We start from the raw sequence: 56182 nt of genomic DNA on the forward strand, positions 1-56182 counted from the left end.
ATCAGTTCCGGGTCCAGGTTCAAGCCCTTGCCCGGTTCTACGGTCGCTTCTTCCTTACGTTTGCGTGGCATAACGTGGCTCCTTGGCCATCAGTTTATGCCTCACACACAAAGGTTCGGATAGGCTCACTGCCGGCGATCGCGCTCCTCAGTTCGTTTAGCTTACCGATCGCCTATTAATCTAGTCAGTAGGTATAACGCCTAAAAAACCATTTCCTTATCAGCAGTGCACCAATAAATACACCGGCAGCGGTTACAGCAACCCAGTAAGCAATTTTTTTGCCTATGCATCATCTTGGCCCACTTTTCTCGATTCGGGCCTCCGCCGACTGCAGCCATTTAAGCCTTCCATTTCCATCTTCAGTCACTTTGATCGAATGGTCCCATAGCACTACACCAAAGTGAACAGAATTCGTCTGACCAACGCCAAAGTCAACCGCGCCAGTTTCGCCATAGGCATATGTTACTGCACCAATCACACCATTCATCAACATCTAATCATTAGCTTTCGCAGTATCGCAATCTGCCGATTGATTTTATCAAATCAACCCGCCTTACATCTGCGAATCGTCAAAGCGTTATAAGTCATATTAATTCCATACACTGCCTTCCCGTCACCACGCTCCATCCCCCGCTGCACTTCGGCACTAATCCCTTTTTTACAAAGAATCACCACTTCATCTGAATTAACTTCCCTCCAACCAATATCCACTAGTCCTCGACTGTACTTATCCGCCAATTCTGGCGACCATGACTTCGCGTCGACCCCCACATATAAATATGCGGCCCCATATTTATAGCTTTGAGACCTCACTGCCACGACGCCCCCATTCATCAAAATCACATCCATATCGCGCCGCATAACATCAAGCTTCTCTTGCCCGTCAACAGGATTATTTCTCAATCCATAAATCACTACAATAAACACAATAACAGCGACAACCATCCAAACTCGTTTATCGAATTTCATCTTCGTCATGCGAGCAATCATCTCCGTTTAGGTTGCATGCCAGGAATTGTAAAAACTGGAAAACTAACACTGGTGGAACCACCTCCACCCAGATTTGGCGCACGTGTAATCCCGCCAAAACCTACACCCACTTCTACGGATGTATCTCCGCCGAAAGCGTGATTGCCACCGACACACGCCCCGTACGCACACATATTTACACCAAGTGATGCGCCCGCAAGAAAATTATCAGTTTTATCTGCCTGAATAGTGGGAGCTTGATTAGCCGCAGTCGGAATAACGCCGACGGTAACGGACGCTCCCGGTACCACCGGGACAGCACCGCCCCCTCCAAGATAAACATTTCCATTATGCAAATTAATAGAAATACCCGCCGAACTACCAAAAGCCGCTCCCCCGATAGATACGTAATCCAGCTTTCCGGGGCGTGTGGAGAGTACATTCGAGACGAATGCGTTACTGTCAGCTCGCAAATCATCAGCGCTGTACTGAAACAAACCGCTCGCCGGCGTTAGCTTTACCATGCCACCGTAGCCCGAAGCCGCGAAGTACGTCCCATTGTAATTCTTCAGTTGAGTCTGTTCGGCCGTATAACCGGCACCTTCTTGCTCCAGCGCCGAGTACTTTGCGTAGTCTGCCGTACCCGGTGCGTACTCGGCTGCACAGTGGACGAGTGCACATCCGGCCGCTTCCAGTCGATGCTCCTTGTTAGGATCGCCGTTGGCCAATTCATGTATGACTTTCTTTTCTTCGGAGTGAAGTTGGCGATTGAATCGGTCGACGTTGTACCCCGAGAACGCTCCCGCGTCGCCGCCCACGGCGGCGCCGGCCCCCGTCGCGATCACGTTCGCCACGATGTTGCCCAGCGCCTGATTCATATTGGCATTGCCGGTCGGATCACTGCCTGCGATCGCGCTGCTCAGTTCGTTCAGTTTGCCTGCGGCAATCGACGCGACCGCCGCGCCGGCAGCACCGCCAACCGCGTTGCCGCCGGCCAGGCCCGTCACGAGCGCCGCACCAGCACCTTGCATCAGCGCGCGATTCGCTCCGCCTTCCTTCCACGCGTCGACACCTGCCTGGTCACCGTTGGCAGCCGCATCCTTCATCATCTTGTCCGCGTAGTCTCCGATCCGGCGCGACACCGCTTCGCCGGCCGCGCTGGCTGCAGCCATCATGTCCGACTGATTGGCCAGCAGGTTCTGCACGTCGGGCAGTTTGGCGACCGTCTCGTTCGTGTTCGTCGTATCGCGGCTCAAGCTCGCCGCATCCTGCTTCTGGTTCGCCGAATCCGTGATCGTGACCGTTCCGGCGCTGACACCGCTCTTCGTCGTCGCGCTATCACTTCCGCTGTCGTTCTGGCCAAGCATGGGCGCGGCACCACCCGCGTTCTTGCCCGACGCGCTTCCATGCGTGCTGTAGTTCATCCCGCCATCGCCTGTCGTCGCGCCCGCACTGAAGCCACTCGAGCTCGCATCGTAGTGCGACTGGTTCTGGATGTCCGAGAAGGTGAGGGAACCTGTCGTCAACGAATTCTTCGACGCATCCGCGCTACTCGCGATCAACCCACCCTTCAGGTCCGTATTGCCGGTGACGTTGATATTGAAGCCCTCATCGCCCGCCTGAATGCCGGCCTGCTCATCGACACCCGCATAGCTGCCCGTCGCATTCCCTTTGCTCTGGCTGAAGCTCGCGCTGGCGCCACCCTGACTGATGCTGAAACCGCCACCCGAACTCGACTGATGCGCCGCGCTCGCCAGCGTATCCTGCACGCTGGCGATGTTCAGGTTTCCGCCTACGTCGGCATTCACCTGATTGCCTTTCACGTTCGAGCCGATGATGTTCGTATCACCGCCCGAAATGATCGTCACACCGTTTGCAGCATTCACGTGGCTGTTGTTCTGCGTGGCCAGATCGCTGTTACCGTCGCCGTTGGCTTTCGACATCGCCGCCGAGATACCGAACCCGCCCGTGCCGACCGACACACCCACGCTCGCGCTCTTCGACTCGTTCGTGCTGCGCGTCGAATCGGTATCCGTCGTATTGACGATGTTGACGTCGTTCTTCGCGGCCAGAATCACGTCGCTCGCGTTCACGTTCGATCCGGCAATCGTCACATTGCCGCTGCCCGCCTGACCGTTGCCGGTTGCCGCAAACGCCACCGTTCCGCCGGCGTTCACATTCGAGCCGCGATTCGTCACGCTGTCCTCGCTGAACGCGCTCTTGCTGTGGCTGCTGCCGACGCTGAGTTCGACCTTGAACTCGGGTGTCGCGCCTCCGGCCAATGCCGCCGCGCCTGCGCCCACCGCATCGATTGCCCCGCTCGCGGCTGCCATCCCGTGCAGTGCGGCCGCACGACCATCCTGACTCTTGCCGGCTGCGCGCGACTGGCCCACCACGTTCGACACGGCGTCGATCACCGGCGCCTTCAGCGCGAGCGTCAACCCGCTCTTCGATACTTCCTGCGTCTGCGCGCGATGACCAGTGGCCTGTGCCGCATCGATCGTCACGTTCGCGCCCGTGCCGCTGATGTTCCGCGCGGCAATCAGGTCGCTGCCCGTCACACGCAGGTCGTTCCCGGCGACGATGCTCAGATTGCCGTTGAGCGAGCCGATCGTGCTGCCATTATTCGACACCTCGCTCGTCTGGCTCGTCGTCTTCAGCGAACTGCTGCCCACCGACACCGACAGGCCGCCGCCCGACATCAGCCCCGTTTCCTTCTTCTGGTAGTAGCTCGACGACGCGAGCGTATCCTGCGTCGTCGCGACGGTCACGTTGCGCGCCGCGCTCAGCGCGACGTCGTTCGTACCGACGACCGTGCTGCCCTGGATAATCAGATCGCGGCCAGCAGCGATCGTCACGCCATCGGCCGATACCAGGCTGCCCTGGTTCAGCGTCATCGTCTGGTCGATCCCGCTCGCGACCTTCGTGCCGCTCACCACGCCGCTGCGGCTGTGCGTTTCGTGCGCATTCAGTTCGTGCGTCCCGGTCGCCGCACCGATGTTCACGTCGCCCGCGGCAGCCAGCGTCACATTGCCCTTGTCCAGACCGATCGCGCTGCCGATCACGTTCAGGTCTTTACCCGCCACGATCGCCACGCTTTCGCCACCGGTCAGCGTCGTGCCGCTCAGGGCCTGATCCGACGTGTGCAGCGACTCGGCATAGCCGCGGCTGCCCTCGTTACCCGAGCTGGTACTGTTCACGGTCGACGTCGCGCTCGCCGCGCCCAGTGTCACGGTGCCGCCGGCCACGACCGCACCGCCACCGCCCAGTTCGATCTGCGCCCCCTTCGCGGTGAGATCCCTTCCTACGACGATCGCCGACTTCCCGCCGACCTTGACCGCACTGCCGATGGATCGATTGACTTCCGTGTCCGACACGCCGTTCGCGCGCTCGACTACCTTGTGCTCGCCGACCTGCTGCGCGCCGAGCGTCCAGTCGCCGCCGACCTGCATCCCGAGATCGCCGCCGACACTCAGATTGCCCGCGTTCTGCCGGAAGCTGCCGCCCGTCGCGATCGCCGCGTCGCCGGCCACGTCGATGCCCGCTTGCGGTCCGAGCGTCGTCGACACGCGCGTCGCGCCGTCTGCGCTCGCCTGGCTGCGCGTGTGCGTCGCGGTATCGAGGATCAGGTCGCCGCCTGCTGCCAGCGCCAGACCGCCGGCCTTTACGCTTGCCGAGGTCAGATCGACTGTCCCGGTCGTCACCAGCGTCATCCGGCCGCCGCTTTGCAGCGCACCGAAGCGGTTGTCGAGGCTCCGGCCGCCGATCGAAAGGCTGTCCGCGGCGCGGAGCGTGCCGCTGTTCGAGAACGACCGCACGTCCTTCAGATCGACGTTTCCGCCTGCGATCAGCGGGCCGTTCATGTCCTGCCGGCTCGCCTGTGCGAGATACACGACTGGCACCAGCACCGATTGCCCGTCGACGACACGCGTCTCCAGCAGCACCACGTTGCTCGTGAGCTGCGCGACCTGTTCGGCCGACAGGCTCGCGCCGAGCGGCAGATCGAGGGATTTCGACAGCGCGGCACCCGACGACAACAGCGCCTGATACATCGATTCGATGTCCGTGTACGGCCCGAGCACCGCCTTGCCGGTCAGGGAGGTGAGTTGATTGCGCACCAGCCATTGCTCGTAGAACCCGTCGCCAACGCGCTTCGCCGTCTGCTCCGGGTTCAGCCCGAGCTGCTGCAGATAGTAGTCGCTCGACATGAACGCGCGTCGGCTCGTGAACGCCGGGTTCGTCTCGATCAGGTAGTTCGCGTTCGGCGCCGGGTTCGGATGGAACAGGCCGCCCTGCGGAATCGTCAGGTTCTTCAGCACGTCGACCGCCGTCGCGCTCGCGATCACGCGGTCGATGCCGCCGCCGACGGCGCCAACGTCGACACCCGGCGGCAGGCCGATCGGTGGGCGCCCCGCATTGCCGGCCGGGTTGTCGATACTCACGCCCGTGCCGGAGAGCGTGCCGTTCGCGACGAAGCTCGATTCGTAGCTCGGCAGCGCGTACTCGCGAATGTCCGATGGCGCATTGCAGCCCGGCGTGTCGCAGAACGAATAGCTCCAGAACTTGGTGCCGTCGTAGTTTCGGTACCAATATTTGCCCGTGTAGGTCACCTTGACCTGCGGCGCGAGCTGTCCCCTCCAGCTATCCTGATCGAGCGTGCGCGGTATCTCGATATCGCCTGCCGCCGTCACCTGGCTCCAGTAGTTCTGGAACGTGTCGACGGACGACGCGTTCAGACTCCCGCCCACCACGATCTGCGCGGCCGGACTGATCTTCGAGACAAGGTTCGCCAGCGGCGTGCCGGTATAGGTCGTGTATTGGTACGTGCTGTTGTACTCGCCACCATGCGGCGGCTCGACGTAGACGCCGCCGATGCTGTCCGGATCCTTGACGCCGACCTGGCCGGTGCGGCCGGACAGACTGATCCCGAGCCGCTCGAGCAGCGTGGCATCGACTTGCGAGGTCCATGCCGTTTGCATCTCGCGACGCGTGTTCGTCACGAGATCGGCATGCAGCGCCATGTCGCCGTCCGACTGGATCAGGCCTGACTGATTCAGGATATGCGCAGCCTTCGTGTATTGGCCGGCTGCATCCTTGCCACCCGCCAGCACCACACGGCCAAGACCGTAGATCGCGGTCAGCGCCGGGGTATCGGTTGTCGTCGTGTCGTCGCGGTTCTCGATGTTTTGCGCGAGCAGTTCGAGCAGCCCATCGCTGGCAGACGCCCCGATCAGCGCGGTCGGCCCGACGTTCGCCAGCGCAGACGCAGCCGAGAGCGACACGCTTGCGCCCACCAGCGTGCCGGTGTTGATCAGCGTGTTCGACTGCGTGCGCAGCCGGCCGCCCGCTGCCATTGCGCCACTGTTGACGACGTCGCCCGCATCGACGCTCAGGTCGTTCACGCTCATCAGACCGGCGTCGTTGTTGAACGTCCCCGGCAGTGTGAACGCCAGATTGCGGCCTGCATTGAACTGGTAGTCCGACGTGTTCGTAAAATCGCCGCGCAAGTACAACGCCAGATCGTTCGCCGCGCTATACGCTCCACCGCCGTAGAGCGTGCTCGCGCGAATCGACAGATCGCGCATCGCGCCGATCTGGCCACCCGCGTTGGAGACTGCGCCGGCAGTCGTGATGCCGACGTCGCCGCCGGCGCCGGTGATTCCGCCGCCGTCGTTGTTCAGGCTATTTGCGCGAAGCAGTACATTCGCGCCGTTCAATTGGCCGCCCCGTCCGTTGGTCATGGAACCGGCATCGAGCGTCACGTCACCGTTCGCGGCAAGCGCGCCGCCCGTGTTGTTCAGTTCGCCGCCGATGTGGGCCGAGATCGAACCGAGCGCGGCCAACGTGCCGCCGATGTTGTCGAAGGCGCCTGCCGACAACCCGATGGTGCCACGGCTCAGGATCGTGCCACCGGCGTTCGTCAGCAGCCCCGAACCGAGGCCCGGCATCAGCGCCAGCGTGCCGGTACCGGCGTGCACGATCATCCCGCTCGCGTTGTCGAGCGCCGCCGGTGCCAGTGTGAGGTTCGTGCCGTTGGTCTGGATCGTACCGCTCGCGTTGTCGAGCGTGCCGCTGACGTCGACCGTCGTTTCCTGACTGCCGTACTGCGTGAGCGTGCCGCGCGCGTTGTGCAGATCCGTGGTCTTCACGTTCAGCCGATCCGCCGCCATCGCGCCGTCGCGGTTGTCGACCAGGGCCGCCGTGACTTGCAGTGCGTGCTGTGCCGTCAGGCTGCCGTGATTCACGACACTACCCGCCTGCACGGTCACGTCTCCGTTGCCGCCGATCACGCCACCTTGCACACCGGTCGCCGTCGTGCCGCCGGCATTCGTCAGCCGGCCGGTCGCCGACAGTGTCAGGCCGTCGCCATTGAGCGACACGATCCGGCCCGCCGAGTTGTCGAGCGACGCGCCCTTCACCGACAGCGCGCCGCCGCTTTGCATCGTGCCGGCACGGTTTGCGATATCGCCGGCACTGAGCGTCAACGCCCCGTCCGTGACGAGCGTGCCGCCCTGGTTCTCGAGCCGTCCCGATGTATCGATTGCAAGCGGGCCGACTGCCGAAAGCTGTCCGCCACGATTCGACAGCGCGCGGGCCGCGAGCGTCGTGCCAGCCTGGCTCGACAGCGTACCGTGGTCGTTGACGAGTACGCCTGCGGCACGTGCATCGATCGCACGTTGCGCGCTGGTCGTCGCGTTCGTCAGGTTCAGGCCGCCAGCGTGAGCAAGCAGCGAAACGTTTGCGTTCGCAGCCGTCTTCGAGCCCGACAGGTCGATGCCGCTGCCCGTGAATGCGACGTTGCCGCCCGCGACGTTCCGGCCGTTCGCCGTCAGCTGACCGGTCGCGGTGACGATCAGGTCGCCGTCATGGGTTACCGCGCCGTCCGCATTGACGCCCGCGCCCAACGAGCCCGTCGACGCGACGCTGTCGGCCGAGACGTTGAGTGCGTGCCGTGCGGCCAGGGCACCGTTATTCGACAGCGTGCCGGTCGTCGATACCGACACGTTGCGCTGCCCGTACGTCGTGCCGTCGTTCCGGATACCGCCTTGCGCGGTGATTGCGAGATTGCCGGTCGCGTTCGTCTTGCCACCGAGCACGAGCTGGCCGTTCGACTGCAGCGTCAGATCGCCCGACTGCGCGGCGATCGTCCCGGCGTTCGCCACCCCTACGCCGCGTTCGTTCGAGACGAGCAGGATCCGCTCGGCGTACATGCCGCCCAATTGGCTGACGTCGATGGCGACGCCCGGCGCGGCGCCATCGCCCTCGATTGGCGTCGCGGCGAGCGTATCGCGATCGACCTGACTGGCGCCTGCGATCACGTTCAGTTTTTTCGCGTGGATCGCTGCATTGGCCTGCACGGCGCGCGCGATCAGATCGACCTGATCGACGCTCGATGCGTCCAGACCCGCGCCTTGGACCGTGATCAACCCGCGATTCACGTGGTAGCCGGCGAGCGAGCCGTCGGCACCATAGTACGGCCGCCCGGTCGTCAAGGTGGCGCGGCTGGTATTGATGAAACCGCCGCCGTCCACCACGATGCCGGCCGGATTCGCGAGCACCACTTCCGCGCGGTTGCCCGCGACCTCCACATAGCCTCGAATCTGGCTGGCGGCCGTGCTGTTGACCTGATTGACGATGATGCGTGCCGATTGCCCGGGGCCGAAGTTCGGGTTGCCGTTGATCATCCCCGCCTGCTGCGTGTGCACCATCGCGGGCGAGTTGTTCAGCAGCGCGCCGTTGCGGTGCACATCGAACCGATCGTAGTTGTTGACCGATACGCCGGCACCGCTCGGCGCGGCGATGTTGACCTGCGGCAAGCCGTTCGGCGTCTGGATGACGTGGGTCGGGGTGCCTGGCGTCGGTGCGATTTGCGCCCAGGGGATCGCGGGCATGGCACCGAGCGCGGCGGCCAGCGTCGCGATGGACGCCCTGCGGGATGTGCGGCGCGCACGCGCGTCGCCGCTCGCTGATTTCCCCGTGGTGGTCGCGGTTTCCGCGACTGCGACCGCCATCCCTCGGCGCCTGGAATGCACCAGACGGTAGGTCTCTTTGTTCATCGCTCTGACGCTGGTACTTGTTAGATCGATGAACCGTATTCGGAATAATTTTTGAGAAACGGAGAACGTTTCTCAAATGCTACGGAACAGGCAAAATCGGACCGGTCTGATTGACGTGCTTTGCACCATGATCGTAGCGAGAGGCGAGCAACCCAACTTCGCTCATGCCGCGCTGAAACAGCGTCAGCCGGCTGTCGAGTTTCAAGCTGAAGGCGCCGAGCGGACGCCCGCCCGATTCAGGGCCGCCGCGAGCGAAACAGCCCGGCCCTCGCTGCGCCTGCCGGCGCACGGAAATACCCGCTGTGCAGCACCACGTCGTGGTTGCCACTCGCCAGCACGTCCGCGCATGCGGCTTCGATCCGCGCACGGCCGCGCTCGAATGCGTCGCGCAAGTCGGCTTCCAGCGCGGAGCGCGCGCCGAAATGGTCTTCGAGCGCCTCGACGGTGATCGCGCAGTCATGCGGCACGCCACCGACCTCGACGACGAAGCGCATTTGCAGCGCCGCGCCGTCGAACGCGGGCGGTTCGTCGGTCAGCGTGACGGCGCGCGGGGAACCTGTCGTCATCGGCTCACGCCCCCCGCGCCGCGAGACGCTCGACCAGCGCGCCGTTGAACGCGGGCAGGTCGGCCGGCTTGCGGCTCGTGATCAGGTTGCCGTCGCGCACGACTTCCTCGTCCACCCACTTGCCGCCCGCATGACGGATGTCGTCCTGCAGGCTCGGCCAGCTCGTCATCGTCTTGCCGTCGACCAGCCCGGCCGATACCAGCAGCCAGCCGCCGTGACAGATCGCCGCGACCGGCTTGCCGGCGCCCACCGCCGCCGTCACGAATTCGCGCGCGGCGGGCACCATCCGGATCGCGTCGCCGTTGATGACGCCGCCCGGCAACACGACCGCGTCGTAGTCGCCTTCGCGCGCATCGTCGAACGTGCGATCGACCTTCACGCGCTCGCCCTTGTCGACATGCCTGAAGCCCTGGATCTCGCCGCCCTTCTGCGAAATCACGTCCACCTGCGCGCCTTCTGCCGCGAGCGCGCGCTGCGGTTCGACGAGCTCGGCTTCCTCGAAGCCGTCGACCGCGAGAATCGCTACCTTGCAATGATCCAGCCTGCCGCTCATGAATGCCTCCGTGGAAGGGGTGGCACACGTCATGCCGTGTTCGTCGCGCAGCAATCGGCGTGCCGCGTGCTCGAGGCGCCGCAGGCTGCCGCACGCCGCGGCAACCATGCGCGCTTGTATTGCCCTGCAATCGGGGAACGACCCGCGCGCCGGCGTGCGTATGCCTCTCGTCGTCTCGCCTGCCCCGTTCGTCACGGTCGGCGGTGCAAACTTTTCAACGGGATGTAAGCCGACGCCGTGCGCCCGTTCGATGCGCCGCGATCACTGCAAATGACGCGCGGCGTCGAGCATCGCGTCGGTCAGCTCGACCGTCAGCGTCAGATTCTCGTCGGTATCGGGCAACTGTTCGAGCGTCTGCTGCACGGCGTCATGCAACATCGCATGCACGCGCATCCGCGCGCCGTCGTCGAGGTCCGCATAGCGTTCCATCGTCGAGCATTCGAGCGCGAGCACGACCGAGTGCCGCGCCGCCTCGGGCGGCGCCTCGACCGCGTTCGCCCACGCCGCATGGAACATGACCCTGCCCGTTTCGACGTCCACGTGGACCGTCGTGTCGAGATCGTCCATGTCGCCTGCATCGTCGTCGATCTCGTCGTGCTCCAGAAAAATCCGGGAATTCGATTGCATGATGTCCTCCTGCGTGGTGGCGGCGCGCCCGTCCCGGGTAACCGCGCCGCCATCGCGCCGTGCCGGCCGCGCCGGCACGACACCGTCAATAACCGCTGGAACCGCCGCCCGTCCCGCCGGCCCCGCCGCCGCCCGTGCCCGTCGAGCCCGTCGAGCCCGCCGACCCGCCGTTGCCGGCGCCCGTCCCGCTCGTGCCACCCGAGCCGCCCGTGCCGCCGGCCCCACCGGACCCGCCGCCGACGCCGCCGCCGGGGGAGCCGCTGCCGCCCTGGCCGGCACCGTTCGGGCCGCCGCCCGGCTTCACATGGCCGGCCGACCCGCTGTGCGACCGCATTCCGTGCTTCGCGCCATGCCGCTGGGTGCCCGCCGGCGGCGGCGGCGCGGCCGTATTGCCGTTGGTGCCCGGCGTCGACATGTCCATCGACGGGTTTGGCGCGCCGGTGCCCTCGTCGGAGCGCTGCGAGTTCTGCGCCCACGCGGCCGGCGCGGCCGCGGCGATCGCGACGGCCGCGCAGCCCAGCACGTGCCGCGCGACGAACTTCGATTCGAATACTGACTTCATGGCGTTTTCTCCCTATGGACGATCGCGTGATGGAAATTCCTGCTCCGGTCTTTCAGCAAGGCCCATGCCGCGCCGGCGACGTTCGCGATGCGGCACGCAGTTTGCTTCCCTGCTGCGCACGACTTGTCCGTGACCCATACGGAGCCTCTGCCTTATGCCTTCCGCTTCTGCTTCCGCTTCCCACGCGCACGGCAAGCGCCACACGCGCCGCCCCGGCCGCGCACGCGGCGCCGACCCGAACCACCGCCAGCGCTGGTCTGGCGAAGTCACGCAAAAAAGCGATGCGCTCGACATCGAGCCGGACATCTTCAAATCCGACGATCCGGCGGCGATCGCCGCGTCGCTGAAACACTCGGCCGAACACAGCCGCCGCCGCAAGGCATCGCCGTTCCAGTCGGCGATGTCGATGCTGAACTTCTACGTGAACCGCGCGGGCCGCAACCTGCCGAAAACGCGCCGTGCAACGCTCGAACGCGCGAAGCGCAAGCTGCGCGAAGCGTTCGGCCGCAAGCCCTGACGGCTGGCGCGTCGCCCGTCTTCCCTCCGCTGCGATCACACATGCACGAAACCCTCTGGTACCTGATCATCGGCGCGGTGCTGCTGGGCATGGGCGTCGTGACGTCCGCGTTGCGCCACCTGCCCTGCAGCTCGGCCATGATTTACCTGGTGCTCGGCGTCGCGCTCGGCCCGAGCGGCGCCGGCCTGCTGCATCTCGACCTCGAACGCGACGGCCCCCTGCTGCGCGCGATCGTCGAAGTCGCGCTGCTCGTATCGCTGTTCGCGATCGGGCTGCGGCTGCGCGTGCCGCTGTCCGACAAGCTGTGGCTCGTGCCGTGCCGCCTCGGGCTGCTCGCGATGGTCGTCACCGTGCCGCTGCTCGCCGCGTGCACGGTGCTCGCGCTTGGCGTCGGCTGGGGCCCCGCGCTGCTGCTCGCGGCGATCCTCGCACCGACCGATCCGGTGCTCGCGCACGACGTGCAGGTGCACGACCCGGGCGACCGCGATCTGGTGCGCTTCGCGTTGTCCGGCGAAGGCGGGATGAACGACGGCATCGCGCTGCCGTTCGCGCTCGCGGGGCTCGCGCTGTGCGGCGCACCGGGCGCGACGCACGGCATCCCGCCGCTGTCCGGCACGTTCGCGCTGGTCGCGCTGTGGGGCATCGCCGGTGCGACGGCGATCGGCGGCGGGCTCGGCTGGGCCATGACGAAGACGATCGGCTGGCTGCGCACGCGCCACGCGCAGGCGCTCGGCCTCGAAGGCTTCTTCGCGCTCGCGCTGATCGTGCTGTCGTTCGGCGCCGCGCAACTCGCACACACGTTCGGCTTCATCGCGACGTTCGCGGCCGGCGTCGCGATGCGGCGCGTCGAGCATCGTGCGAGCGGCGACCGTCCGCCGCGCGAAGTGATCGGCCAGATCGATTCGGAAGACGTCGTCGCGACCGAAAAGCACCCCGACAAGGCGCATGCGTTCATGGCCGAATCGGTGCTCGGCTTCACGATCGAGCTCGAACGGATCGCGGAGGCGATCGTGATGACGATGATCGGCAGCGTGCTGTCGACACTGCCCGGCCCGCTGTTCACGTGGGGCGCCGCCGCGCTGGCCACCGTGCTGTTCGTCGCCGTGCGCCCGCTCGCGGTGCTGTTCACGCTCGTCGGGTCGCGGGCGACGCATGCGCAGCGGCGGCTGATGGCGTGGTTCGGCATCCGCGGGATCGGCTCGTTCTACTATCTGCTGTTCGCGCTCGAGCACGGGCCGTCCGAGGCCGTGCGCCCGCTGGCGGCGCCCGTGCTGGCCGTCGTGTCCGCGTCGGTGGTGGCGCACGGGGTCTCCGCGACGCCGCTGATGAACTGGTATTACCGGTTGCAGCAGCGTCGGCGCTGACGGTTCACGTGTCCGCGCCGAGCCGCGCCCGCATCGCCGCGGTGATGCGCTGGCGCGCCTTCGCATAGCCTTCCCACGGGTCGCGCTTCAGCGCGTCCAGCCGCGCGTGCAACGTGTCGATCGTCCATTGCGCGCCGCCCGTCGTCTGCGGCACCTCGTCCCACTCGAGCGGCACCGACACGCCCATGCCGGGCCGCGCGCGCACCGAATACGCGGCGATCGTGCTCGCGCCGCGCCCGTTGCGCAGGTAGTCGACGAAGATCTTGCCGCGCCGGTGGCGCGGCCCCATCGTCGCGGTGAAACGCTCGGGCAGCGTGCCGGCGACGTGCTGCGCGACCGCGCGCGAAAAATCCTTCACGTCGTCCCAGCCCGCGTGCCGCGTGAGCGGCACGACGACGTGCAGTCCCTTGCCGCCGCTCGTCTTGCAGAACGACACGAGCCCCAGCTCGTCGAGCAGGCCGCGCACCAGTTGCGCGGCGTCGATCATCGTGCGCCACGGCAGCGCCGGATCGGGATCGAGGTCGAACACGATGCGGTCGGGCCGCTCGATGTTCGACGCATGCGCGTTCCACGTGTGCAGTTCGACCGTGCCCATTTGCGCGGCGCCGAGCAGCGCGTCGACGCTGTCGATCGACAGCAGCGGCCCGTGGCCGGGATCGAGCCCTTCGTGCTGCGTGACGAACGGAATCTCGCGGCGCTCCGCGTGTTTCTGGAAAAACAGCTCGCCGGCGATGTCGCCCGGGGCGCGCACGAGCGAGACGGGCCGGCCTTTCAGGTCGGGCAGCAGCCACGGCGCGACCCATTGCCAATACTGCGCGAGATCGATCTTGCGCGTGCCGCTTTGCGGGTCGAGCACGCGCTCGGGATGCGTGATGCGCACGCCGCCGAGCGAGTCTGGCGCAGCCGCGTCGCCTTCGGCGCGCGCGGCCGCGCCGGAACGTGCGCGGCGCTTGCGAGCGGCCGTTTCGTGAGCGGCAGGCGATGCGCGCTTGCGTTTGTCGTCGTGCGGGGTCTGGCGTTGATCCATCGTCACCTCCGTTTCCGTATGCCTGGGCATCTCGCGAACGATCTGCTGCGCCGGCTTGTCGTCGCGCAGCGCGATGAACGCGGCCTGCCGCACGATGCCGTCGCCGGTCCATTCCGCGAATTCGCATTCGGCGACGAGTGTCGGCTCGACCCAGTGCACGCGCGTGCGCGTGCGTTCGCGCGGCGGTGCGTCGAACGGCATCGTGTCGCGCTCGTGCTTGCGCAGGATCGCGGCGAGACGGTCGAGCATGCGCGCGTCGAATCCCGTGCCGACGCGGCCGACGTAGCGCAGCGGCCCCGGCCCGTGCCGCCGCTTGCCGGCCGGCGGCGGTTCGTGCACGCCGAGCAGCAGCGCGCCGAAGCCGTGCCGGCTGCCCGATGGTTCCGTAAAGCCGCCGATCACGAATTCCTGCCGGCGCCGGCATTTGAGCTTGATCCACGCGGGCGAACGGCCGGCGCGATAGCGCGACTCCGCGCGCTTGCCGATCAGCCCTTCGAGGCCCGTGTCGCAGGCGCTCGCGATCAGCGACGCGACGTCCTCGCCGAGATCGGGCGAGAAACGCACGCGCGTCGGGTCGCTGTTCGCGAGCAGCGGTTCGAGCAGCGCGCGACGGGCCGTGAGCGGCGCGTCACGCAGGTCGTATCCGTCGAGATAGGGCAGATCGAACGCGAAGAACGTGATTGCATCCGAGCGGCCCGTGCCGAACGCGTTCTGCAACGCCTGGAAATCGGGCAGGCCGTTTTCGCCGAGCACGACGGCCTCGCCGTCCAGCCACGCGTCGTCGACGTCGAGCGCCGCGAGCGCGTCGCGCTGCGCGCGCAGCTTCGCGGTCCAGTCGCGGCCTTCGCGCGTCATCAGCGTGACGCGCCGGCGCGCGCCCTTGCCGGCAATGCGCGCGAGGATCCGGTAACCGTCGAACTTCAGTTCGTAGCACCAGCCGCCGTGCGTCGGCGGCGCGTCGACCAGCGTCGCGAGTTGCGGCGCGACGCGCTCGGGCAGCGGCGCGCGCACCGCGCCCTCGACTTGCGACGGATCGGTGGGGCGCCGGCTTTCGTTGCCTTCGCGGCTTGCAGGTCGCGTTGCCCGTGAATCGCCGTTCGCGCCGGTCGATCCGCCGCGTCGCGCCACTCGCTTGCGCGCCGCGCCGTCGGACGCGCCGTCATGCACGCTGCCCGGCCGCTCGCCGACCACGTCGAATTCATCGGCGCTGCGCGCGTCGTCGTCGCGCTCCTTGATCAGCAGCCATTGCTCCTGACGCCCCTCCTGGCGCCCGCTGCGTACGAGGGCCCAGCCGCCGTGCAGCTTCTCGCCGTCGAGCCGGAACGTCAGCTTGCCGGCCCGATAGCCTTCGCGTGCCTGCGCGACGCCGCCGTCGGGCGTCCACGTGCCCTCGTCCCAGACGACGACCGACCCAGCGCCGTAATGCCCGGCCGGAATCTCGCCTTCGAACGACGCGTATTCGAGCGGATGGTCCTCGACATGCACGGCGAGCCGCTTCACCTGCGGATCGAAGCTCGGCCCCTTCGGCACGGCCCACGATTTCAGCGTGCCGTCGAGCTCGAGCCGGAAATCGTAGTGCAGCCGGCGCGCGTGGTGCTCCTGGATCACGAAGCGCAGCGGGTGGCGGGCGCGCGCGGCGGGCTTCGCCTTCGTGCCCGCTTTCACCTCCGCCTTCGCGCGACGCTTCCCGTGCGCGCCTTCGGGCTCGGGCGTCGCGCCGAAATGGCGCTTGCGGCGATACGGATCGAGCTTGCCGGCCATCGCGTCACCTCGTCGAAATCGGAGTCGGCGTCATCGGCATCACGCCGCGTGCTTGCGTCGCGCGGCGGTCTTCTTCGCCGCAGGCTCGCTCGCCGCGCGTTTCGCGGTGCCGCGCTTCGCCGCGGTTTTCGTCGCCGCGCCTTTCGACGCGGATTTCGAGGGCGACTTGCGGCGCGACGATGACGACGATGACGCCTCCTCTTCCGCTTCGTCGCGCTCGTCACGCAGATCCGCCGCGCGCGCGCCGGCGCCGCCCTTGAGGCTGCGCTTCAGCAGCTCGGTGAGATCGACCACGTTGGTCGCCGCGCGGCCCGTCTGCGCGGGCCGGTCCTCGATCTCCTCGACCTTGCCCGCGCGCACCTTGCGCTCGACCAGTTCGAGGATGTCGTCGCGAAACGTGTCGTGATATTCATCGGGCGTCCATTTGCCGGACATGTCGTCGATCAGCTTCTTCGCCATCGCGAGTTCGCGCGCGGTGACGCCCGCGCCCTTCGCGTCGTCGGCCGGCACCGACAGCTCGTCGAGCGGCCGCAGTTCCTCCTGCCAGCGCAGCGTATCGAGCGCGAGCATCGGCCCGACCGGGATCAGCGCGCCCAGGTGCTGGCGGTCGCGCATCACGACGAGCGCGATGCCGATCTTGCCGCTGTCCTTCAGCGCGTCGCGCAGCAGTGCATAGACCTTCTCGCCCTTGCGGTCCGGCACCAGGTAGTACGGCGTGTCGAGATAGAGGAACGACACGGCGTCCTCGTCGACGAAGGTCAGGATGTCGACGGTCTGCGTCGATTCCGGGTTCGCCGCGCGGATTTCGTCGTCGGTCAGCACGACGTAGCGCTCCTTCTCGTACTCGTAGCCGCGCACGATGTCCTCGCGCGTGACCTCCTTGCCGGTGCGCTTGTTGATCTGCCGATAGCCGATCGGGTCCATCGAGCGCTTGTCGAGCATCCGGAACGACGGCTTCACGGTGCGCGTCGCCGGAAACAGTTGCACGGGCACGTGCACGAGCCCGAAGCTGATCGCGCCTTTCCATATCATCCGCGGTGCCATGCTGTTCCTCCTTGCCCGATGCGCGCCCGCCCGAGGGCAGGCGCGCCGTCCGGTGCGAACCGCCGCCGGCCCTATGCCGGCAGTTCCGCCGCCTGCTGTTCGCGCGCCCACACGCGATGCTGGCCGAGGTGATCCGACAGCGTGGCCAGCACCTTGTCGAGATCGACAGCCTGCCCGACGCACACGCCTTCAGCCGGATCCGGCAAGTGCGCGGCGCTGAGCAATTGCCGCCCCGAGCCGACGGCCGCGATCGGCTTCAGGTGCTTGAACGCCTCGCGCACGAAATGGCGGGCGTCGGCACTGTGCGCGAGATCGCGGCCATCGCCGTCGCCGCCGCACACGAACACCGCGTCGAACATCACCGACGGCATGCCGGCGAGCGTCGCCTCCGGCACGATGCCGCCGATCGGCGCGAGCGTCGGCGCGACGATCGTCGGCACCGCGTGCGCGGCCTGCAACGCGTCGCGCACCTGCTCGACGAGCACCGGGTTCACGCCCGGCGTCGCGATCAGCGCGATCTTGCGCGAGCGGATGCCGGGCTTCGCGCGGCCGATCAGGCTCAGCGCCGGCGAGGGCCGCGGGACGGACGGCGTCGCGGCCGCCTGCGGCGCGGGCAGCCCGAGCCGTTCGGCGACCTGCGCGGCGAGCCCAGCGTCGAAGCGCGCGATGATCTCGTTGACCACCCGCTCGCGAATGTGCGGCTGCGTCACCTTGCCGAGCTCGAAGCAGTACGCGTCGCGAATATGCCGCTGCTCGATCTCGGTCATGCTTTGGTAGAACAGCGCGGCTTGCGAGAAATGATCGGCGAACGATTCGCTGCGCACGCGCACCTTGTGGCCTTCGAGCGGCTCGGGCACGGTTTCGAACCCGCCGCCGGACGGCGCGGGCGGCGTCTCGCGCGGCCAGCCGCCGCTCGTCGAGTTCGGCTCGTACGACGCCTGCCCGACGTTGATCGTCTGCCGGTGCATCGCGTCGCGCTGGTTGTTCGCGAACGGGCACACCGGCCGGTTGATCGGAATCTCGTGGAAATTCGGGCCGCCGAGCCGGCTCAGTTGCGTATCGGTGTACGAGAACAGCCGCCCCTGCAACAGCGGATCGTTCGTGAAATCGATGCCCGGCACCACGTGGCCCGGGTGAAACGCAACCTGCTCGGTCTCCGCGAAGAAGTTGTCGGGGTTGCGGTTCAGCGTCATCCGGCCGATTGGCCGCACGGGCACGCGTTCTTCCGGCACGAGCTTGGTCGGATCCAGCAGGTCGAAGTCGAATTTGTCGGCATCGGCCGGATCGATCATCTGCACGCCGAGCTCGAACTCCGGATAGTCGCCGCGCTCGATCGCCATCCACAGGTCGCGCCGGTTGAAATCCGGGTCGTGGCCGGCGATGCGCTGCGCCTCGTCCCACAGCAGCGAATACGCGCCGCTCACGGGCCGCCAGTGGAATTTCACGAAACGCTCGACGCCGGCCGCGTTCACGAAGCGGAACGTGTGCACGCCGAAGCCGTCCATCGCGCGATAGCTCGCCGGCAGCGCGCGATCCGACATCAGCCACAGCACCATGTGCGTGGTTTCCGGCACCAGCGACACGAAATCCCAGAACGTGTCGTGCGCGGACGCGCCGGTCGGCATCTCGTTCGGCGCCTCGGGCTTCACCGCATGCACGAAGTCGGGAAACTTGATCGCATCCTGGATGAAGAACACCGGCATGTTGTTGCCGACGAGGTCGTAGTTGCCTTCCTCGGTATAGAACTTCACCGCGAAGCCGCGCACGTCGCGCACGGTGTCGGCCGACCCGCGCGGCCCCTGCACGGTCGAGAAGCGCACGTACACCGGCGTTTCGGCGGCCGGGTCCTGCAGGAACGCGGCCTTCGTGTAGTCGGCCATCGGCTCGTAGACGCGGAACACGCCGTGCGCGCCCGAGCCGCGCGCGTGCACCACGCGCTCCGGAATGCGCTCGTGATCGAAATGCGTGATCTTCTCGCGCATGATGAAGTCTTCGAGCAGCGACGGGCCGCGCGCGCCGCCTCGCAGCGTATTCTGGTTGTCGGCGATCCGCACGCCCTGGTTGGTGCGCAACGCCTCGCCGTCGGGCCGCGCACGGTTCGCTTCGAGCTGGCGCGACTTCGCGCTGTCGTGCGGCTGCGTCGGGGGCGTCTTGCCGGCGGATGGGGGATTCGTCATCGTCAGGTGTCCTCTTGGTATTCGAATGGGGAGCCGCCATGCACGCCGGCGCGCCGCGGCGCGCGCGTGCGGACGGCGGGGAAAGCCGGCCCGGCGGCCGATGAGCGGCCGCGGACCGGCGGCGTCAGGGCGCGCGCAGCGCCGCGTCGAATTCGACGGCCGTCACGTCGAGCGCCACGTTGCATTCGATCACGGCATCCTCGACGCGCGGCTTGTGCTCGTCCACCGCGCGCCGCGCGCGGTCGCACAGTTGCGTGCGCACGCGCAGCCGGTCGGCCGTGTCGAGCTGCGCGTAGCGCTCGATCACGTCCGCATCGAACCGCATGTCGACCGTGCAGCGCCATTCGCGCGCATCCTCGTCGGAGGGCACGCGCACCCACGATACGTGGATCGTCAGCCGGCCCGACGCGTCGTCCTCGTGAACGACGACGGTCGACTGCGACGGAAAGCCGATCGCGAACGCGTGCTCGAGTTCCGCGACGCGCCGCGACCGGTCGGGCGCGACCGTCATCGGCGCACGACCCCCAGCAACAGCGTGACCAGGAAGATCACGACGAAGATGTAGAACAGGATCTTCGCGATCTCGGCCGCGCCGGCGGCAATGCCGCCGAACCCGAACACCGCCGCGATGATCGCGATGACGAAGAAGATGATGGCGTATCGAAGCATGGAACCCTCCTGGATGACAGCGGTCGTCACTAAACGTCGGCGGCGCTCACGCATCGTGCTTGTGTTTCGGTTTGCCGTGCGTGGGCGTGGAAGCCATTTTCTCGAGCTCTTTCTCGCTCATCGACTTGGCCATCGATTTCGACGGCGGCTTCAGATCCTTCATTTTCGTGTCACCGCGCTTGGCCGACGGCGCGGCCCCTGCGGCGCGCTGCTGCGCCTGGGATTTGGCTGGCATGATTGCGCTCCTCTCGTTGGCGCGAGCCGACGCGACGGACGGCGCGCGCATGGTTGGAACAATGAGGCCGTCACGCGGCGTCGCGGCGCCGCAGGTCGGCCGGCGGAATCTTCATCGCCTGGCGATACTTGGTCACCGTCCGACGCGCAAGAAGAATGCCGCGGCCCGCGAGATTTTCGGCGAGCGCGACGTCGGATAGCGGATCGGTATGCCGCTCGGCCGCGATCATGTCGCGGATCAGCACCTTCGCGGCGGAGGCCGAGCACACGCCCTTGCCAGCCGCCTCGAGCTTGCGCGGGAAGAAATGCTTGAACTCGAACGTGCCGTGCGGCGTGGCCATGTACTTGTTGCCGGTCGCGCGCGAGACGGTCGATTCGTGCAGGTCGAGTTCCTCCGCGATGTCGCGCAGCACGAGCGGCTTCATCGCGATCTCGCCGTAGCGGAAGAAATCGCGCTGCCGCGCGACGATGCATTCGCCCACGCGCTGGATCGTGTCGAAGCGCTTCTGCACGTTGCGGATCAGCCAGCGCGCTTCCTGCAATTGCTGGCCGAGCGGCGAATCGCGCTCGCCGCTCGACTGCGCGAACAGCGTCGCATAGCGCTCGTGCAACCGCGCACGCGGCAGCACGGCCGGATTGATCGTGACGATCCACTCGTCGCGCACCTGACGCACGATCACGTCGGGCACCACGTAGTCGCCGCGCGTGCTGCCGTAGTGATTGCCGGGGCGCGGGTCGAGCCCGCGCACCAGCGCGCAGGCGGCCTGCAGCGTCTGCTGATTGCAGCCGAGGCGCCGCTGGATTTCGGCCGTCTCGCGGCGCGCGAGCCGCTCCAGATGCTCGCGCGCGATCGCTTTCGCTTCCGCGAGCGCCGGCGTGCCGGCCGGAATCGCGTCCAGTTGCAGCACCAGGCATTCGGATAACGAACGCGCGGCAATACCCGGCCGGTCGAGCATCTGCACGAGCCGCAGCGCGACCGCCAGATCCTGCTCCGACAGCAGCCACGCGGGATCGGCGGCGACCAGCAGTTCAGGGAGTTCCTGCCGCAGGTAGCCGTCGTCGTCGAGCGCATCGATCACGAGGCGCGCGGCCTCGCGATCACGTTTGTTGAGCGGATAGAGCCGCAGCGCATCGTGCAGTTGCTGATGCAGCGACGGCTCGGCGGCCATCCATTCGCCGGGCGACAGCCCGTCGGTGTCGTCGCCCTGGCGGCTCGTGCCGCGCGGCGCGGGCGCGGCGGTAAACGGCACCTCGCCGTCCGGCGGGCGGATTTCGTCGCGCTCGGGCGCCGTTTCAGGCACGGCCGCTTCGGTCGGTTGCTCGGGGGTGGCGGCAGCGGTTTCGTCGTCGCCCGGGCCGTCTTCGAGAAACGGGTTCATGTCGAGCGCCTGACGCAATTCCTGTTGAAATTCGAGCGAGGACAACTGCAGCAGCCGCAGCGACTGCTGAAGCCTCGGCGTGAGTGCGAGATGCTGTCGCATCTGCAGCGCAAGCGAGACGGGCATCAAAAGCCTCCTGACGGTTCGGTTCGGGTGTGTCTTCTACCGAACGTCATGCAGCATCCGTGCCAGCCGCGCGAAGCGCGGCAGGGCGCGGCTCTCGGGGGTTCGCACCCCGTGTCGCCCCGCGCCGGAGCCTGCTTTTTTACAAGGCCGGGGCAAGTTTGGGGGCACGTATTTCGCTCGGGCAAACGCGGCCCCGCCCTGGGCTGACTGCCCGTCCTCTTTCGCATCGATGCGGTCGCCCTACGACCGGTCGAGTAAAGCGGTCGACGATTCGGGCCGATGGCGCCGGATGCGCGTGCGGATTCGCCATCGCGTTGCCCCGGCCGCATCGCGGTGCCGCATGCCGTGGCGCGGCGCCACACCGCAACATCCTGTCAGTACTGCATCGGCGGCGGCGTGCCCGGCAGCGGCCGATCGCCCTGCGTGCCGTTCGGGCCGGGCGGCGGTGCGTCGACCGGTTGGCCGACGGTCGCGCCCGGCGGCATCGTGTTGCCCGGCGACGGACGCGTGTCGTAGCGCGTGTTCGCGTCCGGCATCGTCGTGGTCGATTGCGCGCCGCGGCCGTCGGGCGGCGCGGGCGGCGCCGCGCGCGTGCCGTACGGGCCGCCGGCCGGTTGCGTGCATGCGCCCAGCGCGCACGCGGCGGCCAACGCACACGCGCCCACGCGGATCGTCTGGATCGTGTTCATCGAATGCTCCTCCCATGGCTGCGGGCCGCGCCGTGGCGGCGCGGCTCAGAGCCGGTTGAAATGGAAATCGCCCGCGTACGCGGTCGGTGCGCGGCGCGCCATCATCGTGTCGAATTCGGCCGCGACGCGCGTGAGCGTGCCGCGTTGCCGGCCGACGTCGGCCCGTTCGAGCGCGGCGAATGCATCGCCGTCGAACGTCACGGTCAGCGACGCCGGATGGCCGTCGACGCGAAAGCCGATATGCAATGCGCCGGCCGGTTGCTCCTCGACATGGAACGGGATCGCGCGCGCCTCGAAATGCCGGCCCAGCGTTTCGGCGATGTCGCGCAGCAGGCCGGGTTTCACGCGGATGCTCATCGCAGGCCCTCCCTTGCCGGTGTCGTTCGCGGCGCCGCGCTCACCGGCGGCGCCCGCACCGGCGGCTCGCGCGACGGCGGATCGCGCGACGGCGGATCGCGTTCCGGCGGCGCATGCCCGGGCGGATCGCCCTCCGGCTGCCGGTACGGCTCGGGCATGTCCGGCGGCACGTCGTCGGGGTCGGGCGGCTCGGGGTCCGGCTCGATGTCGGGAAGCGGCGGTTCGGGCCGTTGCAGCCACTGCGCGGGTTCGTTTTTCATCGGCAATTCCATCGTTGCGGGATTCGGTCGGGATCGGCGCGACAGCCGCATGGCGAGGATTCGCAAACCGCATGCCGTGCGGCCGGGCCGCCCGCACACGGAGATCGCACGGGGACCGCGCGGGAATCGATACGCGGGCGGATACGCGGTACGCAGTCCGGCGCGAAGCGCCATGCCTTCGCTACACCGTTCGCTGAAAATCTTGCAAGCGCGCCGCTACGCGTCATAGGCCGCCATCACCAGCCACAGCTCGCGGCCGTCGTCGCGCACGCGCGCGGCGAGTGCGTACGGATCCGACGGCTCGCACGCCCGCTGCAGCGCGAAGCGTGCGGGCTCGGTCGCGCCGAACGTCTCGTCGCCGAGCGGCCGCACGTCGGCCTTGCCTTCGAACATCCGGCGCTCGGGGCGGTAGATCAGCGGCTCGCGCTTCCACGTATCGAAATGGCTTTTCACCGAATCGAATCCGCCCCCGCATACGTTGATCTCATAGCGCACGCCTGGTCGTCGTTTCGGAATCATCGTCGTGCCTCCGCTTGATGTGTGCGCAGCAGACACGCCGTCGCGCCTGCGTCGTCATGGTCGTCTGCCTCGCTGCGGCAAGTCGCGTGCCGGGGGGGGCGAACCGGGAACGCCGGTTGCGACACTGGCGCATCATCGTCACCGATACGGAGCACCGTCATGAAGGATTCGACCCGGCCCGGCCAGAACGCACCGGCGCACGAGCGGCAGCCCGACCCGCAACCGCCGCTGAAGGATCAGGACCGCACGCGCACGCGCCATTCCGAACGTCACATCGACAAGCAGCTCGAGGACACGTTTCCGGCGAGCGATGCGCCCGCGACGGGCGGCGTGACGCGCATCGAACCCGACACGCCGCCCGGCACGCACGACGACGGGCCGTGGCAGGACAAACGCGATCGCGATGACGCGTGACGCGGCGGCCGCGCGCACGGCATGTGCATTGCTGAATCCGGCGGCCGCATCGGCCCATTGCTACACACTGCTACACCTACCCGCAAGGAGAATTGCATGCATCGCGTCAACGAAATCATGTCGCAGGACGTCGTGCGGATCTCGCCGACCGACTCGATCCGTCACGCCGCCCAACTGATGGAGCGCTACGACATCGGCGCGCTGCCCGTGTGCGACAACAACCGGCTGGTCGGGATGGTGACGGACCGCGATCTCGCGGTGCGCGCGATCTCGGCTGGCAAGCCGCCGGAGACGCGAATCCACGAGGTGGCGTCCGGCCCGATCGAATGGTGCTTCGACGACGATTCGCTGGACGAGATCCAGCACTACATGGCCGACGCGCAACTGCGCCGGCTGCCCGTCGTCGATCACGACAAGCGACTGGTCGGCATGCTGTCGCTCGCCGACATCGCGACGCGCACGGCGAGCCCCGAGCGCGACGACGTGGCGAACACGCTCGAAGGCGTGTCGCAACCGAAGCAGACGTGACGAAGCGATTCCCGCTTCGCCCTGCCCACCCCGCGCGACCCGCAGGGCCCGCCCCGGGCACGGTCGCGCCCCACGCAGCCTGGAGGAAACCATGCAGACTTCCAATCAAGGTCAGACCCGCATCATCGGCAAGGGCGCCGCGACGGCGGCCGGCCCCGGCCCCGACGTGATGGCGGCCGATACGCTGGAAGGCGACAAGGTCTATACGACCGACGGCGACGACGTCGGCAAGATCAAGGACATCATGCTCGACGTGCGCTCCGGCCGCATCGCGTATGCGGTGCTGTCGAGCGGCGGCATCCTCGGCATCGGCGACAAGCTGCACGCCATTCCGTGGAGCGCGCTGACGCTCGACACCGAGCGCAAGTGCTTCCTGCTGTCGGTGTCGTCCGAGCGGATCCGCAACGCGCCGGGGTTCGACAAGGACCATTGGCCGGCGATGGCCGATCCGCAATGGGCCGAGCCGCTGCACGAGTTCTACGGCAGCACACCGTACTGGAGTGCCGGCGACGAGCTCGGGCTCACCGACCCGACCGAGGACCTGAACGATCCGCGCGGCCGCCACTGAGCGCGCCACGACGTGGCGCCGCAGCGCCGGCGCCTTTGATGCGACACGCCCCGCTCCGCGCGGGGCGTTTTTTTGTCCGCCGGGCCGTGCCGGCAGGTGCCGCACCCCGCGCGCCGCCCGCCTTTTTACAAGGGGCGTGTAACGTCCCCGTCCGGCTTCGCGGCACCGCCGCTTGCCGATTCGAGGTAGCCCAGCAGCCGGTGCGGCGTCAGCGGCTTCGCGCAATGCGCGTCGAAGCCGGCTTCCTTCGCCTGTTCCTGATCCCGCCGCGACGCGAGCCCGCTGCACGCCACCAGCAGCATGTCGGCCGTTTGCGGATCGCCGCGCAGTCGCGCCGCGAGTTGCAGCCCGTCGAGGCCCGGCATCGCGATGTCGAGCACGACCGCGAACGGCTGCCAGTCGCGCGCGACGTCGCACACCGCGAACGGATCGTCGGCAACCCGGCACTCGAAGCCGCGCGCCTCCAGCAGCAGGCGCAGCGCATCGGCCGCTTCGCGATAGTCGTCGACGACCAGCACGCGGCGCGGGCGGCGCGGCACGCTGTCGGGCGCGCGCCACAGCAGCACGTCGTCGGCGGCCGGATCGTCGCCGGGGTCGGGTTGCATCGTGCTTCTCCTGTCGTTGGACCGGTTTGCCAAGCAAGGCGCGCGCCCATATCGACCGAGTGCGGCATGCCGGTTGCTGTCTCTTTCGCATCGCCGACACAGGAGTCTTTCGTGCGCACGATGCGGCTTCCCGCGCCCGCTCTTCCCTCCGCCCGTGCGGCAGCACGCGCGCCGGCATGTTCCGCGCAACCGCGGCGCGCCGCTTGCCCGGCCCGGGCCAGGGGCGCCGCATGACGCGCAAACCGCCCGCGCGCCCGGCATCCACGCCGCCGCCGACCGACGACGATACGCCGGCCACGCTCGGCGCGTGCCGCCGCTGCACGCTGTGGGAACACGCGACGCAGCCCGTGCCGGGCGCCGGGCCCGTCGACGCGCCGATCATGCTGGTCGGCGAGCAGCCGGGCGACCAGGAGGACCGCGCGGGCCTGCCGTTCGTCGGCGCGGCCGGCCGCATGCTCGATCGCGCACTCGACGAAGCCGGGATCGAACGCTCGCACGTCTACCTGACGAATGCGGTCAAGCACTTCAAATGGGAGCCGCGCGGCAAGCGGCGGCTGCACAAGACGCCCGCGCAGCGCGAAGTGGCCGCGTGCCACTACTGGCTCGAGCGCGAGCTCGAAGCCGTACAGCCGCGCGTGGTGGTCGCGCTCGGCGCGACGGCGCTGCGCGCGGTGCTGCAGGACAACGACGCGACGCTCGAGCGCACGCGCGCGCCGGTGCGCACCGAGGACGGCCGGCTCGTCGTCGCCACCTATCATCCGTCGTACGTGCTGCGCACGCGCGGCGCCGATTCCCGCGAACACGCCTACCGCACACTGGTGGACGCATTGCGCACGGCGTCGCGCCTCGCGCGCGAGCGGCGCCACGGCGGCGGCCGTCCGTCGCACGGGGACGCCGGATGAGCGGACTCGACGAAGGCGCGCGGCCGGCGGCCGAAGCGCCGCCGCCCGCCGCGAAGCCGTGGTACCGGCGGCTCGGCCCCGGCCTGCTCGCGGGCGCGTCGGACGCCGATCCGAGCAACGTCGCCGTCTACGCGCAGGCCGGCAGCCAGTTCGGTTTCAACATGCTGTGGATGATCGTTGTCACGCTGCCGATGATGGTCGCGGTGCAGCTCGCGTCGGCATTCATCGGCCGGCGCAATCGCGAAGGGCTCGTGGCCGGCATCCGCGAGCACTTTTCCGATCGCGTCGCGAAGACGTTGATCGTGATGGTCGTGATCGTCAACGTCGTGAACGTCGGCGCGGATCTCGCGGCGATGGGCGATGCGACGGCGCTCGTCGTCGGCGGCCGCAGCTACTGGTATGCGCCGCTCTACGGGATCGCGTCGCTCGCGTTGCAGGTGCTGCTGTCGTACGAACGCTACGCGCGCTGGCTGAAATGGATGACGCTCGGCCTGATCGCGTACGTGCTCGAACTCGGCTTCGTGCACATCGACTGGGCCGGCCTGCTGCATGCGATCGTGCTGCCGCAGATCGCGTTCACGCATGCGTATGCGACCACCGCGGTCGCCGTGCTCGGCACGACGCTGAGCCCGTACCTGTTCGTGTGGCAAGCCGCGCTCGAAGTCGAGGAAACCACGGCCGAGCAACAGGACGGCGAGCGCAGCACGCGCCGCGAGACCGAGCGGCGCATCACGTTCGACACGTGGACCGGCATGATCGTCACCAACGCGGTGTCGTTCTGCATCATGGTGATCGGCTCGGCCGTCTTCTTCGCGCGCGGCCGGCACGACATCGGCAGCACCGCGCAGGCCGCGGAGGCATTGCGGCCGATCGCCGGCGAAGCCGCGTTTCTCGTATTCGCGTTCGGCATCGTCGGCTGCGGGCTGCTCGCGATTCCCGCGTTCGCGGGCAGCGCTGCCTACGGGTGCGCGGAAGCGTGGCGGTTCCGCGAAGGGCTGAACGAGCCCGTGAAGCGCGCGCCCGCGTTCTACACGGTGCTGGCGCTGTGCGTGATCGTCGGCATCGCGATCTGCTTCGGCCCGATCGACCCGATCCGCGCGTTGTACTGGAGCGCGGTGCTCAACGGCATCGCGGCGGTGCCGATGCTCGTGCTGGTGATGCTGCTGTCGCGCAAGCGCGATGCGGCCGGCCAGCCCGGCAGCGGGCCGGTGTCGAAACTGTTCGGCTGGCTGGCGGTCGTGCTGATGGCGGCGGCGGTGGCCACGATGATCGTCGATCTGCTGACGTGATCGACGGAACGGAGATGAACGAGGTTGCGTGCGCAACCTTCTCGACCAGCAAGCGGGCGGCCGCGCCGCCCGCTTGGCCCGCGATATTACATCATCTTGCCGCGCGAGCGCTCGGCACGCGCCGCATCGGCGGCGGACTCCACCTTCTTCACTTCCTCCGGCGGCGGAAGCACCGCCTTGAAGCCCATCGACTCGATCCACATCTCGCGCGCCCAGCCACGCGTGTGATACAGGTGATGATCTTCGTCGGCCTCGACTTCATCGTGCGCGGCCTTCAACACCTTCGCGGCGTTACTGTCGGGCAGTTGATCGGCCGCGTAGCCGATCAGCTCCCAGTTCAGGTGGTCCTTGGATTCGGCCAGCACCACGCATTCGGCCGCGACGACCTGCGCGACCGCCGGGTCGGCCTGCTTCTTCGCCTGCTCGATCACCTGCACCAGCGACTTGCCGGTCGCCGCCACCGCGGCGCGCCCCGGCGACTGCGTATCCGGGTCGAGGCCGAGCGTTTCGAATACCTTGCGCAGCACCTCCTGGTGATGCAGCGTCTCCCGATGGTACTTCTCCCATTCCTTGTGCAGGTCCTCGTCGGTCGCGCACTGGAGCGCGGCCTCGTAGATCTGCGCGCCGCCAAGCTCGGTCTCGTATGCCTGGCAGAGCAGTTCGAGGATACCTTCGTGCTTCGATTGCCGTTGGGCCATGACTGCTTCTCCGAAAAAGCGGGCCGCACGTGCGGCCCAGGGGTGGAACCGGGCGCGCGTTATTGCGCGCCCACCTTGCGTGCGACCGTCTCCGCCATGCTCAGGTGATGCTTGAGCGTCGGCAGCGTCGATTTCGCGAACGCGCGCAGTTGCGCGTCCTTGCCGTCGCGCGCTTCGTCTTCGAACAACGCGACCGCCTTCCTGTGCGCATCGGGGCCGGCCGCAGCGAGATACGCGGTGTCGAAGTCGTGCCCGCGCTTGCCGCGCAGCGCCTCCACGTCGGGGTCCGAGATCGTGTCGACCTGCGGCTTCATGCCCTTGCGCGCGGCGATCTCACTGAGCTTCGCGTTCGCCTTGCCGTGGTCCGCGACCATCCGTTTCGCGAACGCCCGCACGTCGGCCGACTGCGCCTGCTTCAGCGCGAGCTGGCTGGCCTGCACTTCCGCCTTGCCGGCCATCGCGGCCTTGTCGACGAATTCCGCGTCGGCGCCCTTCGGGGCTTTCGCGATGCCGGGGTCGCCCGCGGCGCCCGCGCCCGACGACGGATTGATCACGCCGCCCGGCACATGCGAATTCGACGCGGGCGGCTCGCTCGGCATCTGCGCGCGGGCGGGCGCCGACACCGCGAGCACGCCGGCGGCGAGCGCCGCGATCGTCCAGTTGGGTTGTCTCATCTGCTTTCTCCTGGTACTTGCGTGGAAACGGCCATCAACCGCCGACGATCGAGCCGCCGTTCGGGTGCAGCGTCTGCCCGGTCATGTAGCTCGCGCCTTCCGAGGCGAGCAGCACGTAGCAGCCGATCAGTTCGTCCGGCTGGCCCGGCCGCTTGAGCGGCACGTTCGAGCCGAATTTCTCGACCTGCTCGGGCGTGAACGTCGACGGAATCAGCGGCGTCCAGATCGGCCCCGGCGCGACCGCGTTCACGCGGATGTCGCGCTCGGCCAGTTCGATCGACAGCGAGCGCGTGAACGCGACGATCGCGCCCTTGGTCGCCGAGTAGTCGGGCAGCTTCGGACTGCCGTGATACGCGGTGACCGACGCCGTGTTGACGATGCGGCCGCCCTGCTTCATGTGCGGCAGCGCCGCCTGCGTGCAGAAGAACATGCCGTACACGTTCGTGCGGAACGTGCGTTCGAGCTGCTCCTCGGACACGTCCTCGATGCCCGGCTGCGGATGCTGCTCGCCTGCGTTGTTGACGAGCACGTCGAGCCGGCCGAGCCGCTCGACCGTGCGCGCCACCGCGTCGCGCGCCTGCCGGCGATCGCCGACGTCGCATGCGATCGCCTCGCAACGCCGTCCGGCCTGCTCGATCAGCTTCTTCGTGTGCGCGGCATCGTCGGATTCCTTCAGGTAGACGATCGCGACGTCCGCGCCCTCCTTCGCGAAACCGATCGCCACGGCGCGGCCGATCCCGCTGTCGCCGCCCGTCACCAGCGCGACCTTGCCCGCGAGCTTGCCGCTGCCGACGTAGTCGGCCGCCTCGTCGCGCGGCTTCGGGTGCATGTCGCGCTCGGTGCCCGGCTGATGCGACTGTTTCTGCGGCGGTGGAGTCTGTGCGGTGGTCATGTGTTCCTCCTTGAACGAATGCCGTCGATGCTGCGCAAGCGGCGTGCCACGCGCGGCGCACGCCGGCCCGCGCGCGCCGGCCGGGTTTCGACGGTGTGCTTTGCAAGCGCTTGGAAAAAAGGGCGTATTCAGCGCGGCACGTCGGATGGCGCTTCGTCGGGCCGGCGCACCGGATCGAAATCGCGCCATTCGCCGTTCTGCCAGTCGCCCTCGACGCGCTCGATCGACTTCGCGCCGGTCGCGCGCAGCACGTCTTCGGCGGCCGTCGCGGTGTCGGGCGTCACGCGCGCGGCGAGGATCACGCCGGTTTCGCTCTGCGCGAGCGTGCCCTTGCCTTCGGCCTGCTCGCCTCGCATCCGGCCGAGCGCGCCGCCGAATGCGCCGAGATAGGCGCCGGCCAGCGCGCCGGCGGCCGGCACGAACCAGTAGCGCAGGCCGACCGCATACACGATCAATCCGGCGACGCCGCCGATCAGCAGCCCGCGAATCGCGCCGATCATCGCGCCGCGCCCGCCCGGTTTCGCCGCCGTGTCGGCATAGACGTCGCCGCCGATCGGGAAGCGCGCGTGCTGGCCGCCGGGGTTCAGGAAGAAGATCGACACGTCGTCGGGCCCGAACGCGCGCTCGTAGAGGTGACGCGCCCCACCTTCCGCTTCATCGAACGTCGTGAAACGGCCTGCGACGATCATCGCCATGGTCGTGCTCCTCGTGATGGGTGCGCCGCGCGCTCGCGCACGCGGCGCGACGGGACGGCACTTACATCAGCCGCCCGAGTTCCTTCGATACCGATGCGGGCGTGTCGTACTCGCGCTCCGGGATCTTGCGCAGCATGTCGAGCACCTCGCGGTCCGCATGCGCGCGTTCCGCGCACTGCACGACGTCGGACTTGCTCGCCGGGTAGTCCATGCCCTTGAGCGCCTTCTGCACGTCGACGGGGCTCGGCGGCTTGCCGTGGCCCGTCTGATGGCCGCCCTTGTCGTGGTCCTGCTGCGTGCGCTCGCCTTCGTGCGCACGCGAGTGGCTGTATTCGTGGCCCGTATGTTGTCGGGATGTCATGAAAGCCTCCTTGGAAAATGAACGAAAATCACGCGGACGGACGGCGTGCGCGCGCGAACGCGGCAAACATCAGCGCCGCCGCGCCGAGCGCGACCGCGCCGGCAACCTTCGGCCGCTGCACCACCGTGTTGTACGCACAGCTGCGCAGCACGGGGCCTTCCATGCCTTCGCGCTCGTGCAGCGCATGGCGCGAGTCGTACAGCGCGTTGTCGTCGCGCGGCCGCGCGGGCCGCACCGTGCGCTGGCCGCGCGAGAACAGCGTGGCCGCCACGCGATCGAACAGGCGCGGCGCGTGGTACGCGCTCGCCGACGTGAACTTCGCGGCGCCGCCGACGAACAGCGTGCGGCGCGGATGCGCGGCCGCGAACAGGATCGCGTCGGCCACCAGGTCGGGGTCGTAGATCGGCGGCGGCAGCTTCGCCTCGACGTTCATGTAGTTCTTCGCGTGCATCACGAACATCGTGTCGATCGCGGCCGGCTTGATCAGCGTGACGGAAACCGGCAGGTGGTCGGCCTCCATCTCGAGTCGCAGCGAATCGGTGAAGCCCTTCACCGCGTGCTTCGATGCGACGTACGCGCTTTGCAGCGGCACCGGCGCGTCGGATGCCTCGCTGCCCATGTTGATGATCGCGCCGCCGTGGAAATCGCTCTTGCGCCGGAAATGGTCGGCCGCGACGAGCGAGCCGTGCACGACGCCCCAGTAGTTGGTGTCGAACAGCCGGCGCTGATCCTCGAGCGGCACCTGGGCCGCCGTCCCGAAGATCGACACACCGGCATTGTTGACCCAGGTGTCGAAGCCGCCGTACGTATCGGCCGCCGTCGCGGCCGCGCGCTGCAGATCCTCGATGTTGCCGACGTCGCCGGCGACCGGCACCGCGAGGCCGCCGTGCTGGCGGATTTCCTCGCACAGCGTGTTCAGCGCGTCCTCGTTGCGTGCGAACAGCACGAGCTTCGCGCCCCGCCGCGCCGCCTTGCGCGCGGTGACGAGACCGATGCCGCTCGTCGCGCCGGTAATCACGATCGTCTGTTCGCCGACCGGTTTGAGCATGCAGTTCATCGCTGGACTCCTGTGACGGTCGACGCGCGGTTATTTGGGCCGGATGGTCAACTGGTCGCGCACGTCCTGCACGCCGTCGACCTGCTTGACGACGCCGACGGCCTGCGTGCGCTGCTGCTCGTCGGGCACGCTGCCGGTGAGCGTCACGGTGCCGTGCCGGGTCTTCACGTGGATGTCGCCGGCCGACAGGCCGCTCGTGCCGACGAGCTCGGCCTTCGCCTTGGTCGTGATCGTCGCGTCGCGGATTTTCGTGCCGGTGCTCGAACGCGACGACGACGTCGACGACGACGCGGCGCCGTCGTCGCCGGCGGCGACCGCGTTCGGCGCGACGACCATGCACGCGGTGGCCGCGGCGATCGCGACCGCCATGCCGGTGCGCAGCGCGCGTTGACGGCGGATTCGCGGGGAGCGGGCTGGTAGCTGGGATACCTTCATCGTGACCTCCTTTTCGTCAAGCCGGACGCGCCGGCAGGTGAACGGGAGCCGCGCAAGTCGCGTGCCGCGCCGCGTGCGCCGCATGCATGCACGCCAGCGCGATCAGACGCCCTTTCATCCAACGCGTTGTAATTTTTTCGGCACACGGGGAAGCGGTTTTCCCCGCAATGCAGCGGGCATGCCGATTGCCGAGCGACGGGTAACGGCGGCCCGTGTGCGCGGCCCCGATATCGGGAGCAAGACCATGCAAAGAATCGCGTTGATCAGTGAACATGCATCGCCGCTGGGGGTGATCGGCGGCGTCGATGCCGGCGGCCAGAACATCTATGTCGCGAACGTCGCGAAGCAGCTCGCGGAGCGCGGCCTCGACGTCGACGTCTACACGCGCTGCGACAATCCGCACTTGCCGGAAGTCGTGCCGATCGGCCCGCGCATGCGCGTGATCCACGTGCCGGCCGGGCCGCCGACCGACGTGCCCAAGGAGCGGCTGCTGCCGTACATGGGCGAGTTCGCGCAGTACATGATCGCGCGCATGCGGCGCGAGCCCGACCCCGTCGACGTGATGCACGCGAACTTCTTCATGTCCGGCGACGCCGCGCTGCGCGTGAAAAAAGCGCTCGGCATCCCGCTCGTCATGACGTTCCATGCGCTCGGCCGCGTGCGGCGGCTGCACCAGGGCACGGCCGACGGCTTCCCCGACGCGCGCTTCGCGATCGAGGACACGCTCGCGCGCCGCTCGGACCGCCTGATCGCCGAATGCCCGCAGGACGCGCTCGACCTGACGACGCACTATCGCGCCGACACCGCACGTATCGAGATCGTGCCGTGCGGCTTCGACGCGCGGGAATTCCGGCCGGTGCCGCGCGTCGATGCGCGCGCACGCCTGGGTTGGCCGCAGGACGCATTCGTCATACTGCAACTGGGCCGCCTCGTGCCGCGCAAGGGCATCGATACCGTGATCGACGCGCTCGCGCGCATGCCGCGCGATCCGCAACGGCCGACGCACCTGTACGTGGTCGGCGGCAGCCAGCCCACGCCCGACCCCGCGCGCGACCCGGAACTCGCGCGGCTCGCCGCCCTCGCGCACGCACTCGGCATCGCGAACCGCGTGACCTTCGTCGGCCGGCGCGATCGCGACGCGCTGCACCTGTACTACAGCGCGGCCGACGTGTTCGTGACGACGCCGTGGTACGAGCCGTTCGGCATCACGCCGGTCGAGGCGATGGCATGCGCGACGCCGGTGATCGGCAGCGACGTCGGCGGCATCCGCACGACCGTCGACGACGGCGCCACCGGCTATCTCGTGCCGCCTCGCGACCCGGCCGCGCTGGCCGCGCGCCTCGTGCAACTGCGCGCGCAACCGGACCTGTGCGCGGCGCTCGGCCGCGCCGGCTACCTGCGCGCACACCGCTTCTACACCTGGCAAGGCGTCGCCGACCGGCTCGTCGACATCTACCGCGACGTCGCCCGCGCGCAGCGCGCCGGCACGTCGGCGGCCACCGGCCGGCGCACGCCGGTCGGCACCACGCAAGGCGTGCTCGCACACCGCAAGGAGAATACGTAATGAAGGGCTACGATCGAAAACGCGTCCTCGTCACCGGCGGCGCCGGCTTTCTCGGTTCGCATCTGTGCGAGCGCCTCGTGACGGAGGGCCACGACGTGCTGTGCGTCGACAATTTCTACACGGGCACGAAGGACAACATCGCGCACCTGCTCGATGCGCCGAACTTCGAGCTGATGCGGCACGACGTGACGTTTCCGCTCTACGTCGAAGTGGACGAGATCTACAACCTCGCATGCCCGGCGTCGCCCGTTCACTACCAGCGCGACCCCGTCCAGACGACGAAGACCAGCGTGCACGGCGCGATCAACCTGCTCGGCCTCGCCAAACGCGTGAAGGCGCGCATCCTGCAGGCATCGACGAGCGAGGTGTACGGCGACCCCGACGTGCATCCGCAGGACGAGCACTATTGCGGCCGCGTCAATCCGACCGGCATCCGCGCGTGCTACGACGAAGGCAAGCGCTGCGCGGAGACGCTGTTCGCGGACTATCACCGCCAGTACGGCGTCGACGTGCGGATCGCGCGGATCTTCAATACGTATGGCCCGCGCATGCATCCGGCCGACGGGCGCGTCGTGTCGAACTTCGTCACGCAGGCGCTCGCGGAACAGCCGTTGACCGTCTACGGCGACGGCAAGCAGACGCGCTCGTTCTGCTACGTGGACGACATGGTCGACGCGTTGATCCGGCTGATGGACGAAGCGGGCGACGCGAGCGAGCCGGTCAACCTCGGCAGCGACGTCGAGATCGCGATGATCGACGTCGCGCGGGAAGTCGTACGAATCGTCGGTGCGACGGTGCCGATCGAGTTCCGACCGCTGCCGGCCGACGATCCGCGCCAGCGGCGGCCGAATCTCGCCGCCGCGCAGAAGCGGCTTGGCTGGCGCGCGACGACGACGCTCGCGAACGGGCTCGCGCACACCGCGCGGTACTTCATTCAACGCCAGGTCACGCACCACACGCCCGGCGATCTCGTGCGCAGCACGCGGATCGCGTCGCATCTGCTCGCGCAGGTCCATACGCAGAACCGGCCGGCACCGACCACCTGACGGGCGGCCGGCCGCCGCTGGACGAAACGCGTCAGCCGTCGCGCTTCGTCACGTGCGCGATCTTGTGGGCCAGTTCGCGCACGTCGACCGGCTTGCACAGGTAGCCGTCGAAGCCCGCCTCCAGCGCGCGGCGTTCGTCGGCGAGGCCCGCGTGCGCGGTGACGGCCAGCACGCGCACGTCGGGCGGCCCGCCGTCGCCGTTCAGCGCGCCGCGCCGCAACGCTTCCAGCAGCCAGAAGCCGTCGCCGTCGGGCATCGCGAGATCGGACAGCACGACGGTCGGGCGCATGTCGGCCGCCATCGCGAGCGCCTCGCGTCCCGACGACGCGATCGCGACGGCCGCGCCGAGCGTGGTCAGCGCGGCCGTGAGGCTCGCGCGCGTGGTCGCGTCGTCGTCGACGATCAGGATGCGCTGCGTATCGAGCGTGAGCGCGTCGCGGCGGCCGCTCGCCTGCACGATGCCCCACGCCATCGCGCCGGCCGGCTGCCACCCGGCCGGCAGCGTCACCGTAAACGTCGTGCCGCGATCGCGGCCCGCGCTCGCGACGGTCACGCGGCCGCCGTGCAGCTCCGCGATGTGCCGCACGATCGACAGGCCGAGACCGAGCCCCCGCCGCGGCGACGCGGGCGAATCGTCCGCGCGGCGGAACATGTCGAACACGTATGGCACGAACTCCGTCGCGATGCCCTGCCCGGTATCGGTGACGGTCAGAACCGCATGCGCATCGTCGCGCGCGAGCCGGACCGTCACGCTGCCGCCGGCCGGCGTGAATTTCATCGCATTCGAGATGAGATTCGACAGCATCTGCCGCAACCGCTCGGCGTCGCCCGACACGATGCACGCGGAGGCGTCGCAGTCGAATTCGAGCATGATGCCGGCCGACGACGCCGCGGTCTGGAACGTGCCGACCTGATCGGAGAACAGCCGCACGACGTCGACCGGCGTCGCATCGAGCCGCAGTTTGCCGGTCGCGAGCGACGACGCGTCGAGGATGTCGCCCACCATCCGCGTGAGCGAACGCGCGCTGCGGTCGATCGCGTCGATCGCCTGATGCTGCAACGCGTGGTCGTCGGTGTTGCGCAGCACCTCGATCCACCCGTAGATCACGTTCAGCGGCGTACGCAATTCGTGCGACACCGTGGCCAGCAGTTCGTCCTTCAGACGATTCGACGTGTCGGCCTGGTCGAGCGCATCGCGGGCGCCTTGCAGCGAGCGCTGCGCCCGCAGGTCGCGGCGGCGCTGCGCACCGGTTTCGCGCAGTATCAGCGACAGCGCGACGCAGGCCCGCGCGTCGCCCTGCACCGGGCACGCCGATACCGTCGCCCGAAACCGCCGCCCGTCGCGCCGCACGCACAGCAGTTCGACCGGCCCGACCGGCTCGCGCATCGCGTCGAACGTCTCGGCGAGCGGATTGAGCCGCAGCCAGCGCCGTGCGATCAGCGTGTCGAGCCGGCGGCCGCGCGCGTCGGCCTCGTCGTAGCCGAAGATCCGCCGCGCGGCCGGGTTCCAGCTCGCGATGCGGCCGTCGGCGTCGATCCCGACGATCGCGTCCGGCGACGCCTCGACGACCGCCTGCTGGAGCCGCGATGCGTCCACGCGCGCGCGCTCCGCGCCAGCATCGCGCAACAGCAGCACCGCGCCGTCGAGGTTGCCGTCCGCGTCGCCGATCGGCGACGCGACCGCGACGATCGGCACCGGATCGTGGTCGCCGGCCCGCAGCCAGTGCCGGTCGGACGTCGCCTCGGCCCCGCCGAGCGCGCGATCGAGCGGCGTGGTTTGCACGCGGCGCCCTTCGTGATCGACGATCCGCAATACATCGCGCACCGGTCGCCCGATCGCCTCGTCCGGCTCGCAGCCGACGAGTTCGGCCGCGGCCGCGTTCAGATAGGTGAGCCGCCCCGTCGGATCGGTCGCGATCACGCCGTGCGGCAGCGCGCGCAGCACGGCTTCGAGCCGCCGGCGCGCGGCGGCCTCGCGTCGGCGCGCGCGATCGCTCGTGACGCGCGTGCGATGCAGCATCGACGCGACCGCGCATACCAGCGCCCCGATCAGCATGAACGTGCCGAGCTGCACGAGCCGGTCGGGCAGCGGCGCCGTATAGGCAGCCGGATCGGACAGGAACAGCGTCCACACGAGCAGCCCGCTGACCACCGTCGACACGATGCCGAACAGGAACGACGTCACCCACGCGGCGCCGGCGAGCAGCGGGTAATACAACACGAACGGCAGATTCACGCCGCCGAAGCGGATCGCGAGCGTCTGCAGCACGGTCGCGATCGCGACCAGCATCACGGCCGTCGCGTAATTTCCGGCCTGCGGCCGTGCAATTTCGGTCATCGGACACGCTCCTGCTGGGACAGTCGGCGGCGGCCGGCGCGGATGCCGCCGGCAGGCACGGCGCGTGCTGGCCCGCATGCTGGCCGATTCGCACCGGCGGCCCGGCCGCTCACGATGGAGATCTTCACGCCATGCCCGACCCGACACGCTGGCTCGTCGTCTCGCCGCATCTCGACGATGCCGTCTTCAGTTGCGGGCAACTGCTCGCGCACGCGCCCGGCTCGATCGTCGTGACCGTCTTCGCGGGGATGCCGCCACCCGGCACGCCCGCGCCGCCGTGGGACCGCCGCGCGGGGTTTCGCCACGCCGACGAAGCGATGCGCGCGCGCCGCGACGAAGACCGCCGCGCGCTCGCGCTGCTCGACGCCCGCCCCGTGTGGCTCGACTTCCTCGACGATCAATACGGCATGCCGACTACGTCGATCGCGATCGCGACACGCGTGGCCGCGACGATCGACGCCCACCCGGGCTTCGGCGTGCTCGCGCCGGCCGGCCTGTTCCACCGCGATCATCTGCAGGTGCACGAAGCCATGCTGCGCCTGCTGCGCGACGACGATGCGTCGCGCGTCTGGCGCTTCTACGAGGACGCGCCCTACCGCCGCATCGACGGGCTGATGGCCGAGCGCGTGGCCGCCTGGCGCGAGCACGGCTGGCTCGCGCATCCGGTCGCCGCGCCGGCCGGCAGCGGGACGGACGGCGCCGCCGCGAAAGCCGCCGCCGTCGACGCCTATGCCAGCCAGGTCACGCTGCTCGAGCCTCATATGCGTGCCGCTCTCCGCGAACCCGAAACGATCTGGCGGCTCGAATGCGACGTCACGTCCGCGTAACGCCCGCGCGCGTCGCGCTGCCGCCGGGGGAGCCGCGCGTGACCGCGATCGTGCTGACCTGCCGGCGCGCGGCCGAACTCGCGCGCACGCTCGACCACCTTTCCGCGCTGCCCGACCGGCCGGCGATCGTGGTCGTCGACAACGCGGCGGACGCCGAGACGGCCACGCTGATCCGCGAGCGCTACCCGCATGTCGCGCTCGTGCACGCGCCCGGCAATCTCGGCGCCGCCGGCCGCAATCTCGGCGTCGCCGCGGCCCGCACGCGCCACGTCGCGTTCTGCGACGACGACACGTGGTGGGCGCCCGGCTCGATCGCCGAAGCCGCGAATCTGCTCGACGCGTATCCGCACGTCGCGGCCGTCACCGCACGCGTGCTGGTCGGCCCCGACGAGCGCGAGGACCCGACCTGCCGGCTGATGGCCGACAGCCCGCTCGACGCGCCGGTCGCGCTGCCCGGCCGCCCGATCCTCGGGCTGCTGGCCGGTGCGACCGCATTCCGGCGCGACGCGTTCGTGCGCGCCGGCGGCTACCATCCGCGCTACTTCCTCGGCGGCGAGGAAGCGCTGCTCGCGCTCGACCTGTATCGCGCCGGCCACTGGCTCGTGTATGCGCCGGGCCTGACCGTCCATCACCATCCGTCGACGCGGCGCGACCGGACGACGCGCGCACACACCGCCGCCCGCAACGCGGTGTGGACCGCGTGGCTCAGATGGCCCGCCGCCGCCGCGTGGCTGCATACGGTGCGCATGCTGCCGCTGCTGCGCCGCGAACGTGCGATCGTGCGCACGTTCGCCGGGCTGCCGTGGATCCTGCGCGAACGACGCACGATCCCGCCACGGATCGAACACATGCGCCGTCTGCTCGAGCGCGATACGCGCCGCGAGACCGGAACGGGCACATGAGCGGGAACATGAACGCGATCGTAGCGGCATCAGGAATCGGGTTTTTCCGCTTCGTCTTCCAGTTGCGCGAGCCGGTTGTAGATCGTCTTCAGGCTGACGTCGAGCACCTCGGCCGCCTGCGCCTTCACGCCGCCGCATTGGGCGATCGTGCCGAGGATCAGCTTGCGGTCGACTTCCTCGAGCGGCGTGCCGAACGGCACCGTCACGCGATCCTCGTGCGAATCGACCATGCTCGACAGCTCGTCCATGATCGGCGGCGGCAGCGTGTCGATCACGTCGGCATCGGTGAAGATGCTCGCGCGCTGCACGAAGTTGCGCAGCTCGCGCACGTTGCCCGGCCATTCGTAGGTCTTCAGCGCTTCGCGCGCGGCCGGCGAGAAGCGCAGGTTGCGGCCGCTCTCCTCGTTGTAGCGCTGCAGGAACGCATCGGCGAGCATCGGGATGTCGTCGCCGCGTTCGCGCAGCGACGGCAGCGGGATCGGGAACACGTTGATCCGGTGAAACAGGTCGGGCCGCAGCTTGCCGTCCGCCATCGCGGCTTCCGGGTCGCGGTTCGTCGCGGCGACGATGCGCACGTCGACGTCGATCTCGCGCGTCGAGCCGAGCCGCGTGACGCGCCCGGTTTCCAGCACGCGCAGCAGCTTGACCTGCGACTCGAGCGGCATCTCGGTGATTTCGTCGAGAAACAGCGTGCCGCCGTCCGCGCGTTCGAAGAAGCCCTTGTGCTGGCGTTCGGCGCCGGTGAAGCTGCCGCGGTCGTGGCCGAACATCTCGCTCTCGACGAGGTTCGCGGCGATCGCGCCGCAATTCACCGCGAGGAACGGCCCGCGGCGGCGCAGGCTCAGGTCGTGCACCGTCTGCGCGGCGAGTTCCTTGCCGGTGCCCGATTCGCCGGTGAGCAGCACCGACGCTTCGGTGCGCGCGACGCGGCCGATCGCATCGTAGACGGCCTGCATCGCGGGCGAGCTGCCGAGCATGCGGCCGAAGCGGCCGAGGCGCTGCAGCTCCGAGCGCAGCTCCGCGATTTCCTCGTGCAGCGCGGTCGTGCGCGGCACGCGCGCGAAGATGCTGTTCAGCCGCTGCATGTTGAGCGGCTTCACCAGATAGTCGCTCGCGCCGCGCCGCAATGCGTCGATCGCGGTTTCGAGGCTCGCGTGGCCGGTGGTCAGCACCATTTCGCAATGCCCGCGCTTGGGCAATGCGTCGAACAGATCCATCCCGTTGCCATCGGGCAGCACGAGGTCGCACAGCACGAGATCGGGGGTATGCGTCGAGACGAGCGTGCGCGCTTCTTCAAGCGTCGCGGCCGTATCGCACGAGAGCTGCTGCGTGCGTGCGAGCGTGGCGAGCATCGTTCGCGTATCGGCGTCGTCTTCGACGATCAGGACGTAAGGCATCGAGGCTCCTTGTAATGCGGGCCGGCGCGTACATCGGCCGGCGCCGCGACACGTGCAGCGCAATGCGCGTCACAGAGCCCACGACGGCATCCTCCACGCTGCACACGAATCGCAGACAAGCTGTCCTGCAATGAAAACGCGTGCTTAGCAGTATAGAAGAACGGTGTCTCGCATTCGTCGCCCATCGAATAAATCTATCCGCCAATGCAAGCCGCATTGCCAGATTCAATGTCGGCGAATCGGCATAAAAGGTATTCTGAGTACCTGAAAGACGACGTGTGCCACGTCGTTTCTACCTGGCCACGACACATTCGGTCAAAACTTCCCAATCCGGTTACTACTCCATGTCGAAATCCGACGATGACGGCACGCGACTGTTCGGTCGTTCGCGAACAATTCAGGATCTGCTGCTGAAAGTGTCGCGCGTCGCCGCCACCCGCGTGAGTGTGCTGGTGGTCGGCGAAAGCGGCGCGGGCAAGGATATCGTCGCCCGGCTCATTCACGACATGAGCCCGCGCCGTCGCGGCCCGTTCGTGCCCGTCAATTGCGGCGCGATTCCGAAGGACATCGCGGAGTCGCAGTTGTTCGGTCACGAGAAAGGCAGCTTCACGGGCGCCGTCGCACAGCACGTGGGCATGTTCGAAGCCGCGCGCGGCGGCACGCTGTTTCTCGACGAGATCGCCGAGATGCCGCTCGAATTGCAGGTCAAGCTGCTGCGCACGCTCGAAACCAACACGATCGTACGCGTGGGCGGTCACGAGCCGATCCCGCTCGACGTGCGGATCGTCGCGGCCACGCATCACGATCCGGTCGAGGCGATGCGCAGCGGCAGGCTGCGCGAGGACCTGTTCTACCGGATCGCGCCGATCGCGTTGCACGTGCCCGCGCTCCGGCAGCGCGAGGACGACGTCGGCGACATCGCGGTGCAGATCGTCGAACGGCTGAACGCGCGGCACCGCACGAGAAAGCGGCTGTCCACCCAGGCGATGAAGGCGTTGCGCACCTACACGTGGCCCGGCAACGTGCGCGAACTGCGCAACGCACTCGAGCGCGCGTTCATCCTCGCCGACGAGCAGATCGAACTGCAGTTGCCGCGCCGTCCGCCACCGCGCGAGGAAGTGCGCCACAACGCGATGACGCTGCATATCGGCACGACGCTCGCGCACACGCAGCAGCGCTTCATCGTCGCGTCGCTGCGGCATTTCAACGGCGACAAGCCGCGCACCGCGAAGGCGCTCGGCATCAGCCTGAAAACGCTGTACAACCGGCTCGCGCTGCTGTCCGAAAGCGAGCGCAACGCGGCAAGCGGCAACGCGCCACCGGCCGGGAATGCATCGAACGGCGGCGGCGCCCCCGCTGGGCCGCCTGCGTCGCCGTCCGCGACGACGCCGTGAGCGCGGCGGGGCACGCCGCCGCCGTCGCGTCGGCGGGTCACGCCGTCATGTCGCGCAGCGCGGCGTCCCAGTCGCGTGCGAAGCGTTCGATGCCGAATCGCTCGCACGCGTCGCGCCTGGCCGCCGCGCCCCACTCGCGCGCCAGGTCCGGATCGCGGATCAGCATGCGCATCGCGTCGATCAGCACGCCCGGCCGCGTATCGGCCACGCCGTTGCTGCCGGTCCTCACGAGTTGCGCCATCTCCGTCGTCGCGAGCGCGACGATCGGCAGCCCGATCATCATCGCCTCGATCACCGCGAGCCCGAGGCTCGTGTAGCGGATCGGATTGAAGAAGAACCGGTAGTGCGACAGGAACTGTGGCAGCGCGGGGTTCGGCACCTCGCCGATCCCGCCGAGTTCGGCCGACCCCATCCCGACGAGGTCGATCGGCACGCTGTGCCGCACGACCTCGAACAGATCCGCGCCGAGGCGCCGGCCGCGCCGCGCGAGATTGTTCACGACGGCCACGCCCTTCGGCAGCGTGCCGCGATACTCGATGCCTTCGGGCACCAGCACGCCATGCTCGATCACGCGCGTCGGCGTCACGCCGTTGTCCCACATCAGCGCGTTGAACGGCGTCACGTGCACCAGCAACACGTTCGGGTCCTGCACCGGATGCAGCGTGTCGGTCGGATGCTCGCGCGGCGGATCGTGCTCGACGAACAGCGTCGGCAGCGCACGTTGCGCTTCGCTCAGCAGCCGCAGGCGGTCGTGCTGGTAATGCTTCACGTGCTGGTACAGCACGCAGTCGAATTCGGTGTCGCGCACGCACTCGGCCGGCACCTCGTGCACGTTGTCGCCCCACGGCAGGTGCCCGACCCGGCCCGCATAGCCGGGCGGATGCTGCGGCTTCGTCACGATGTAGAAATCGTGCGGCGCCTGCGACAGGTAATACAGATAGTTGCCATGCACGTGCCAGGTCAGCACGCGCAACCGCTTAACAGACATGACGCTTCTCCTCCGCGAGCAGTTCGCCCGCCCGCTCGATCACGTCGCCGACGCCGATCGCCGTCGCGCACTCGTGCCCGTACGGACAGGTATCGAACATGCACGGCCGGCATGCCGGGTAGTTCGCGAGTACGCGATGGCGTTCGGCGTCGAGCGGCGCCCAGCGGGCCGTATCGCTGCCGCACGCGACGACGATGCTCGGCGTGCCGAGCGCCGCCGCCACGTGCGACACGCCCGTGTCGTTGCACAACAGCAGCCGCGCACGGGCGATCAGCGCGGCGAGCGCGCCGAGCGGCGTGCGGCCGCACAGGTTCACGCACGGCCGCCCGAGATGCTCGGCGAATGCGGCGGCCAGCGCCAGTTCCGCGCGCGTGCCGGTCAGCACGATCTGCCAGCCGTCGTCGGCGAGCTGCCGCGCCGCCAGCGCGAAGCGCTCGACCGGCCAGCGGCGCGACGCCATCCGCGCGCCGGGATGGACGATCACGTAGCGGCCGGGATCCAGCCCATGTTCGTCGCAGAGCACGTGCCACAGCGCGTAGTCGAGCCCGCCGAGCGGGAATTCGAGGAAGTCGCCCCAGTCCGCGTAGCCGAGCTTGCGCGTGAGCGCCAGGTAGCGCGTCACTTCCGGTTCGTCGTCGCGCCACACGAGCGCGCAGTCGAGCGCGGCCGTGCCGCCGTCGGCAGGCACGAAGCCGGCCGTGCGCGCCGCGCCGAGCGACGCGACGATCGCGTTCGTGTGCGCGCCGCTGCCGTGCAACTGGATCGCGAGATCGAAGTCGCGCGCGCGACATTCGGCGATGAATGCCTCGCGCGTGGCCGCATCGGGTTCGGGCTGTTCGCCGAGCCCCGGTGCGCCGGGGAACGCGATGAAGCTATCGATGTAGTCCGAAAAGCGCGACGCGAATTCACGCGCCCACGGCAGGCCGATCAGCGTGATGCGCGCATCGGGTTCGCCGCGCCGCAACGCACGCAGCGCGGGCACCGCGCACAGCATGTCGCCGAGCTGCAGCGCGCGGAACACCGCGATCCGTTTCGGGCCGCGCGGGCCGTCGGAATCGAGGTCTGGATCGAGCTTCATCACGATCTGCTCCGGGAAACCCCGCCATGGATGGCGGGAAGGAAAGGTAGGAGGACGTCAAAGGAAAAGCACACGGAAGTGAAGCGCGCCGCGCATGCGCCAGTACAGCGACACGGGCGGAATCGCGATGGAGGTGACGATCATCTCGGCCACATGCGACGGCGTGAGCTGCGTGCCGCGCAATCGCTTCGCGCAGAACCCGGCGGTAATCGCGGCCCACACCGCCGCGCACACGATGGCCGGCGCCGGCCAGCCGGCCGCGAAACAGCCGAGCGCGCCGAGCGCGGCGAGCACGGCCGCGTAGTAATGCCACGGCGGCACGGGCCGGATATGGCGCCGGTAGGTCGCGCGATGCTTCTTGTACAGCAGCGCATCGAAATACACCTTCGACTGCGCGCCGATGCTCGATCCCCAGCGGGCGGGACGCACCGGATGCACGATGCGCGCGGCATCGGCCTCGACGATCGGCCCCGCGTGCTCGCGCAGCGCGAACATCAGGTCGGCGTCCTCGCGCCACGCGCGCGTGAAGCGTTCGTCGAAGCCGCCGACGCGTTCGAGCGCCGCGCGCCGCACGAAGCAGTTCGCGGTCGCGAATTCCGCATGGGCGAGCCCCGCTGCGTCGCGTTCGTAGTCGGTCGGGCACGGCCGCAACGGCACGTCGATCCGGCCGGCCGCGGCCGCCGCCGACGGCGCGGCCAGCAGCGCGGCCGCGCCGTTGCGCAGCCAGGCCGGATCGGGAATCGTGTCGTCGTCGGTGAACGCGATCAGCGCGCCGTCCGCACTGCGCCACCCGACGTTGCGCGCGCCGGCCGGCCCCTGCGTGTCGGGCGCCGTCATGTAGCGGATCGCCGGCACGTCGGTCACGCGCGCGCGGCACGCATCGACCACGGCGCGCGCGCTGCCGGCCGGATCGTCGTCGACCACGACGATCTCGTAGGTGGCCGGATCGAACGCCTGCACGCACAGCGCATCGAGGCAGCGTTCGAGCAGATCGGGCCGCCGGTAGGTCGGCACGACGACCGACACGACCGGCGCCACGTGCGTGTCGCGCATGTTCATCTCGGCTTCTCCAGCAGGAACGGGCCGATCACGAGCGCATCGAGCGGCGAGGTCCAGAAGCATTCGATCGCATCGCGCGGCGAGCACACGATCGGTTCTCCGCGCGTGTTGAACGACGTGTTGACGAGCACCGGCACGCCGGTGAGCGCGTCGAACTCGGTCAGCAGTGCATGCAGCAGCGGATGCTGGGTTTCATCGACGGTCTGCACGCGCGCGGTGCCGTCGATGTGGCGCACCGCCGGAATCTTGTCGGCGCGCTCGGGCAGGACGTCGTACACGAACAGCATGAACGGCGCGCGCAGCGGCGTGCGCCGGCCGCCGCTGAACCAGTGATGCGCGCGATCCTCGAGCACGACCGGCGCGACCGGCCGGAAATCCTCGCGATCCTTGATCCGATTCAGCTTGCGCTGCATGTCCGGGTCGATCGGCGACGCGAGGATCGACCGTGCGCCGAGCGCGCGCGGGCCGAACTCCATGCGCCCCTGGAACCAGCCGATCACGCGGTTTGCCGCGAGCAGCGCGGCCGTCTGCGCGGCGACGTCGGCGAGCCGCCGGTACGGCAACTGCGCCTCCTTCAGGAACGCCTCGATCGCGTCGTCGTCGTAGGCCGGGCCGAGATACGCGTGATCCATGCGCCAGTCGCCGCGCGCGCCGCGCATCCGGAAGTCGGTCCACAGCGCGGCGCCGAGCGCCGTGCCCGCGTCGCCGGCGGCCGGCTGCACCCACACGTCGTCGAACGGGCCGCGATCGCGGATCCGCGCGTTCATCACGCAGTTCAGCGCGACGCCGCCCGCCATCGCGAGCTGCCGCTCGCCCGTCTCGGCGGCCAGCCAGTCGACCGCCCGCAGCGTCGTCTCCTCGAGCACCAGTTGCAGCGCATGCGCGATGTCGCAGTGATGCGGCTCGATCGGGCCGCCGCGCTCGCGCGGCGCACCGAACAGCGCGGCCAGGTCCGCGTCGACCACTTCATAGCACCCTTCGCCGCGATACTGCACGAGCTTGCGCATCTCGTCGGCGAACACCGGCTTGCCGTACGACGCGAGCGCCATCACCTTGTATTCGTCGGACGAGTGCAGGAAGCCGAGATAGCGCGTCACGCGCTCGTACAGCAGCCCGAGCGAATGCGGCAGGTTCACCTGCCCGAGCCGCCGGTACGAGCGGCCGTCGAACACGCCGTAGCTCGTCGTCGCGCGCTCGCCGCGCCCGTCCATCGTCATCACCGCGCAACGGTCGAACGGCGCCGCGAGAAACGCGCTCGCCTCGTGCGCGAGATGGTGCTCGATGAAATGCCAGCGGAACGGCCCGTCGTGCGTGACGCCGCGAAAACGCCGCTGCAGATGATGCGGCGCGCCGCCCGCGAGCTGGCGCGGCGCGTTGACGATCGACGACAGGAACAGCGGATGCCACGGCGACGCGCCGTCCTCGCGCGGCGCATGCGCGGACGGCGACAGCGGCAGGGTCAGCGCCGGCGCCGTGCCTTCGCGATCGAGTTCGAACCACGGGTCGTACGAATACGCGACGTGGTCGACATCCGCGAGCGTGATGCCGGCTTCCGCGAGGCAATAGTCGATCGCGTGGAAAGGCAGCTCCCAGGTCGAGAACGGCACCGGGCGCTTCGCGTGCTTCACGTGCGTGAAGCGTTCGTCCTCGGCCGCCGCGATCACGACGCCGTCGCGCACGATGCACGCGGCGCTGTCGTGGAAGGCGGCGTTGATGCCGAGCGTATGGATCGGGTCTGGCATGCGTCAGTTCCTCGTGATGACGTGCGCGAACGGAATCACGTTCGATGCGTGCGCCTCGGCCGGCTCTTCGCCGTGCACGGCAGCCCGCGCGGCCGCGCGTTGCGCATGGCGCGCGCTGCCGCGCAGCAGCGCATGCACGGCCGCGACCACGTCGTCGACGCTCACGCCGCGCAGGCACGGATGGCCGGGCTGGTCGCACACGCTGCGGTAGCAGTTGCGGCACGGCACATCGACGTTCAGCACACGGTGCGGCACACGCCACGGCGTGTGCTGCGGGTTGGTCAGCGCGTACAGGTCGACCACCGGCGTGCCGAGCGCGGCCGCGAGATGCACGGGGCCGCTGTTGTTCGACAGCAGCAGGTCGGCCGTCTCGATCAGCGCGCCCAGTTCGCCGAGCGGCAACGCGCCGGCGAGCGGCACGGCGCGCGGCCCCGCCCGTTCGCACACCGTGTCGACCAGCGCGCGTTCGTCCGCGCTGCCCGTCACCGCGATGCCGTCGAACAGCGGCGCGACGGCGGCCGCCGCTTCACCGAACCGCTCGGCCGGCCAGCGCCGCGACGCCGCGCTCGCGCCCGGATGGACGACCAGCCAGCGCGCGCGCCCGGCATCCGGCTCGCGCGCGCCGCCGACGCGCTGCAACGCGGCCTGCAAACGCGCGTGCACCGCATGCCGCGCCGCGTCGCCGGGCGCGAACGCCATCCGCCAGTCCGACGTCTTCGCGCCGACGGCGCGCACCAGCGCGAGCTGGCGCGCGACCTCGTGGCGCACGTGCGATTCCGGCTCGGTTTCCGGCACGCGGTCGGTCAGCAATTCGTAGGGGTTTTCGCGGCAATGCGCGAGCCGCAGCGGAATACCGGCGAGCCAGCACATCATCGCGGCGGGCAACGGGTTCTGGCTGTACACGGTGAAGATCACGGCGGCGTCGAAGCGGCCGGCGAGCAGCCGGTCGATCATGTCGAGATCGGCCACCGGATCGCCGCGCACGTCGGGATGCTTGACCCACGGCGCGTCGTAGCTCCACACGTCGTCGACCATCGGCAGATGCCTGGCGAGCGCGGCGCCCGTGCGTGACGTCAGCAGCGTCAGCCGGCGGTCGCTGCCGCTTTCCTTCAGCGCACGCAGCGCGGGCGTGGTCATCAGTACGTCGCCGATGCTGTCGAGCCGCACGCACAGGATGCGGCGGGCGCGACTCCAGGCCGTGTTCATTGCCGCACCCACGCGCCGTGCCGGCGCACGGCTTCGCGCACGACGATCTCGGCGGCCAGGTCGACGCGATCGACGACGTGGTGCGGTGTGCGCGCCGCGTCGACACGCCATTCCGTCTCGTGGCCGCGGTCGACGAGGATCGTGCCGCAGCGCGCGGTGCGGCCGGCTTCGACGTCGTCGAGAATGTCGCCGATCATCCAGCTCCAGTCCGGCACGGCGCCGAGCGCGGCCAGCGCGCGGCGCAGCATGCCCGGGCGCGGCTTGCGGCAGATGCACTCGAAGCTATAGCGCGGCACGCTGCCCTGCGGGTGATGCGGGCAGTAAAAAAAATCCGCCAGCGTCGCGCCGTTCGCTTCGAACAGTTCGGCGAGACGCTGGCGGACCGCGCCAAGCTCGTTTTCGGTAAAGCGGCCGAGCGCGACACCCGACTGGTTCGACACGACCGCCAGCGGCATGCCGGTCGCGCCGAGCGTGCGCAGCGCGCGCGCCGCGCCCGGCGCGAGACGCATGCGCGCGGGATCGACGTTGTACGGCACGTCGTCGAGCAGCGTGCCGTCCTTGTCGAGCAGCACCGCGCCGGGCAGCCGCCGTTCGCGCTTCAGGGCCATGACGTCTCCTTCATCGGCAGCACCATCAGCTCCGGCACCACGGTGCCCGGCGGCTGCGTCAGCACGAAGCGCACGGCGGCCGCGACGTGCTCGGGCGGCTGCAGCGTGTCCTCGTCGATGTCCGGAAAGCGATCGAGCAGGAACGGCGTGCGCATCCCGCCCGCGACGATCGCCGACACGCACACGCCGCTCGGCCGCAGTTCGGCATGCAGCGCGTGCGACAGCCCGAGCAGCCCCCACTTCGTCGCGTGATACGCGGACGCGTTCGGCCATGCCCGCTTCGACGCGGTCGACGCGATGTTGACGATGTGCCCGTTGCCGCGCGCCTTCATCATCGGCACGGCCGCATGGCACATCAGGTACGGACCGAACAGGTTCGTCATCAGCACCTGCTGCCATGCGTCGACGCTCACGTCGTCGATCGGCGCGGTCACGTCGATCGCCGCGTTGTTCACGATCACGTCGAGATCGCCAAGCGACTCGCGCGCATCGTGCATCACCTGCAGCACCGATGCCTCGTCGCGCACGTCGAGCGGCCGGCCCACCGCCTGCCCGCCGTGCCGTTCGAGCCGCTGCGCGACGGCCGCCGCGCGGTCGCCGTCGAGATCGGCGACGACCACATGCGCGCCGTGCCGCGCCAACTCCTCGCAAATGGCTTCGCCGAGGCCGCGGCCGCCCCCGGTCACGAGTGCGGTCCGGCCGGCGAGCGGCGGTCTGGCTGGATCGTGAGTCGCGTTCACCTGCACCTCCTGTCGATGTCGGAAAACAATCCGGCTGACGGCGACACTTGTCGCGACAACCGTCCGTGCATGAGGTACAGCGAAAACCGTGCCGGCCTGCGCACGCATGCGCCACATCGGGCTACTGCATGCGCGCGCTGGCTTTTTTATAACCGGCTGTAAAAACGGGTCCGGGCGCCCGCGCGTGGGCGGCCCGATCTGGGCGGCCCCACCGGGGCGGCCCCCTCAGATCGCGAGCCCGTCGGGCGTCGCCTGCGCGCGGTGCTTCGCGAGCGCGCGCAGGCAGTGCGCGATGCAGCCCGCAAACGCCTCGTCGAACCACGGCTGCGCGCCCGACACGCCCACCACGATGCCGCCGAGCGCGACGCCGCCCCACAGGTTCGTGTCGCCCGCGCGCAGCCGGTACGGCTCCAGCGCCTGCACGACATGCCCGTCGCGGCCCGTTTCCCACGACAGCCGCGCCTTGGCGCGCGCGTAGGCGCGGTAGTCGGCGTCCCAGTCCTTCGGGTCGGGCAGCGAAAACTCATACAGGATCGCGTCCTCGAACGCCGCGTCGCGCGGCCCGAGCGCCGGGTCCATGATCACGATGTGCAGGCAGCCGCTGTCGCCGACGAAATCGCTTTGCAGCGCGGCGGACAAGGTCGGCAACAGCAGCTCGACGGCCGCCACCGCGGCCTGGCGGTCGGCGAACGCACTACCGCCGCGACGCGCCGCGTTCGGGGCTTCGGGTGTCGTCGGATTCAGAAGGTTCGGCATGGATTTCTCCGGAGGAAAACGCGAGCGCACGCAACGCCGCGATCAGGTCGGCCGCTACCGCGGGCTTGGTCAGGTACGCGTGGAAACCGGCTTCGACCGCGCGCGCGCGGTCGTGATCGCGCGCATGGCCGGACAGGGCCAGCGCCTCCAGCGGCGCGCGGCCGTCGCGATCGCGTGCGGCGTCGAGCTGGCGCACGCGCGACATCACCGTGTAGCCGTCCTCCTCGTCGTCGCCGAGGTCGATGTCGCAGACGAGCAGCGCCGGCCAGTCGGCGCGGCGCGCGCGCCACAGGTCGTCCAGCAACGCCTGGCCCGACGCATACGCGCGCACGTCGGCGCCGGCCACCTTCAGCAGCGCGCCGAGCGCGTCGCGCGCCTCGTCGTGGTCGTCCACGCACGCGATGCGCAGGCCGTCGAGCGGCTTCGCCGAGCCCGGCGCACCGGCGCCCGCACGCGGCACGGCGTCGCCGGGTTGTATCGACGCCGGCGCCACCGCGCAGATCGGCAGCGACAGGTGCAGCTTCACGCCGACGTCGTCGCGTTCGCGCACGACGTAGCCGCCGGCGTCCTCGATCGCGTCCTGCAATCGTTCGAGATCGATCAGCGACAGCTCGGTTGCGTCGACGCCCGCGCATGCGATCGTGATCCGCGCTTCCGGATCGTGGCGCCCCGTGCGCACCTCGAGTTGCCCGCCGCGGCTCGCGTCGACCGCACCGCGGCACAGTTCCCACACGAAGCGCCGCAGCGCGGCCGGATCGGCCTCGACGACGAGATCCTCGTCCGACAGATGGCGGAACACCGGCACGCCGCGCTGCGCGGCCGCCTCCGCCAGCGAATCGAGCACCTGCGACACGAGCGGATTGATGCGCACCGGCTGCCGCGCGAACTTCGCCTCCGTGCGTTCGAGCTCGCGCTGCTTCGCCTGCAGCGACCACATCTGCGCATACACGCCGCCGCTTTCGAGCAGTTCGTCGTGGGTGCCGTGCTCGACGAGCCGGCCGTGCTCCATCACGAGGATGCGATCGGCATCGACGATCGTCGACAGCCGGTGCGCGATGATGAGGCTCGTGCGATGCCGCGCGACGCGCATCAGCTCCTGCTGGATCGCGCGCTCCGAGCGCGTGTCGAGCGCCGACGTCGCCTCGTCGAACACGACGATCGGCGGCGCCTTCAGCAACGCGCGCGCGATCGCGACCCGCTGCCGCTCGCCGCCCGACAGCCGCACGCCGCGCTCGCCGACGCGCGTGTCGTACGCATCGGGCAGCCGCTCGATGAACGCGTCGAGCTGCGCGCCGCGCGCGGCCGCGATCACTTCGCCGCGGGTCGCGTCGCGCTTGCCGTACGCGATGTTGTACGCGAGCGTGTCGTTGAACAGGATGGTGTCCTGCGGGACGATGCCGAGCGCATCGCGCAGGCTGCGCTCGGTGACGAGCCGCAAGTCCTGGCCGTCGATGCGGATCGTGCCCGCATCGGGCTGATACAGCCGGAACAGCAGCCGCGCGAGCGTCGATTTGCCCGAGCCGCTGCCGCCGACCACGGCGACCGTCTGCCCGGGCTCGATGCGGAACGACACGTCGGACAGGATCTGCCGGCTCGGCTCATAGCCGAAATCGACGTGCTCGAACTCGATCGCGCCGCCGCGCACCACGAGCGGCTGCGCGCCGGGCGCATCGCCGTCCTCGCCCGGCTTGCCGCGCGCGTCGAGCAGCCCGAACAGCCGCTCGATGTTCGTCATCGCGTCGTTCGCCTCGCGGAACACGAAGCCGAGCGCATTCAGCGGCAGGCTGATCTGGATGATGTACGCGTTGATCAGCACGAGATCGCCGACCGTCAGCGCACCGCGCGCGACCTGCTGGCCCGCGAGCAGCATCACGGCCGCGATCCCCGCGCCGATGCACGCGCTCTGCCCGATATGCAGCGTCGACAGCGCGTACTGGTTGTCCACGCCGGCTTCGCGCCACGCGTCGAGCACGCGGTCGAGCCGGTCGCGCTCGACGTCCTCGCGCGCGAAGTACTTGACCGTGTCGACGTTCAGCAGGCTGTCGACCACGCGCGAATTCGACTCGGCTTCCAGCGCATTCACGCGCCGCTGGTAACGCATGCGGCGGCGCGTGAATACGACCGTATACGCGGCATAGACGGCGAACGTGACGAAAATGATCGCGGTGAAGCCGCCGCCGTACTTGCTGATCACGATCACGAGCACCGAGCCGATCTCGATGGCCGTCGGCACGACCGTAAACACCGCGACGCCGAGCAGGTAACCGATGCCGGCCGTGCCTTTCTCGAGATCGCGCACGACGGCGCCCGTCTCGCGCCGCGCATGAAAGCGCGCGCCGAGCCGGTGCAGGTGGCCGAACGTGCGCACGGTAAACGACGCGACCGTATGCTGCGTGACCTGCACGAACGTCATGTCGCGCACTTCGTTCAGCGCGTTCGACGCGAAGCGCACCACCGCGTAGGCGAACAGCAGCAGCACCGGCCACGCGACGGGCTGGGCGGCCGCGCGGCCGAAACCGTCCACGATGTCCTTGAGCAGCAGCGGCACCGAGACGGCCGCCGCTTTCGCGAGCACCAGCAGGACGACCGCCGCCACCACGCGCGCACGGTAACGCCAGATCGCGCGCCAGAGTTCGACGGCGATCCTGAGCCTCAGGCCACGCTCGTCCCGGCGCTGCCGGCGCTCGCGGCCCGCGGCCGCATCACGGTCCTTGATTGGCGTCTCGTCGATTCCGGTCGTCATGCAGGCATTGCTCGCGGTCGGGGGCGCGCCGTTTCACGCACGGGCAGTCAGTGGCGCGGTTCGCGCTCCCGGCCGCCGACGACGGTGCCGGGCTCGGGATCACGCGCGGCGGGCTGCGTGGGCGTGACGGTCCGCTGGTGCGGATGCAGCACCATGCCCGTATCGTGTTCGCCGTCGCGGCGCACGCGCACGCGATTCTCGACGTCGCGCACGCCGAGGCAGCCGTCGGCCAGATCCTCGATGCCGTGCTTCATCCAGCGTACCGGCACCGTGCCGTCCAGCTCGACGCGACCGTCGGTCACCTGCACGGTGACGTCGCTCACGTCGATCTCCAGCGCATGCGCGAGCCGCTCGCATACGTCCTCGCGAATCCGCTCGTCCGAGCGCGTGTAGCCTTTCGGCCCGCGGCGACGGCGCAGCGCATCGCGTTCGGCATCCCCGCCGAAACGCGACAGATCGGGGGCGCCGCCGTAGCGCGGGTCGCCGCCATCGCGCTCGCCGCCGTACCCGCTCATCCGGTGCTGGTCGCGCCATTCCGGGCGCTCGCCGCCATAACGGCCTTCACGGCCCTCCACGCGGCGGCCCGGTTGGCCGTAGCCGCGCTCGGCGTCCCGCGCCGGCGGGCGCGCGCCGCCCTGCCGGTCCGCGTCGGCCGCGCCGCGCCGCTGCTCGGCCGGCCGCGCCGCGCGCTCGGTCCATTCGCTGCCCCAGTCTTCCGGGCCCACGTCCTCGCTCGCGAAGCGGCGGTAAGCCGATTCGTCGTCCTCTTCCGGCCATCGTGCCGGATCGTCCGGGATGCCGCGCTCGCCAGCGCCCCGGTACGCGCGCTCGTCGCGCGCATGCCAGTCGGGCGGGCCGCCACGCTCGCCGTACCGTCCGGGATATCGTCGTTGCATCGTGTCTCTCCTTGATCGCCTGCGCCGCGCACGGCGCCAAGCCGCGTCGCCGCACGCGTCGGTCGGGGCGACGCAAATCGCGTGCCGGCGTGGTTGCCGGACCGCGATGGTTGCGCGTCGCAGCGCGGGGGCACCGTCATGCGCCCCAATCTGCAACGCGATTGCAGTTTTTGCGCGCCGGCCGTCACGGCACGTCGTCCGGGTCGTCCGATTCGTCGATGCGGCCGGGCTCGCTCAACCGCTCGGTGCGGTCCGGTTCGATGTCGGCGCCTTCCGCGAGCGTCGAGTCGCCGTCCGCCGACGCGCGCTCGCCGGTGCCCGCGCGGTCCGTGTCGGTGTCGAGCGACGCGTCGCCGCGTTCGAGCGCGTGGTCGTCCAGCGGCGAATCGACGTCGAACGGATGGCGCCGCGCGCCCGCCGTGTCGCTGCCGCTGTCGGACGAGTCGCTCGGGCCGAGCGCGCGGCCGTCGCGGCCGCGGCTGGCGTTGTCGTCGTCCGGGCCGGCCGGTTCGTTGTCGGGATTCAGCGTGCTGTTCATGTCGGCCTCCTTGCCTGGCTCGCCGCCGGGCGATCGGCCGGACGGCCGCCGCCCGGCAGGCGTACTGCCCCGGTCGTGCAATCGGCATGCCGCGCCGGCCGCTGGCGCCCCGTCGTCGCCGGCACGCTGCACGGCACGGCCGATGCGCACCCATTGATCAGCTGAATCGAGTTCCTTTATTCTTTCGGAGGTGCCAATCGACCGTATGGCCGCCACGGGCTTGCCCGGCGGCGGTCGGGCGGCGTGCGGCCCACCGCGTTTCCGACCTGCTGCCCCGATGAAGAAAGACGACGCCGATCTTCACCCGCATCCACCGCCCGCCAGCTCGCCCGGCGCGCGGGACCTGCTGCATCGCTTCGCCGAATTCCGGTTCCAGACCGTGGTGGAGTCGATCACCGACTACGCGGTGTTCATGCTCGACCCGCACGGCAACGTCGCGACCTGGAACGCCGGTGCTGAGCGCATCAAGGGCTACCGTGCCGCCGAGATCGTCGGCCACCATTTCTCGCGTTTCTACCCGGCCGACGCGGTCGCGGCGGGCCGGCCGGCGCACGGGCTCGCGCGGGCCGCCGCGCAGGGCCACTTCGAGGACGAAGGCTGGCGCGTGCGCAAGGACGGCACGCAGTTCTGGGCGAGCGTGACGATCACGCCGGTGTACGACGCGACGCATGCGCTGTGCGGCTTCATCAAGATCACGCGCGACATGACCGAGCGCAAGCGGCTCGAGGAGCTCGAAGCGTCGACGCACCGGCTCAGCGTGTTCATCGCGATGCTCGCGCACGAGCTGCGCAATCATCTCGCGCCGCTGCGCAATTCGGTCGGCGTGCTGCAGAGCCTGCCCGATCCGCCGCCCATGCTCGCGCAGTGTCGCGATGCCGTACACCGCCAGGTCGGGCAACTGACGCGGCTCGTCGACGATCTGCTCGACGTCGGGCGCATCACGGCCGGCAAGGTCGAACTCGACGATCGCCCCACCACCGTGCGGGACATCGTGTGCCGCGGCGTCGAGAGCGTCCAGCCGAAACTGGCCGCGCGCGGACAGTGGATTCGCGTCGACCTGCCGGACGATTCCGTGGTGCTGCACGGCGACGACGCACGGCTCGTCCAGGTGTTGCACAACCTGCTCGACAACGCGTCGAAATTCTCGCCGCACGGCGGCCGGATCGACGTCGTCGCGCGTATCGAAGGGCCGTCGGTCGCGATCCGCATCGTCGATCACGGCGTGGGCATCGCCGCCGGCGCGCTCGAAACGATTTTCGATCTATTCGAACAGGAAGGCGCGACGGGCCGCTCCCCGTCCGGCGGTTTCGGGCTCGGTCTCGCGATCTGCCGGTCGTTCGTCGAACTGCACGGCGGGCGGATCGTCGCGGAGAGCGACGGCCCCGGCCACGGCGCGACGTTCACGGTATGGCTGCCGATCGCGCAGGTGGCCCGCGGCGGGCACGCCGCCGCGCCCGGGCCTGCCGCGCCCGCGCAGCCGGCCGTCGAGCCGCTGCGCATCGTCGTCGTCGACGACAACCGCGACTCGGCCGACACGCTCGCGGTGCTGCTGCAACTGAAAGGGCACGCGCCGCGCGTCGCATACAACGGGAACGAAGCGCTCGCGCTCGCCCGCGACTATGCACCGCACCTGATGATTCTCGACCTGACGATGCCGGACGTCGACGGCTTCACGCTGCTGCGCGAACTGCGCGCGATCGACGCGCTGCGCGACACGACATGCGTCGCGCTGTCCGGCCATGCGCGCGCATCCGATCTCGAGCGTACCGAAAGCGCGGGCTTCGA

52 protein-coding genes and 1 pseudogene (1 of these 53 cut by a window edge) are annotated in these 56182 nt (G+C 69.1%); 13 read left to right on the plus strand and 40 right to left on the minus strand.

Annotation, left to right across the window (positions count from 1 at the left end; genetic code table 11):
* Positions 1 to 289: 289 nt before the first annotated feature.
* From LGN10_RS33865 to LGN10_RS30335, 8 genes and pseudogenes are all read right to left on the minus strand, one after another.
* Complete coding sequence (locus tag LGN10_RS33865) at positions 290 to 493, minus strand: polymorphic toxin type 22 domain-containing protein (protein ID WP_143328779.1); 204 nt, start codon at positions 491 to 493, stop codon at positions 290 to 292.
* 50 nt (positions 494 to 543) lie between these two features.
* On the minus strand, positions 544 to 978 hold the full coding sequence (locus LGN10_RS30305; RefSeq protein WP_143328778.1) for a hypothetical protein: 435 nt from the start codon (positions 976 to 978) through the stop codon (positions 544 to 546).
* 1265 nt (positions 979 to 2243) lie between these two features.
* Positions 2244 to 9026, minus strand: a pseudogene (locus tag LGN10_RS30310) (hemagglutinin repeat-containing protein); the annotation flags it as partial.
* A gap of 79 nt (positions 9027 to 9105) precedes the next feature.
* Positions 9106 to 9231: a hypothetical protein gene (locus tag LGN10_RS33585; RefSeq protein ID WP_256940252.1), complete on the minus strand. Its 126-nt coding sequence runs from the start codon at positions 9229 to 9231 to the stop codon at positions 9106 to 9108.
* A 31-nt stretch (positions 9232 to 9262) separates the two neighbouring features.
* A complete protein-coding gene (locus LGN10_RS30320) occupies positions 9263 to 9592 on the minus strand; it encodes a DUF1488 domain-containing protein (RefSeq protein ID WP_226225980.1) in 330 nt (109 codons plus the stop codon).
* A gap of 4 nt (positions 9593 to 9596) precedes the next feature.
* The gene (locus tag LGN10_RS30325) at positions 9597 to 10145 is read right to left on the minus strand and encodes a type 1 glutamine amidotransferase domain-containing protein (protein WP_060310426.1); all 549 of its coding nucleotides are present in this window, start codon (positions 10143 to 10145) and stop codon (positions 9597 to 9599) included.
* Between the two features lie 261 nt (positions 10146 to 10406).
* Positions 10407 to 10772: a DUF3022 domain-containing protein gene (locus tag LGN10_RS30330; RefSeq protein WP_059575213.1), complete on the minus strand. Its 366-nt coding sequence runs from the start codon at positions 10770 to 10772 to the stop codon at positions 10407 to 10409.
* Between the two features lie 85 nt (positions 10773 to 10857).
* Complete coding sequence (locus LGN10_RS30335) at positions 10858 to 11334, minus strand: hypothetical protein (RefSeq protein WP_226225981.1); 477 nt, start codon at positions 11332 to 11334, stop codon at positions 10858 to 10860.
* Positions 11335 to 11488: 154 nt separating this feature from the next.
* Between LGN10_RS30335 and LGN10_RS30340 the strand changes: the two genes are divergently transcribed.
* Both LGN10_RS30340 and LGN10_RS30345 read left to right on the plus strand, forming a co-directional pair.
* A complete protein-coding gene (locus tag LGN10_RS30340; protein ID WP_060310428.1) occupies positions 11489 to 11851 on the plus strand; it encodes a DUF3175 domain-containing protein in 363 nt (120 codons plus the stop codon).
* Between the two features lie 41 nt (positions 11852 to 11892).
* Complete coding sequence (locus LGN10_RS30345; RefSeq protein WP_226225982.1) at positions 11893 to 13215, plus strand: cation:proton antiporter; 1323 nt, start codon at positions 11893 to 11895, stop codon at positions 13213 to 13215.
* Positions 13216 to 13219: 4 nt separating this feature from the next.
* Here LGN10_RS30345 and ligD read toward each other — a convergent pair whose 3' ends face one another.
* The 11 genes from ligD to LGN10_RS30400 form a co-directional block, all read right to left on the minus strand.
* Positions 13220 to 16003 carry a DNA ligase D gene (ligD, locus tag LGN10_RS30350; RefSeq protein ID WP_226225983.1) on the minus strand — a complete coding sequence of 928 codons (2784 nt, stop codon included), beginning with the start codon at positions 16001 to 16003 and terminating at the stop codon, positions 13220 to 13222.
* A 39-nt stretch (positions 16004 to 16042) separates the two neighbouring features.
* Entirely contained in the window at positions 16043 to 17047 is a 1005-nt protein-coding gene (locus tag LGN10_RS30355; RefSeq protein WP_059575035.1) for a Ku protein, read from the minus strand.
* A gap of 71 nt (positions 17048 to 17118) precedes the next feature.
* Entirely contained in the window at positions 17119 to 19224 is a 2106-nt protein-coding gene (gene katE / locus LGN10_RS30360; protein ID WP_060310431.1) for a catalase HPII, read from the minus strand.
* Between the two features lie 124 nt (positions 19225 to 19348).
* Positions 19349 to 19735, minus strand: coding sequence for a DUF3022 domain-containing protein (locus LGN10_RS30365; protein ID WP_226225984.1), 387 nt, complete (start codon positions 19733 to 19735; stop codon positions 19349 to 19351).
* Positions 19732 to 19893, minus strand: a complete 162-nt coding sequence (locus LGN10_RS30370) for a DUF1328 family protein (protein ID WP_006498332.1) — start codon at positions 19891 to 19893, stop codon at positions 19732 to 19734. The genes LGN10_RS30365 and LGN10_RS30370 overlap by 4 nt, the downstream gene beginning before the upstream one ends.
* Before the next feature lie 46 nt (positions 19894 to 19939).
* Positions 19940 to 20128, minus strand: coding sequence for a DUF3008 family protein (locus tag LGN10_RS30375; protein ID WP_226225985.1), 189 nt, complete (start codon positions 20126 to 20128; stop codon positions 19940 to 19942).
* 70 nt (positions 20129 to 20198) lie between these two features.
* A complete protein-coding gene (locus LGN10_RS30380) occupies positions 20199 to 21632 on the minus strand; it encodes an RNA polymerase factor sigma-54 (protein WP_226225986.1) in 1434 nt (477 codons plus the stop codon).
* Between the two features lie 374 nt (positions 21633 to 22006).
* Positions 22007 to 22321: a hypothetical protein gene (locus LGN10_RS30385; RefSeq protein WP_226225987.1), complete on the minus strand. Its 315-nt coding sequence runs from the start codon at positions 22319 to 22321 to the stop codon at positions 22007 to 22009.
* Between the two features lie 45 nt (positions 22322 to 22366).
* Positions 22367 to 22678 (minus strand): hypothetical protein, encoded by a 312-nt coding sequence (locus LGN10_RS30390; protein WP_226093990.1) that lies wholly within the window; start codon positions 22676 to 22678, stop codon positions 22367 to 22369.
* Positions 22675 to 22938: a hypothetical protein gene (locus LGN10_RS30395; protein ID WP_226225989.1), complete on the minus strand. Its 264-nt coding sequence runs from the start codon at positions 22936 to 22938 to the stop codon at positions 22675 to 22677. The genes LGN10_RS30390 and LGN10_RS30395 overlap by 4 nt, the downstream gene beginning before the upstream one ends.
* A gap of 216 nt (positions 22939 to 23154) precedes the next feature.
* Complete coding sequence (locus LGN10_RS30400; RefSeq protein ID WP_059575029.1) at positions 23155 to 23457, minus strand: hypothetical protein; 303 nt, start codon at positions 23455 to 23457, stop codon at positions 23155 to 23157.
* Positions 23458 to 23616: 159 nt separating this feature from the next.
* On the opposite strand from LGN10_RS30400, the gene LGN10_RS30405 reads away from it, so the two are divergent.
* From LGN10_RS30405 to LGN10_RS30415, 3 genes are all read left to right on the plus strand, one after another.
* A complete protein-coding gene (locus tag LGN10_RS30405; RefSeq protein WP_060310435.1) occupies positions 23617 to 23871 on the plus strand; it encodes a hypothetical protein in 255 nt (84 codons plus the stop codon).
* 96 nt (positions 23872 to 23967) lie between these two features.
* The gene (locus LGN10_RS30410) at positions 23968 to 24399 is read left to right on the plus strand and encodes a CBS domain-containing protein (protein ID WP_059575027.1); all 432 of its coding nucleotides are present in this window, start codon (positions 23968 to 23970) and stop codon (positions 24397 to 24399) included.
* Positions 24400 to 24490: 91 nt separating this feature from the next.
* The gene (locus LGN10_RS30415) at positions 24491 to 24967 is read left to right on the plus strand and encodes a PRC-barrel domain-containing protein (RefSeq protein ID WP_059575026.1); all 477 of its coding nucleotides are present in this window, start codon (positions 24491 to 24493) and stop codon (positions 24965 to 24967) included.
* A gap of 125 nt (positions 24968 to 25092) precedes the next feature.
* On the opposite strand, the gene LGN10_RS30420 is transcribed toward LGN10_RS30415, so the two are convergent.
* Entirely contained in the window at positions 25093 to 25572 is a 480-nt protein-coding gene (locus tag LGN10_RS30420) for a response regulator (RefSeq protein ID WP_059575025.1), read from the minus strand.
* A 230-nt stretch (positions 25573 to 25802) separates the two neighbouring features.
* Here LGN10_RS30420 and LGN10_RS30425 point away from each other — a divergent pair, with 230 nt between their 5' ends.
* A complete protein-coding gene (locus LGN10_RS30425; protein WP_104013388.1) occupies positions 25803 to 26474 on the plus strand; it encodes a UdgX family uracil-DNA binding protein in 672 nt (223 codons plus the stop codon).
* The gene (locus LGN10_RS30430) at positions 26471 to 27763 is read left to right on the plus strand and encodes an Nramp family divalent metal transporter (protein WP_226225991.1); all 1293 of its coding nucleotides are present in this window, start codon (positions 26471 to 26473) and stop codon (positions 27761 to 27763) included. The genes LGN10_RS30425 and LGN10_RS30430 overlap by 4 nt, the downstream gene beginning before the upstream one ends.
* A gap of 86 nt (positions 27764 to 27849) precedes the next feature.
* Here the strand turns inward: LGN10_RS30430 and LGN10_RS30435 are convergent, their stop codons facing one another.
* From LGN10_RS30435 to LGN10_RS30465, 7 genes are all read right to left on the minus strand, one after another.
* Positions 27850 to 28461, minus strand: coding sequence for a DUF892 family protein (locus LGN10_RS30435; protein WP_226225992.1), 612 nt, complete (start codon positions 28459 to 28461; stop codon positions 27850 to 27852).
* 59 nt (positions 28462 to 28520) lie between these two features.
* On the minus strand, positions 28521 to 29135 hold the full coding sequence (locus LGN10_RS30440; protein WP_226225994.1) for a DUF4142 domain-containing protein: 615 nt from the start codon (positions 29133 to 29135) through the stop codon (positions 28521 to 28523).
* A gap of 34 nt (positions 29136 to 29169) precedes the next feature.
* Positions 29170 to 30027 carry an SDR family oxidoreductase gene (locus LGN10_RS30445; RefSeq protein ID WP_059575021.1) on the minus strand — a complete coding sequence of 286 codons (858 nt, stop codon included), beginning with the start codon at positions 30025 to 30027 and terminating at the stop codon, positions 29170 to 29172.
* A gap of 128 nt (positions 30028 to 30155) precedes the next feature.
* Positions 30156 to 30722 (minus strand): hypothetical protein, encoded by a 567-nt coding sequence (locus tag LGN10_RS30450; RefSeq protein ID WP_226225995.1) that lies wholly within the window; start codon positions 30720 to 30722, stop codon positions 30156 to 30158.
* Positions 30723 to 30783: 61 nt separating this feature from the next.
* Positions 30784 to 31083, minus strand: coding sequence for a DUF2795 domain-containing protein (locus tag LGN10_RS30455; protein ID WP_034209262.1), 300 nt, complete (start codon positions 31081 to 31083; stop codon positions 30784 to 30786).
* 28 nt (positions 31084 to 31111) lie between these two features.
* Positions 31112 to 32140, minus strand: coding sequence for an SDR family oxidoreductase (locus tag LGN10_RS30460; protein ID WP_059575019.1), 1029 nt, complete (start codon positions 32138 to 32140; stop codon positions 31112 to 31114).
* A 30-nt stretch (positions 32141 to 32170) separates the two neighbouring features.
* Positions 32171 to 32575, minus strand: a complete 405-nt coding sequence (locus LGN10_RS30465) for a BON domain-containing protein (RefSeq protein ID WP_226225997.1) — start codon at positions 32573 to 32575, stop codon at positions 32171 to 32173.
* A 244-nt stretch (positions 32576 to 32819) separates the two neighbouring features.
* Here LGN10_RS30465 and LGN10_RS30470 point away from each other — a divergent pair, with 244 nt between their 5' ends.
* Positions 32820 to 34139 (plus strand): glycosyltransferase family 4 protein, encoded by a 1320-nt coding sequence (locus tag LGN10_RS30470; RefSeq protein WP_226225998.1) that lies wholly within the window; start codon positions 32820 to 32822, stop codon positions 34137 to 34139.
* Complete coding sequence (locus LGN10_RS30475) at positions 34139 to 35185, plus strand: UDP-glucuronic acid decarboxylase family protein (RefSeq protein WP_226225999.1); 1047 nt, start codon at positions 34139 to 34141, stop codon at positions 35183 to 35185. Before LGN10_RS30470 ends, LGN10_RS30475 begins: the two co-directional genes overlap by 1 nt.
* A 31-nt stretch (positions 35186 to 35216) precedes the next feature.
* Here the strand turns inward: LGN10_RS30475 and LGN10_RS30480 are convergent, their stop codons facing one another.
* Positions 35217 to 37523, minus strand: a complete 2307-nt coding sequence (locus tag LGN10_RS30480) for an ATP-binding protein (RefSeq protein ID WP_226226000.1) — start codon at positions 37521 to 37523, stop codon at positions 35217 to 35219.
* A gap of 131 nt (positions 37524 to 37654) precedes the next feature.
* Between LGN10_RS30480 and LGN10_RS30485 the strand changes: the two genes are divergently transcribed.
* Together LGN10_RS30485 and LGN10_RS30490 are read left to right on the plus strand one after the other, a co-directional pair.
* Positions 37655 to 38350 carry a PIG-L deacetylase family protein gene (locus LGN10_RS30485; RefSeq protein WP_226226001.1) on the plus strand — a complete coding sequence of 232 codons (696 nt, stop codon included), beginning with the start codon at positions 37655 to 37657 and terminating at the stop codon, positions 38348 to 38350.
* Positions 38329 to 39252: a glycosyltransferase family 2 protein gene (locus LGN10_RS30490; RefSeq protein ID WP_226226002.1), complete on the plus strand. Its 924-nt coding sequence runs from the start codon at positions 38329 to 38331 to the stop codon at positions 39250 to 39252. The genes LGN10_RS30485 and LGN10_RS30490 overlap by 22 nt, the downstream gene beginning before the upstream one ends.
* A gap of 29 nt (positions 39253 to 39281) precedes the next feature.
* On the opposite strand, the gene LGN10_RS30495 is transcribed toward LGN10_RS30490, so the two are convergent.
* Positions 39282 to 40649 (minus strand): sigma-54-dependent transcriptional regulator, encoded by a 1368-nt coding sequence (locus LGN10_RS30495; protein WP_059575013.1) that lies wholly within the window; start codon positions 40647 to 40649, stop codon positions 39282 to 39284.
* A gap of 344 nt (positions 40650 to 40993) precedes the next feature.
* On the opposite strand from LGN10_RS30495, the gene LGN10_RS30500 reads away from it, so the two are divergent.
* Positions 40994 to 42043, plus strand: a complete 1050-nt coding sequence (locus LGN10_RS30500; protein WP_099318422.1) for a sigma-54 interaction domain-containing protein — start codon at positions 40994 to 40996, stop codon at positions 42041 to 42043.
* Between the two features lie 37 nt (positions 42044 to 42080).
* Here LGN10_RS30500 and LGN10_RS30505 read toward each other — a convergent pair whose 3' ends face one another.
* The 11 genes from LGN10_RS30505 to LGN10_RS30555 all read right to left on the minus strand — a co-directional run bounded on the left by LGN10_RS30505 (position 42081) and on the right by LGN10_RS30555 (position 54397).
* A complete protein-coding gene (locus LGN10_RS30505; protein ID WP_059575008.1) occupies positions 42081 to 43031 on the minus strand; it encodes a glycosyltransferase in 951 nt (316 codons plus the stop codon).
* Complete coding sequence (locus tag LGN10_RS30510; protein WP_099318421.1) at positions 43021 to 44109, minus strand: glycosyltransferase family 9 protein; 1089 nt, start codon at positions 44107 to 44109, stop codon at positions 43021 to 43023. The genes LGN10_RS30505 and LGN10_RS30510 overlap by 11 nt, the downstream gene beginning before the upstream one ends.
* Before the next feature lie 57 nt (positions 44110 to 44166).
* Entirely contained in the window at positions 44167 to 45168 is a 1002-nt protein-coding gene (locus LGN10_RS30515) for a glycosyltransferase family 2 protein (protein ID WP_059575004.1), read from the minus strand.
* Complete coding sequence (locus tag LGN10_RS30520) at positions 45165 to 46910, minus strand: carbamoyltransferase (RefSeq protein WP_226226003.1); 1746 nt, start codon at positions 46908 to 46910, stop codon at positions 45165 to 45167. The genes LGN10_RS30515 and LGN10_RS30520 overlap by 4 nt, the downstream gene beginning before the upstream one ends.
* Before the next feature lie 3 nt (positions 46911 to 46913).
* Positions 46914 to 48116 carry a glycosyltransferase family 9 protein gene (locus tag LGN10_RS30525; protein WP_226226004.1) on the minus strand — a complete coding sequence of 401 codons (1203 nt, stop codon included), beginning with the start codon at positions 48114 to 48116 and terminating at the stop codon, positions 46914 to 46916.
* The gene (locus LGN10_RS30530) at positions 48113 to 48724 is read right to left on the minus strand and encodes a D-glycero-alpha-D-manno-heptose-1,7-bisphosphate 7-phosphatase (protein ID WP_226226005.1); all 612 of its coding nucleotides are present in this window, start codon (positions 48722 to 48724) and stop codon (positions 48113 to 48115) included. Before LGN10_RS30530 ends, LGN10_RS30525 begins: the two co-directional genes overlap by 4 nt.
* Entirely contained in the window at positions 48715 to 49464 is a 750-nt protein-coding gene (locus LGN10_RS30535) for an SDR family oxidoreductase (RefSeq protein WP_060967507.1), read from the minus strand. Before LGN10_RS30535 ends, LGN10_RS30530 begins: the two co-directional genes overlap by 10 nt.
* A 225-nt stretch (positions 49465 to 49689) precedes the next feature.
* Entirely contained in the window at positions 49690 to 50220 is a 531-nt protein-coding gene (locus LGN10_RS30540) for a hypothetical protein (RefSeq protein WP_060310449.1), read from the minus strand.
* Positions 50159 to 52963 (minus strand): ABC transporter transmembrane domain-containing protein, encoded by a 2805-nt coding sequence (locus LGN10_RS30545; RefSeq protein ID WP_226226007.1) that lies wholly within the window; start codon positions 52961 to 52963, stop codon positions 50159 to 50161. Before LGN10_RS30545 ends, LGN10_RS30540 begins: the two co-directional genes overlap by 62 nt.
* Before the next feature lie 47 nt (positions 52964 to 53010).
* Positions 53011 to 53859, minus strand: a complete 849-nt coding sequence (locus LGN10_RS30550; RefSeq protein WP_226226009.1) for a BON domain-containing protein — start codon at positions 53857 to 53859, stop codon at positions 53011 to 53013.
* Positions 53860 to 54043: 184 nt separating this feature from the next.
* Positions 54044 to 54397, minus strand: coding sequence for a hypothetical protein (locus LGN10_RS30555; protein WP_059574996.1), 354 nt, complete (start codon positions 54395 to 54397; stop codon positions 54044 to 54046).
* A 277-nt stretch (positions 54398 to 54674) separates the two neighbouring features.
* On the opposite strand from LGN10_RS30555, the gene LGN10_RS30560 reads away from it, so the two are divergent.
* On the plus strand, positions 54675 to 56182 hold the 5' portion of the coding sequence (locus LGN10_RS30560) for an ATP-binding protein (RefSeq protein ID WP_226226011.1). 85 nt of this gene lie beyond the right edge of the window; only the first 1508 of its 1593 coding nucleotides appear in the window; its start codon is at positions 54675 to 54677; the stop codon falls past the right edge of the window.

The sequence above is a fragment of the Burkholderia sp. AU32262 genome (assembly GCF_020419985.1).
GTDB lineage: Bacteria > Pseudomonadota > Gammaproteobacteria > Burkholderiales > Burkholderiaceae > Burkholderia > Burkholderia semiarida.

Coding starts and splice junctions, on each gene's coding strand:
- LGN10_RS30515 (WP_059575004.1), bottom strand. CDS start 45,168: ATGAACATGCGCGACACGCACGTGGCGCCGGTCGTGTCGGTCGTCGTG.
- LGN10_RS30475 (WP_226225999.1), top strand. CDS start 34,139: ATGAAGGGCTACGATCGAAAACGCGTCCTCGTCACCGGCGGCGCCGGC.
- LGN10_RS30320 (WP_226225980.1), bottom strand. CDS start 9,592: ATGACGACAGGTTCCCCGCGCGCCGTCACGCTGACCGACGAACCGCCC.
- katE (WP_060310431.1), bottom strand. CDS start 19,224: ATGACGAATCCCCCATCCGCCGGCAAGACGCCCCCGACGCAGCCGCAC.
- LGN10_RS30520 (WP_226226003.1), bottom strand. CDS start 46,910: ATGCCAGACCCGATCCATACGCTCGGCATCAACGCCGCCTTCCACGAC.
- LGN10_RS30355 (WP_059575035.1), bottom strand. CDS start 17,047: ATGGCACCGCGGATGATATGGAAAGGCGCGATCAGCTTCGGGCTCGTG.
- LGN10_RS30480 (WP_226226000.1), bottom strand. CDS start 37,523: ATGACCGAAATTGCACGGCCGCAGGCCGGAAATTACGCGACGGCCGTG.
- LGN10_RS30370 (WP_006498332.1), bottom strand. CDS start 19,893: ATGCTTCGATACGCCATCATCTTCTTCGTCATCGCGATCATCGCGGCG.
- LGN10_RS30430 (WP_226225991.1), top strand. CDS start 26,471: ATGAGCGGACTCGACGAAGGCGCGCGGCCGGCGGCCGAAGCGCCGCCG.
- LGN10_RS30495 (WP_059575013.1), bottom strand. CDS start 40,649: ATGCCTTACGTCCTGATCGTCGAAGACGACGCCGATACGCGAACGATG.
- ligD (WP_226225983.1), bottom strand. CDS start 16,003: ATGGCCGGCAAGCTCGATCCGTATCGCCGCAAGCGCCATTTCGGCGCG.
- LGN10_RS30365 (WP_226225984.1), bottom strand. CDS start 19,735: ATGACGGTCGCGCCCGACCGGTCGCGGCGCGTCGCGGAACTCGAGCAC.
- LGN10_RS30400 (WP_059575029.1), bottom strand. CDS start 23,457: ATGATTCCGAAACGACGACCAGGCGTGCGCTATGAGATCAACGTATGC.
- LGN10_RS30380 (WP_226225986.1), bottom strand. CDS start 21,632: ATGCCCGTCTCGCTTGCGCTGCAGATGCGACAGCATCTCGCACTCACG.
- LGN10_RS30445 (WP_059575021.1), bottom strand. CDS start 30,027: ATGACCACCGCACAGACTCCACCGCCGCAGAAACAGTCGCATCAGCCG.
- LGN10_RS30340 (WP_060310428.1), top strand. CDS start 11,489: ATGCCTTCCGCTTCTGCTTCCGCTTCCCACGCGCACGGCAAGCGCCAC.
- LGN10_RS30555 (WP_059574996.1), bottom strand. CDS start 54,397: ATGAACAGCACGCTGAATCCCGACAACGAACCGGCCGGCCCGGACGAC.
- LGN10_RS30530 (WP_226226005.1), bottom strand. CDS start 48,724: ATGGCCCTGAAGCGCGAACGGCGGCTGCCCGGCGCGGTGCTGCTCGAC.
- LGN10_RS30395 (WP_226225989.1), bottom strand. CDS start 22,938: ATGAAAAACGAACCCGCGCAGTGGCTGCAACGGCCCGAACCGCCGCTT.
- LGN10_RS33865 (WP_143328779.1), bottom strand. CDS start 493: ATGTTGATGAATGGTGTGATTGGTGCAGTAACATATGCCTATGGCGAA.
- LGN10_RS30500 (WP_099318422.1), top strand. CDS start 40,994: ATGTCGAAATCCGACGATGACGGCACGCGACTGTTCGGTCGTTCGCGA.
- LGN10_RS30405 (WP_060310435.1), top strand. CDS start 23,617: ATGAAGGATTCGACCCGGCCCGGCCAGAACGCACCGGCGCACGAGCGG.
- LGN10_RS30505 (WP_059575008.1), bottom strand. CDS start 43,031: ATGTCTGTTAAGCGGTTGCGCGTGCTGACCTGGCACGTGCATGGCAAC.
- LGN10_RS30455 (WP_034209262.1), bottom strand. CDS start 31,083: ATGACATCCCGACAACATACGGGCCACGAATACAGCCACTCGCGTGCG.
- LGN10_RS30550 (WP_226226009.1), bottom strand. CDS start 53,859: ATGCAACGACGATATCCCGGACGGTACGGCGAGCGTGGCGGCCCGCCC.
- LGN10_RS30385 (WP_226225987.1), bottom strand. CDS start 22,321: ATGAACACGATCCAGACGATCCGCGTGGGCGCGTGTGCGTTGGCCGCC.
- LGN10_RS30325 (WP_060310426.1), bottom strand. CDS start 10,145: ATGAGCGGCAGGCTGGATCATTGCAAGGTAGCGATTCTCGCGGTCGAC.
- LGN10_RS30540 (WP_060310449.1), bottom strand. CDS start 50,220: ATGCCGAACCTTCTGAATCCGACGACACCCGAAGCCCCGAACGCGGCG.
- LGN10_RS30305 (WP_143328778.1), bottom strand. CDS start 978: ATGACGAAGATGAAATTCGATAAACGAGTTTGGATGGTTGTCGCTGTT.
- LGN10_RS30440 (WP_226225994.1), bottom strand. CDS start 29,135: ATGAGACAACCCAACTGGACGATCGCGGCGCTCGCCGCCGGCGTGCTC.
- LGN10_RS30525 (WP_226226004.1), bottom strand. CDS start 48,116: ATGAACACGGCCTGGAGTCGCGCCCGCCGCATCCTGTGCGTGCGGCTC.
- LGN10_RS30465 (WP_226225997.1), bottom strand. CDS start 32,575: ATGAAGGTATCCCAGCTACCAGCCCGCTCCCCGCGAATCCGCCGTCAA.
- LGN10_RS30490 (WP_226226002.1), top strand. CDS start 38,329: ATGCGACGTCACGTCCGCGTAACGCCCGCGCGCGTCGCGCTGCCGCCG.
- LGN10_RS30410 (WP_059575027.1), top strand. CDS start 23,968: ATGCATCGCGTCAACGAAATCATGTCGCAGGACGTCGTGCGGATCTCG.
- LGN10_RS30435 (WP_226225992.1), bottom strand. CDS start 28,461: ATGGCCCAACGGCAATCGAAGCACGAAGGTATCCTCGAACTGCTCTGC.
- LGN10_RS30375 (WP_226225985.1), bottom strand. CDS start 20,128: ATGCCAGCCAAATCCCAGGCGCAGCAGCGCGCCGCAGGGGCCGCGCCG.
- LGN10_RS30330 (WP_059575213.1), bottom strand. CDS start 10,772: ATGCAATCGAATTCCCGGATTTTTCTGGAGCACGACGAGATCGACGAC.
- LGN10_RS30485 (WP_226226001.1), top strand. CDS start 37,655: ATGCCCGACCCGACACGCTGGCTCGTCGTCTCGCCGCATCTCGACGAT.
- LGN10_RS30390 (WP_226093990.1), bottom strand. CDS start 22,678: ATGAGCATCCGCGTGAAACCCGGCCTGCTGCGCGACATCGCCGAAACG.
- LGN10_RS30545 (WP_226226007.1), bottom strand. CDS start 52,963: ATGACGACCGGAATCGACGAGACGCCAATCAAGGACCGTGATGCGGCC.
- LGN10_RS30425 (WP_104013388.1), top strand. CDS start 25,803: ATGACGCGCAAACCGCCCGCGCGCCCGGCATCCACGCCGCCGCCGACC.
- LGN10_RS30420 (WP_059575025.1), bottom strand. CDS start 25,572: ATGCAACCCGACCCCGGCGACGATCCGGCCGCCGACGACGTGCTGCTG.
- LGN10_RS30345 (WP_226225982.1), top strand. CDS start 11,893: ATGCACGAAACCCTCTGGTACCTGATCATCGGCGCGGTGCTGCTGGGC.
- LGN10_RS30450 (WP_226225995.1), bottom strand. CDS start 30,722: ATGGCGATGATCGTCGCAGGCCGTTTCACGACGTTCGATGAAGCGGAA.
- LGN10_RS30470 (WP_226225998.1), top strand. CDS start 32,820: ATGCAAAGAATCGCGTTGATCAGTGAACATGCATCGCCGCTGGGGGTG.
- LGN10_RS30415 (WP_059575026.1), top strand. CDS start 24,491: ATGCAGACTTCCAATCAAGGTCAGACCCGCATCATCGGCAAGGGCGCC.
- LGN10_RS30460 (WP_059575019.1), bottom strand. CDS start 32,140: ATGAACTGCATGCTCAAACCGGTCGGCGAACAGACGATCGTGATTACC.
- LGN10_RS30510 (WP_099318421.1), bottom strand. CDS start 44,109: ATGAAGCTCGATCCAGACCTCGATTCCGACGGCCCGCGCGGCCCGAAA.
- LGN10_RS30335 (WP_226225981.1), bottom strand. CDS start 11,334: ATGAAGTCAGTATTCGAATCGAAGTTCGTCGCGCGGCACGTGCTGGGC.